Origin of the sequence: Streptomyces sp. NPDC059895 (assembly GCF_042731035.1) — a bacterium.
In the GTDB taxonomy this organism is placed as follows: domain Bacteria; phylum Actinomycetota; class Actinomycetes; order Streptomycetales; family Streptomycetaceae; genus Streptomyces.
On record NZ_JBHWKO010000021.1, the window covers coordinates 1 to 56868 of the forward strand.

The window sequence follows — 56868 nt, forward strand, 5'->3', positions numbered from 1 at the left end:
GGCCGCGCCGTCGACCACCGAACGCACAAGACCACCGTCCGGATCGCGATCAACCCCTTGCCAACCACTCCAGACGGCTAACCGAGCGGCATTGCCCCTAGGGGGAGTCCACCCCCGGGCGGACTCCCCCTCCGGGTCGGCTCCCCCTTGGGGCCCACCCGAGGCTCCACCCTCCCGCCGCGTCAGGGTCAAGTGGGAAGCTGTGGCGGACGGATGGTTGCAAGGGACACGGGACGTTCCACCGGGCCCCACGCCACGGCCGGGTCCGGACGGGACACACAGGGGAGGGCATTTCCGGTGGGGGACACGAGACCCGCGACACGGCACGCGGCCCAGCGCACGGCCACCGGGAGACGGGGAGCGGTCGTCGCCGCGCTGATGCTCTCCATGGCGCTCGCCGCCCTCGACTCGACCATCGTCTCCACGGCGGTACCGCAGATCGTCGGCGACCTCGGCGGGTTCTCCGTCTTCTCCTGGCTGTTCTCCGGCTATCTGCTCGCCGTCACGGTCACACTGCCCGTCTACGGCAAGCTCTCCGACACCTTCGGCCGCAAGCCGGTACTGGTGGCCGGCGCCGCCCTGTTCCTCCTGGGCTCGCTGCTGTGCGCGCTCGCCTGGAACATGGGCGCGCTGATCGCGTTCCGTGTCGTGCAGGGCCTGGGCGGCGGCGCCCTCCAGGGCACCGTGCAGACGCTCGCCGCCGACCTGTACCCGCTGGAGGAGCGCCCGAAGATCCAGTCCAAGCTGTCGACGGTGTGGGCGGTGTCCGCGGTCGCGGGGCCGGGCGTGGGCGGTCTGCTGGCGGCGTACGCCGACTGGCGGTGGATCTTCCTGGTCAACCTGCCCGTCGGCGCGGTGGCGTTGTGGCTGATCGTGCGTCACCTGCACGAGCCGCGGCGGGAGTCCCCGGCACGCGCGCGTGCCGGCGCCGGTCCGGAAGGGACGCCCCGCGCGCGTGCCGACGTCGACTGGGCGGGCGCGCTGACGGTGTTCGCGTGCGGGGGCGTGCTGCTGACCGCGCTGGTGCAGGGCGGGGTGGCCTGGCCGTGGCTGTCGGCGCCGTCGCTCGCCCTGTTCGCCGCGGGCCTCGCCCTGGCCGGGCTCGTCGTGGTCGTCGAACGCCGTGCCGCGCAGCCGATCATCCCCGGCTGGGTCTGGCGCCGCCGTACGATCGCGGCGGTCAACCTCGCGCTGGGCGCGCTGGGTCTGCTGATGGTGGCGCCCACGGTGTTCCTGCCGACGTACGCCCAGTCGGTGCTGGAGCTGGATCCGGTGTCCGCCGGGTTCGTGCTGTCGGTGTGGACGCTGAGCTGGCCGGTGTCGGCCGCGCTGAGCCAGCACGTGTACCGGCGCATCGGCTTCCGTGACACCGCCCTGCTCGGCATCGGCGCGGCCGCGCTGGTGCTGCTGGCGTTCCCTCTCCTGCCGTATCCCGGCGAGGCCTGGCAGCCGACGGTGCTGATGCTGCTGCTGGGCGCCGCACTGGGCCTGTTCCAGCTGCCGTTGATCGTCGGTGTGCAGTCGACGGTCGGCTGGTCGGAGCGGGGCACCACGACGGCGTCGGTGCTGTTCTGCCGCCAGACGGGCCAGACGGTCGGCGCGGCCGTCTTCGGCGCCGTCGCCAACGGTGTCCTGGCGGCCCGTCTGGGCGGCGCGGGCGACCTGGACTCCGTCACGGGCGCCCTGGACTCCGGGCCGGCGCAGGAAGCCACCCGGCGCGCCGTCGCGGACGCCGTGCACGCCGTCTACCTGGGCGCCTCCTGCGCCGCCGCCCTCGCCTTCGTCGTCCTGCTGCTGGTGGCACCGCGCCGCTTCCCGGTGCTCACGCAGCAGGGCGACTGAGAACGCCCGGGCACTCCGAGCCCGCGGTGGCCGGCCCCCGACCCCGAGTCACGTCAAGGGTTACCGTCCGTAAGTGGGTAACGTGCGTCCCTCCCACCCCGCCTCCCTGCGGTCCGCCGCCTCGGCCCCGAGCCACGCAAGGAGACGCGGGATGACGCACGACGCGTCCACGCCGCCCCACTTGACGTACCCCTGGCAGCCACCACCGCCCGCCGGCCACCCGCCCGCCGCACGCCGCTCCGCCTCGGCGCCTCGGCCCTGGCCCCCGCCCTGGTCTACAGCCTCTTCTGGCGCCACTACACCCGGACGGGCCTGCCGAGCACCCTCATCGGGGGCACCCTGTCGGTCCTGCTGATCATGCCCGGCCCCAACCCGGTCTCCGGCTCCCCGGCCGCCGCCTTACCGGACGCCGACTTCAACTGGTTCCCGTTCACCACCACCGGCCTCGTCACCATCCCCCTCGGCTTCGCCCTCGGCTGGCTGGGGACGGTCGCGTCGGGCCGCCGCAAGGCGGAGGAGCAGCGGCGCCAGTACGAGGCGGTGGAGGGAGGGATCCTGGCGGGGGCGGTACGGAGGGAGGGCTGAGGAGGACGAGCCGACAGGGCGGGAGCCGAGGAGACCGGAGGCGGGGAAGCCGGCCGCCCGGGAGCCCGTCGGCCGACCGCACAGGAGCCTTTCGGCCGGGAGCCGGGAGCCCGTCGGCCGGGAGCCGGAAGTCCGTCGGCCGGGAGCCGGGAGCCCGGTGACGAGGGCCGAGAGGCCGAGACGCCGAGACGCCGAGAGCCGGAAGGGAACGGCCCGGCTACTCGACCACGCGCCCCGTGAGCGCGCTCAGGTTGTTGCGCACGGAGTCCATGTGCGCCTGTACGTGGTCCCACCGCTCGCCGTGCTCGCGCAGCACCCGTTCCGTCTCGCGCGCGATGCGGTCCTTGCGCACACGCGCCTCGGCGAGGATCTCGGCGGCACGCGCGCGTGCCTCCTCCTGACGCCGCCGGGACGCCTCCTCCGCCTCGGCGAACTCGCGCTCCGCCTCGGCCAGGGCCTCCTCGGCACGGGCCACCGACCGGGCGTGCTGCGCTTCGAAGGCGGCGGCCCGTTCGGCCTCCTCGCGCTCCGCCACCTCCAGCCGCTCGGCGTGCACCCTCTTCGGTTCGACGAGCAGACCGGCGGTGCGCTGCCGCACGTCGCGCAGCCCGTTGAGCGCCTCGCCGCGGAACTCCTTCACCTTCTTCCGGGCGGAGACCCGGATGCCGTGCGCCTCGGCGCGTGCCGCGATCAGCCGCAGACGGGCCTGCTCCTTGGCCTCCTCGCGGAGCTCCTCCGCCTGCTCCCGCGCCGCCCTGCGCACGGCAGCGGCGTGCGACTCGGCCTGCGCGACCTGCTCGGCGGCTTCGCGCCGGGCGTTCTCCCGCACGGCCGACGCCTCCTCCTGCACGATCTGGAACAGTCGCCGTGCGCGCTCCCCGAGGCTGTCGTACGTCTGCGGCGCGAGCTGCGGCACGGTCTCGCGCAACCGCTCGGCCTCCACCGTCATCTCCTTGACGAGGACGGTGAGCCGGGCGACCCGCTCCCAGGCGGCATCGCGTTCGGCGGAGAGCGCGGCGGTGTACGCCTCGACCTCTTTGGGCCGGTAGCCGCGCCCGAGAACAGTCACGAACCCGGGCGTTGACACTTTGGCGCTGCTCATCCTGTAGCCCCTCTCCACCAAAAAGACGCGAAATGATGATTTCCCGCATATCTTGATGTATCGGACTTAACTGTTCATAACGCGACACTCCGGGCGCGGGCTACGGGCGGCACCGGACACGAAAAGGGCCGGGCCCGGTCACACGACCGGGCCCGGCCCTCCTCCCGCACACGTCAGCGGGGCGTACGCCTCACAGCAGCCCGTCCCACATCTGCTCCAGCAGCACCGACCACCAGCTCTCCGGCGAACCGAGCGCCGCCGGATCCAGCGCGGCCAACTGGGCCTGGAAGTCGACGGTCCAACGGCCCGCCTGCTCCTGGTTCAGACCGAACCGCAGCCGCCACATCCGCCCCAGCAGCGCGAGGCAGCGCGCGAACTCCGGCAGCCCCGTGTTCACGAACTGCGGCGGCACCGGCGCCCCGCCCGGCCCCGCCTCCACCGGCACGGCGACGATGTTCGCCGTCCCGTACTGCACACAGATCGCCTTGCCGAAGTCACTGCCCATGACGAGGTACGAGCCCGCGTCCGACGCCGGCTGCACACCCCGCTCCGCCGCCAGCTCCGCCAGCGTCGGCACCGGCCGCCCCGGCTGGGCCTGCGCCCAGAAGAAGGGACCCATGTCCATCGGCAGCCCCGCCACCACCAGCGTGTGCGCCACGACCGGCGGCACACCCTGCCGGGACACCGCCGCCTGCTCGAACCGGAACACCCCGGGCCCGAACGCCGCCCCCAGCTCCTGCGCCACCGCCTCCGGCGGAAGCGGCGGCGCCGGCTGCACCGGCGGCAACGGCGCCCGCACCGGCGCGGGGCGCGCGGGACCGTCGGCCACCTGGTGCAACTCGCCCTGATGGGCCAGCAACTGCCGCATCCCCTGCTGCCGGCTCGCGTGATCCGTCCCGTAGGGGGCGATGCTCGTGATGCGCGCCTGCGGCCACTGCTCCCGGATCATCCGCGCGCAGTACGCCCCCGGCAGCTCGCACGACTCCAGCTCGGTGTGCAGCTCCAGCACCTGGTCCGGCGGCACGTTCATCGCCCGCAGCTCGTGGAAGATCTGCCACTCCGGATGCGGCGTCCCCGGCGCCGAACGCCGGATCAGCTGCTGCTCCGAACCGTCCTGCGCGCGGTAGCGCAGCACGGCCTGGTAACCGGGGCCGACCGTCGGCTGCCCCTGCTGCGGATACCCGTACGCCGGCGGCTGCCCCGGCACCGGCACACCCGGCGGAGGCATCGCGCCGGGCGGAGGCACGGCCCCCGGCGGCGGCACGGCACCCGGAGGCATCGGCTGCGGGGCGCCCGGAGGCATCCCCGGGGCACCCGGCACACCGGGAACGCCGGGGGCGTGCGGAGCAGGCGGAGGGGGCACGCCGGGGCCGCCCGGCGGGGGCGCGGCCAGCATCGTCTCCGCATGGTGAACGGCACCCCGCGCGCCCCCCGCGGAGCCATGCCCGCCCGGGGCACCACCAGGCATACCGGGGGCGCCCGGAGCACTCTGGGCGCCAGGCACGTTGGGACCGCCCGGGGCTCCCAGGGCACCCGGGGCACCCGGGGACTGCGTGCCCGCGCCCGGACCCATCCGACCGGGGTCGGCCAGCATCGTCGCGGCATGGTGGACACCGCCCGGCGGCGTGCCGCCGGGGGCGTTCGGCGGAGTCGGCGGGGCCGACGGGCCGGACTGCCCGGGCGAACCGGGCGGATTGGGCAGACCGGGCGGATTGGGCGGATTGGGCCCGCCCGGTGCACCCGGTGCACCCGGTGCACCCGGTGCACCCGGCCCCCCCGGCCCGTCGGGGCCGAGCGCCGACACGAGCCGCGTCGGCACATAACCACCCGCAGGAGCACCCGGGGCACCAGGCGCACCGGGCGCACCGGGGCCGGGAGAGGGCGGAGCAGGAGGCGGGGGCGGCGTGACTCCCGGCCGTACACCCGGCATCCCCGGCGCTCCCGGCGGGGGCGGCGGGGTCGCCCCACCACCACGCCCACGGCGCGGAGGTGCCGCCTTGCTGGTCGCGGCGTCGGCGATGTCACCGGCGTGCGGCGCGAGCGGCCGCGCCGGAGCGGCCGCGGCACCCGGTGTACCCGGAGCGCCGGGGACCTGCGGCGCACCCGGGGCCTGCGGGTAGCCGTACGACTGCGCACCCGGCGGCGGCGTGCCCTGAGGACCACCCGGAGGCGGAGTTCCGGGAACCCCCTGAGGCGGAGTTCCGGGGGGAACCCCCGGAGCACCGGGCCCCTGCGGATAGCCGTACGACCGCGCACCGGACGGAGGCGGGGGAGGCGGCGGAGTGCCACCCGGCACACCACCACTCGGCGTACCCGCGCCAGGCGCATACGGCGCACCCGGCGCCCCCTGCGCACCACCCGACGCGTTCGGGTCACCCAGCGCCGGTGCGACCGCCGTCTGCGGAAGCCGGCTGCCGCCCGAGATCAGAGCCGTCTTGGCCTCGGGCTGGGACGAGGGCGGCGGCACCTCGTCGTCGGAACCGCTCAACGACGGCGCGAAAACCGTCGCGGGAAGGGGAACGGAACGGTCCTCCCCCGCATCGGCGTTGGTGTCCGTACCCGTCCAGGGCGTGGCCCCGACAGGCACGGCGGGCGCCTCCGGAACAGAAGGCACGGACGCACCGGCACCGGCACCCGAACCGGCACCCGAGCCCGCCCCGACACCGGCACCCGAGCCCGCCCCGGCACCGGTACCGGCCCCACCCCCGGCACCGGCACCGACACCGGCACCAGCCCCCGCGTCCACAGGCACCCCGGCCTGCGTCCGGGGCAGCGCCGGATCAGGCGTCACAGACCCACCGACCCCACCGGCCCCATCGGCCCCACCAGGCCCACCGGACCCATCGGCCCCACCGGCCCCACCGGACCCACCGGCCCCACCAGGCCCACCGGCCCCACCGAACCCACCGGCCGCACCAGGCCCATCAGACCCACCAGCCCCATAGGCGGCCCCACCAGACACCCCCGCACCCTCCGCCGGCCGCCCCTCCGCAGCCCCCCGCTCCCCGATCCCCAGCCTGTCCGCCGCCTCCTGCAACCACTCCGGCGGTGACAACAGGAACGACGTCTGATTCAGATCCACCCGAGCCGCCGGCGCCGGCGCCGCATCGGCGACCTCGCCCTCCGGACGCCCGTACTCCTCCTCGTACCGCCGGATCACCTCACCCACCGGCAGCGACGGCCACAGCGAGGCCTCCCCGCTGTCCCGGGCGAGCACCAACCGCTGCCCGCCCCCGTCCGACCGCGGGCCGTCCGCACGGTCCTCGGCCCACACCACGAAGCCGAGCCCGAACTCCCGCACCCGCACCTCACGATGCTGGTACGCCGGAACGTCCCCGTTGACCCACTCTTCCCCGCGCTCCTGCGCCTGCGCGAACGTCACCATCGCCGAATCACTCCCCCGCGCCCACGGACGACACCGGCGCGACCCGCGCGAACCCACCGTCCACCATCAGGTTCGCCACCGTCTCCAACTCCGGAGGCCGACCCGCCAGACGCGACAGGAACACGTCGAAATCCTCACCGCACGGCAGCAACAACCGCTCCACCCGCTCCGCCGGCGACCACGCCGGATCCACGTCCCGCGCGTCGTCGTACGCGCAGAACCACACCGAACCGACCCGCTCGCCCTTCACCTTCACGGCCAGCAGACCGCCCTGCACGAACCCGACACCCAGATAGTCCTTCGTCAGATGGTCCCGCAGACACTTGTTCACGTACACCAGGTCATTGACCGCCGCCTCGTCCCGCACCGTGAAGAACGGCTGGTCCACCAGCAGCCCCAACTCCGCGTCCAGCGCCACCCCCACCGGCGCACACCCACCCGCCGCCTTCAGGAACGACCGGTACGCACCCGGCAGCCGGTACCCGAGATCCTCCTCGACCCCCTGCACCTGCGACTCCGTCACCGCCACACCCGACTTCGGCAAACCGAAATGCGCCGGACGCGTCTCCTGCAACGGACGCGTCCCCCGCTTCCCCTGATCCACCACAGCCGTCGCGACACCACCGTGATGCCGCAACAACGCCTTCACCTCGACCGGCACCAGCTCCAGCCGCCGCGAACCCACCACGTGATGCCACGTCCAGCCGTGCGGCGTCGCCACACTCGCCACCGTGTCCCACAACTCGTGCCCCGACGCCGCCAGCGCCGCGTTCGCCGACACGTAGTCCGTCAGCCGCAACTCGTCGACCCCGAACCCCTCCGGAGGCTCCGCGATCTCCGCCGCCGCCCGCGCATAAGGGGAGAAGTCGGGGTAACCCCGCTCATCGACCCGTACCCCCCTCGGGTGACGCGAGGCCCGCACCGGATCCGGGAAATGCACGACCTGCCCGGCATAAGCCGCGTTCGGCGGCACGGCGTGTCCCCCGGCCTGGCGGCTGGGCGGTGCCCCCAGCCCGAGCCGACCTGTCGTCATGGCGGTTGCCCCCTGCGGCACTCGGTACGGACCACAGCGACCGGTCCCGCTTCCGGTACCGGCCACCACATCCCGTATGCGGCTGTCTCCAACGGTCTCCCCGCGCGTCAACCGCGCGCCGGGCGGTGCCGACAGCCTATGCGGTACGACGACACCGGTCACCGGCCCTCCACTTCCGTGACCAGCCGTCACCCCGCCGTGACAGCCCGCCCCCGCACGGGCGTGTCGCACCGCCCCAGCTTCCACACCCGCCACGCCATTTGGCACCCTGTGTCCTCCGGGGGGATGCTCGGGAGGGGAAAGACGATCATGAACGCCACGCAAACGGGACCGCACACGAGCCACTCCGGCGACCCCCGCATCGGCTGGAGCCACGACGAGACTCCCCACGCCCCCACCCTCCGCCACCGCCGCGACGGCATACTCCCCACCATCGCCGCCGCCCTCTCCGTCCGCGGCGCCACCCTCACCGGCACCGCCGCCCGAGGCGACCGGCCCCCCGCGCTCCACCCCCTCGTCCAGGACTTCCTGGACACCCTCACCAGCAACCAACGCGACCGCTTCACCGGCCGCTGCGCCGAGGCACTCCTCATCTCCCGCCACCTCACCACCGCCGACTCCGCCCGCAGCAGACGCGCGGCCCGCAGACCCATGACCAACGGCGAAGCCCGCAAAGCGCTCAAACACGCCAAACTCACCGCCCGACGCATCCGCGAGGACGGCGACCCCCTCCACGGCAGCTTCGCCACCCCCTGCCGCGCCTGCACCGCCCTCAGCGCCCACTTCGGCGTCCGCATCGTCGACCCCACCCCGACCGACGCCTGACCCCCGCCCCACCCCCCACACACACAGCCACCCCCACCCCCACCCCCACCCCACACCCACATCACGGGCGGCCCCCACCACGCCCCGGACCTCGACCCCGACCTCGACCCCGACCTCGACCCACGACAGGCAGATGCACCCCGACCGCACCTCCACCACCCGCTTCCCCGTACCCGTCGACGCCGCCCTCCGCGCCGCCGGCTGGCAGCCCGGGCGCTGGGACATCAAACAAGCCGAGATCTGGGCCGACACCCTCCGCGACCACACCTCCCCCGCAGGCCACCGCCACGCCGTCTTCCCCGCCGCCGTCGAAGCCTGGGCCGAATTCGGCGGCCTCCACATCACCCCCACCGGCCCCGGCCGCCAGATCGCCCCCGTCAACCTCGACCTCGACCCCCTCCACGGCCTCCACCTCGCCCGCACCCTCGGCGACCTCGGCCGCGCCCTCCACACCGACGTCAGCCCCCTCGGCACCGAGACCGAGAGCCAGGCACTCCTCGCCATCGACGCCGAAGGCCGCGTCTACGCCCTCGACCACACCGGCGACTGGTACCTCGGCCCCGACATCGACCAAGCCCTCGGCACCCTCGTCTCCGGCATCGCCCCCGTCCGCCTCACCGCCGGCTGACCACGCCACCCCCGGCCCCCACCCCCCGGCCCCACCCCCCGGCCCCACCGCCGTAGCCCGCCTACGCCGCCGGAATCACCGCCGACACCCGAAAACCCCCCGCCTCCGTCGGCCCCGACACAAACACCCCACCCAGCCCCACCACCCGCTCCCTCATCCCCACCAGCCCGTTCCCCCCCGACGGCAACCCCGCCGACGACGCCGACCCCACCTCCGACGGCGGCTCGTTCTCCACCTGCATCGCGATCTCCGCCACCCGATGCGCCAACCTCACATGCGTCTTCGCCCCCGCCGCATGCTTGTGCACATTCGTCAACGCCTCCTGCACCACCCGGAACGCCGTCTGCTCCACCTCCGGCGCGTACGCCCGCACCTCCCCCTCCACCGACAGCTCCACCACCATCCCCGCAGCCGCCGACTGCCCCACCAGCTCCTCCAACTCCGACAGACACGGCCCCTCACCCTCCTCCCCACCCCGCGACACCACCGGCGCCGCCACCACCGCCACCGGCGCCGCGGCCCGCCGCACCCCCTCACCGCTGCGCAACACCCCCAGCATCTCCCGCAACTCCGTCAACGCCTGCCGCCCCATGTCCCCCACCAACACGGCATTGCGCACCGCCTTCTCCGGATCCTTGCGCGCCACCGCCTGCAACGCCGCCGCATGCACCACCATCAGGCTCACCCGATGCGCCACCACGTCATGCATCTCCCGGGCGATCCGCGTCCGCTCCTCACTCCGCGCCCACTCGGCCCGCTCCTCCGCCCGCTCGGCCAGCAGCTGCAACTCCCGCTCCAGACTGTCCGCCCGCTCCCGCAGACTCTCCATCAGCCGCCGCCGCGCCCCCACGTACAGCCCCAGCAGCACCGGCGGCGCCGTCAGCCCCAGCGACGTCGTGATCGAGGCGAACGGGACGAACCAGTCCCCCAGATCAAGATCCCCCCGCACCATGTCCTGCCGCACCCGCACGAACGTCACGATCAACGTCCCTACCAGCTGCATCCCCGCCAGCGACCCGATGATCCGCCGCGGCAGCTCCGACGCCGCCAGCGTGTACAGCCCCACGATCCCCATCAGGAAGCCCATCTGGGCAGGGGTGATCGCGATCGAGACCAGCACCACCGCGATGGGCCAGTGCCTGCGCACCAGCAACACGGCCCCCGCGAGCAGCCCGAAGACCACCCCCGCCGCCATCGGGATCCCCGCGTCCCGCGCGAACGGAATCCCCTCCACCGCACACTCCGCGGCCGACACCACCGCCAGACCGCAGTCGAACACCGCACTGCGCCGCCTGGCCCACCACCACGGCCCTCCCCGAGCCGTCGTGCGCTCTTCCCCCGTCGAGGTCATGCCTCCAGCCTACGGGCGCCGGCCCCGGCTTTTCCGGCGACTTTCCACGACCGCCCCACACCACGCCCCACAACCGAACAACCCCGAAACCCACCGGTATCCCTCGAACTGCCGAACCACGACCGTTCGACCCCGGAACCCCTTATTCCGCCCGGGCGATATCCCTATGGCACATTCCACAGGCAAGTACGCGGACTTCGAGGCGTTACGGAACCGGGCGGTCGCCCTGCGACGGGCCGGCCACAGCCTCCGGCAGATCTCCACGAGTCCGCGGACGTCGCAGCGGCGGAGCGCTACCGGGCCGACCTCGTCGGCGTCGACACTCCCACCCCAGGCAGGACAGTCCTCGAGAAGCACAAGCCGACAACCGTGCGCAAGAACACGGGAGAGGCCTATCGGGGCCGCATTGGCATCAGAGTGCGACAAGGGGCCGATCTGTACCGTCGCATCGAAGGCTGGTGGTGCGGCATAGTAGGTGCCGCGACCTCAACGGACCAGCAAGATGTCCGTTTGGATCACTATGCACTCCCCTGTGGTGTAATTGGCAACACGGGTCACTTTGGATGATTTGTTCCAGGTTCGAGTCCTGGCAGGGGAGCCAGACCGGCAGGCGGGCCCTGACAGCAACGTCAGGGCCCGCTCACATGTCCCCCAAGAAACGCCCCGGTATCCTTCGGATGTCTCCACCCCTACACAGCCGAAGGGCAACTCCGTGAGCGCCATTCGCCCGGCAGCCGTCGTCGTTCTCGCAGCGGGTGAGGGCACCCGCATGAAGTCGGCCACACCGAAGGTCCTGCACGAGATCTGTGGCCGCAGCCTCGTGGGTCATGTGCTGGCGGCCGCCCGCGAGTTGAAACCGGAGAACCTGGTCGTCGTGGTCGGGCACGCGCGGGAGCAGGTCACCGAGCACCTCACCGGGATCGACCCCGAGGTGCGGACCGCGATCCAGGCGGAGCAGCACGGCACCGGGCACGCCGTCCGGATGGGCCTGGAGCAGCTCGGCGGGGAGGTCGAGGGGACGGTCGTGGTCGTCTGCGGTGACACTCCCCTGCTGACGGGCGCGACGCTGGCGGAGCTGGCGGCGACGCACGAGGCGGACGGCAATGCCGTGACGGTGCTGACGGCGGAGGTGCCGGATGCGACGGGGTACGGCCGGATCGTGCGGGACGAGGTGTCCGGTGCGGTGACGGGGATCGTGGAGCACAAGGACGCGACCGCGGCGCAGCGGGTGATCCGTGAGATCAACTCGGGTGTGTTCGCCTTCGACGGTCGGTTGCTGGCGGAGGCGTTGAAGCAGGTGCGTACGGACAACAGTCAGGGTGAGGAGTACCTGACGGACGTGCTGTCGATCCTGCGCGAGGCCGGTCACCGGGTGGGGGCCTCCGTGGCGGGTGATCACCGTGAGATCGCGGGGATCAACAATCGGGTGCAGTTGGCGGAGGCGCGGCGGATTCTCAACGACCGTCTGCTGACGGCGGCGATGCTCGCGGGTGTGACGGTGGTGGATCCGGGGACGACGTGGGTCGATGTGACGGTGTCGTTCGAGCAGGACGCGGTGGTGCATCCGGGGACGCAGTTGCTGGGGTCGACGCATGTCGGTGAGGGTGCCGAGGTGGGTCCGAACAGCCGGTTGAAGGACACGACGGTGGGGGCCGGGGCGCGGGTGGACAACACCGTGGCCGATGGTGCGCGCGTGGGGCCGCAGGCGACGGTGGGTCCGTATGCCTATCTGCGTCCGGGGACGCGTCTGGGGTTGAAGGCGAAGGTGGGGACGTACGTCGAGACGAAGAACGCGTCGATCGGGGAGGGGACGAAGGTTCCGCACCTTTCCTACGTCGGTGACGCGACGATCGGTGAGTACACGAACATCGGTGCGGCGAGTGTGTTCGTGAACTATGACGGGCAGGACAAGCACCACACGACGGTGGGGTCGCACTGCCGTACGGGTTCGGACAACATGTTTGTGGCTCCTGTCACGATCGGGGACGGCGCGTACACCGCCGCGGGGTCGGTGATCACCAAGGATGTGCCGCCCGGTTCGCTGGCCGTGGCCCGTGGTCAGCAGCGGAATATCGAGGGTTGGGTGGCTCGTAAGCGTCCGGGCAGCGCGGCGGCGAAGGCGGCCGAGGCGGTGTCGGGGCAGGGTGGTGGCGAGGGCTGAGGGGAACGGTCACGCCGATCTCGGCGTACCGTGATAGGTGCAACCCGCACCCCCACCAGCTGAGACGGCCGCGTCGCGCCCAGTGGCGAGGTCTCTCGACAGCCGGCTGAGAAACCTCTGAGGAGACAGTGCTGTGACCGGGATCAAGACGACCGGCGAGAAGAAGTTGATGTTCTTCTCCGGCCGCGCCCACCCCGAGCTTGCCGAGGAGGTCGCCCACCAGCTGGGTGTCGGGGTCGTCCCGACGAAGGCCTTCGACTTCGCCAATGGTGAGATCTACGTTCGTTACCAGGAGTCGGCTCGTGGTGCGGACTGTTTTCTGATCCAGAGCCACACGGCTCCGATCAATAAGTGGATCATGGAACAGTTGATCATGATCGACGCCCTGAAGCGTGCGTCGGCGCGTTCGATCACGGTGATCGTGCCGTTCTACGGTTATGCGCGGCAGGACAAGAAGCACCGTGGCCGTGAGCCGATCTCGGCGCGTCTGATCGCGGACATGATGAAGACGGCGGGTGCGGACCGGATCCTCACCGTCGATCTGCACACGGACCAGATCCAGGGCTTCTTCGACGGTCCGGTGGATCACCTGTTCGCGCTGCCGCTGCTGGCGGACTACGTGGGCGGCAAGGTGGACAAGACGAAGCTGACGGTGGTCTCGCCGGACGCCGGCCGGGTGCGGGTGGCGGACCGCTGGTGCGACCGTCTGGGCGCGCCGCTCGCCATCGTGCACAAGCGGCGCGACAAGGACGTGGCGAACCAGGTGACGGTCCACGAGGTCGTGGGCGAGGTCGAGGGTCGTGTGTGTGTCCTGGTGGACGACATGATCGACACGGGTGGCACGATCTGTGCGGCCGCGGACGCGTTGTTCGCGCACGGCGCGGAGGACGTGATCGTGACGGCGACGCACGGTGTGCTGTCGGGTCCGGCGGCCGATCGTCTGAAGAACTCGAAGGTGAGCGAGTTCGTGTTCACGAACACGCTGCCGACGCCGGGTGAGCTGGAGCTGGACAAGATCACGGTGCTGTCGATCGCGCCGACGATCGCGAGTGCGGTGCGTGAGGTGTTCGAGGACGGTTCGGTGACGAGCCTGTTCGACGAGCAGTGAGGTGCCCGACACTGCGCATGATCGATTCTGCTGGCGGTTCCCCCTGACCGGTTGATCGATTGATCGATTTCTCTGCGGCCTCCCGCGCCGAGTAGACTGCTCCAGTTGCTCGGCGAGGGAGGCCGTACGCGCGTCTTCGGACGATCGGTACGGCGGTCCGTTATCGACGCGCTCTTCGTAGCAGGCCGTTCGTGGCCGGGTGACCCCGTCCGTTCCTGATTTCTACGAGGAGTGATCCATATGTCCGAGGTGAAGCTCGCCGCCGAGACGCGCACCGAGTTCGGCAAGGGTGCCGCGCGTCGTATCCGCCGCGACAACAAGGTCCCCGGTGTTCTGTACGGTCACGGCTCCGACCCGCTGCACCTGACCCTGCCGGGCCACGACCTGCTGCTGGCGCTGCGTACGCCGAACGTCCTGATCTCCCTGGACATCGACGGCAAGTCCAACGAGCTGGCGATCCCGAAGTCCGTGCAGCGCGACCCGCTGAAGGGTTTCCTCGAGCACGTCGACCTGCAGCTGGTCAAGCGGGGCGAGAAGGTCACGGTCGAGATCCCGGTCCAGACCGAGGGTGAGCTGGCGGCGGGTGGCAACCTGCTGGAGCACGTCCTGAACGCGCTGCCGGTCGAGGCCGAGGCCACGCACATCCCGGAGGCGGTCACCGTGTCCGTGGAAGGGCTGGCGGCCGGTGCGTCGATCCACGCCAAGGACATCACGCTGCCGAACGGCGTGACGCTGGCGGTCGACGAGGACGCGGTCGTTCTCCAGGTCCTGGCCGCGCAGGCCGAGGAGGCCGCGGAGGGCGAGGAGACCGAGGGCGCAGAGGTCGCCGAGGCCTGATCCTCGCCTTCGTCGTCGTTTCGTCAGCCGCTGTTCCCGTGCGTCGTGTACGGGGGCAGCGGCTGGCGCGTATCAAGGAGACATGGACGTGACGAGCGACCCCAACGCCCCCTGGCTGATCGTGGGGCTGGGCAATCCGGGGCCGGAGTACGCGATGAACCGGCACAACGTGGGGTTCATGGTGGCCGATCTGCTGGCCGAGCGGGTCGGGGGGAGGTTCAAGCGGGCGAGCAAGGCGCAGGCGCAGGTCGTCGAGGGGCGGATCGGTCCGCCGGGGCCGGCGAACCGGCGGGTGATCCTGGCGAAGCCGATGTCGTACATGAATCTCTCCGGTGGTCCGGTGAACGCGCTGCGGGACTTCTACAAGGTGCCGGTGGCGCACGTGGTGGCGGTCCATGACGAGTTGGACATCGACTACGGGACGCTGCGGCTGAAGCTGGGGGGCGGGGACAACGGGCACAACGGGCTGAAGTCGATGACGAAGGCGTTCGGTGCGGACTACCACCGGGTGCGGTTCGGGATCGGGCGGCCGCCGGGGCGGATGCAGGTGGCGGATTTCGTGCTGAAGGACTTCGCGTCGGCGGAGCGCAAGGAGCTGGACTACTTCGTGGACCGGGCGGCGGACGCGGTGGAGTGTCTGGTGATCGAGGGGTTGGAGCGGGCGCAGGGCACGTACAACTCCTGAGGCGGTTCGCACGGCGGAGGTTGACGGGTCGTTCAGGCATGGCCAATGATCCTCGCCATGCCTGTCACAGCCGCATCGTCCCGTGGGGCGCGGTCGCACCGGGGGTCGTCACCCAAGGGCCGGGCGCCGTCCCGTAAGGGCCGGGGGTCGTCCCGTAAGGGCCGGGGGTCCGCCCGTGCGGCGTCCCGTCCGGTCTCCCGTCCGGCTTCGCTCGTCGCGCTGCGGTTCGGCCGGCTGGCGGCGATGGGCGCGGTCGCCGTGCTCATCCTGGTAGCGGGGGTGTGGGGGTCGTGGGGGACGGCGCAGCACGTGATGCTGACGAAGGGGCGGGAGCAGGGCACGATCGTGGTGGCCCGGTGCGGTGAGGAGTCGTGTTCGGGGCCGTACACGCCGTTGTCGGCGGGGTCGACGGCGCGGGCGCGGGTGGTGATCGAGAAGTCGGTGGCCGTGCGGAAGGGCCGGACGTACACGGTGGTGATCAAGCCGGACAGTGACCAGGTGGTGCGGTCGGGTCCGGCGGGGGTGCTGTACGCGTGGGTGCCGATGGGGGGTGCGCTGCTGCTGGCGTCGGTGGTGGTGGCGGGCGGGCTGGGGCGGACGCGTGCGGGGTGGGTGCTGGCGGGGTCGGGGGTGGCGTTGCTGTCGGCGGCGTTCGTGACGATCTGAGCGTGTGGGCGCGAGGGCGTCCGGGGGGTGCAGGGGGGCGTGGAACGCGGCGAAGGGCGCCTCCGGGACCGTACGGCCTCGGGGGCGCCCTTCGTGCGGGTGGTGCGGGTCAGCCGGTGTTGCGCAGGCCGGCGGCGACGCCGTTGACGGTGAGGAGGAGGGCGCGGGCGAGGAGGGGGTCGGGTTCCTCGCCGGCGGTCGCGGCGTCGCGCTGGCGCTTGAGCAGGGCGACCTGGAGGTAGGAGATGGGGTCGAGGTAGGCGTCGCGGATGGCGAAGGTCTGCTTCAGGACGGGCTGGGCGTCCAGCAGTTCCTGTTCGCCGGTGATCTTCATGACCTCGGCGACGGTGAGCTCGTGTTCGGCCTGGATGGTGTCGAAGACGTGCTTGAGCTCGTCGGGGACGAGGGTGTCGACGTAGTGGCGGGCGATGCGCAGGTCGGTCTTGGCCAGGGTCATCTCGACGTTGGAGATGAAGTTGCGGAAGAAGTGCCACTGTTCGTGCATCTCGTCGAGCACGGTGTCCAGGCCCGCCTCGCGCAGGGCCTTGAGGCCGGAGCCGACGCCGAACCAGCCGGGGACGATCTGCCGGGACTGGGTCCAGCCGAACACCCACGGGATGGCGCGCAGGCCGTCGAGCGAGACGCCGGAGCCCGGGCGGCGGGAGGGCCGGGAGCCCAGGTGCAGGTCGGCGAGCTGGTCCACCGGTGTCGACGCGAGGAAGTACGTCGGCAGGTCGGGGTCCTCGACGAGCTTCCGGTAGGCGGTGTGGGCGGCGTCGGAGACGACGTCCATCGCGGCGTCCCAGCGGGCGAGGGCCTCGTCGGACTGGCGGGGGGCGGTGTGCAGGGCGGAGGCCTGGAGGGTGGCCGCGACGGTCAGTTCCAGGTTCTCCCTGGCCAGGGAGGGGATGAGGTACTTGTCGGAGATGACCTCGCCCTGTTCGGTGACCTTGATCTCGCCTTCGAGGGTGCCCCAGGGCTGGGCGAGGATGGCGTCGTGGGAGGGGCCGCCGCCGCGGCCGACGGTGCCGCCGCGGCCGTGGAAGAGGCGCAGGCGCACGCCGTAGCGGTGGGCGACGTCGCGCAGGCGGCGCTGGGCGCGGTGGATCTCCCACTGGCTGGTGGTGATGCCGCCGAACTTGGAGGAGTCGGAGTAGCCGAGCATGACCTCCTGGACGTCGCCGCACAGCGCCACGAGGCGGCGGTACGACGGGTCGGAGAGCATGTCCTCCAGGATGGTGTCGGCGGCCTTGAGTTCGTCGGTGGTCTCCAGCAGCGGGACGATGCCGATCTTGGCCCAGCCGGCGTGCAGGTCGACCAGGCCGGCCTCGCGGGCGAGGACAGCGGCGGCGAAGACGTCGTCGGCGCCCTGGCACATGGAGATGATGTAGGACTCGATGACCTCGGGTCCGAAGACCTCCAGGGCGCGCTTGACGGTGAGGAAGACGCCGAGCGTCTTCTCGCCGGCGGCGTCGACGGGGGCCGGGGTGCCGGCCAGCGGCCGCCGTGAGCGGAGCTCCTTGGCGAGCAGCTTGGTGCGGTATTCGCGGGGCATGTCCGCGTACCGCCAGGATTCCTCGCCGAGGCGGTCGAAGAGCTGGCCGAGGGCGTGGTGGTGGGCGTCGGCGTGTTCGCGGACGTCCATGGTGGCGAGCTGGAGACCGAAGGCGGCGAGGGTGCGGATGGTGCGGTTCATGCGGCCGTCGGCGAAGAGGGCGCCGCGGTGCTCGCGCAGGGAGCTCTGGACGAGGGTGAGGTCCTCGAGGAGCTCGCTGGTGCCGAGGTAGTCGTGGCCGGGCTCGTGGGGGGTGCCGGTGGCGAGGCGCTGCTTGGTGTTCTCGAGCTTCTGCCGGATGCAGGTGGCCTTGAGGCGGTAGGGCTCTTCGGCGTTGAGGCGCTTGTAGCGCGGGCTGATCTCGGGCAGGCGTTCGAGGTCGGTGCGCAGGGACTCCAGCAGCTCTTCGGTGGCGCCGGTGTAGCGGATGGAGTTGGAGAGGAAGCCGCGGAGTTCGTCGATCATCTCCAGGGCGTCGTTGATGCCGTGTTCGTGCTGGAGGATGAGGACGTCCCAGGTCACCTGGGGGGTGACGTTGGGGTTGCCGTCGCGGTCGCCGCCGATCCAGGTGCCGAAGGTGAGCGGGCGGGTGTCGTCCGGGAGGGTGACACCGACGCGTTCGAGTTCGGCGGTGAGGTCCTCCAGGACGTCGCCGACGGCGCCCGCGTGGAGTTCGTCGAGGTAGTAGACGGCGTTGCGGGCCTCGTCGGCGGGTTCGGGGCGGACGACGCGCAGTTCGTCGGTCTGCCAGACGAGGTCGATGTTCTCGGCCAGTCGGGTGTCGTGGCGGCGGCGGTCGGATTCGATGACCGGGGTCTCCAGGAGCGCGGCGATGCGCCGGAGCTTGTTGAGCACCGACCGGCGGGCGGCCTCGGTGGGGTGGGCCGTGAAGACGGGGCGGACGTTGAGGTGGCGGACCGTCTCGCGGATGTGCTCGGGGTCGGCGTCCTTGAGGCGGTCGGCGGTGCGGGCGAGCAGGCCGCCCTCGGCGGCGCGCTTGGCGCGCAGTTCGCGGCCGCGGTGGACCTGCTCGGTGACGTTGGCCAGGTGGAAGTAGGTGGAGAAGGCGCGGACCAGCTTGGCCGCGGTCTCCAGTTCGGTGCCGCGCAGCAGCTCGGCGGCGGCCTCGCCGTCCTCTCGGGTGAGGCGGCGGACCTTCTCTACCAGCTCGAGGAGCTCGGGGCCCTCCTGCCGTACGAGGGTCTCGCCGAGGAGGTCACCCAGTCGGCGGATGTCGGCGCGCAGCTCGGTGCTGGTCGTCGTCTGGTCGTCGGCACTGCTCACAGGTGCGGCTCCTTGCAGTGTTGAAGCTCATCTGGGAGGGAACCCGTCAGGCCGGGCCGGGCGGCGCTGCCGCTTACGGTCCGGACATCGGGGAAGAAAGTCAGAGCGGACCGCGCTGTCCGACCGTCTCCAAGGATAGGTGTCCGTGCGGACGCGCAGGCTGGCGGGCTCTTGCCGCCGGGCTGCGCACTGCCATACTTACGACACCGTAGGTTACGCAACCGTAGGAAGTCCGCGCGGTTGCCGCCTCGGCTTCTGCCTCACCGTCCACGACCCCACAGGGGACGCGCATGACCACAAGCTCCGACGTGATCGAAGACCCTTCCACGACGCCCGGCGGCTCCTCGGCGCTCTCCGCCACCCTGGGTGGCGAGCAGAAGCGTTCGATCGAGCAGATCACGCTGCTGCTCTTCATCACCGTCCCGTTCCTGGCCCTGCTGGCGGCGGTGCCGCTGGCGTGGGGGTGGGGGGTGAGCTGGCTGGACCTCGGTCTGCTGGTCTTCTTCTACTTCCTGGCATGCCACGGCATCACGATCGGCTTCCACCGGTATTTCACGCACGGCTCCTTCAAGGCCAGGCGGCCCCTGCGGATCGCGTTGGCGATCATGGGGTCGATGGCGGTGGAGGGGCCGCTGGTGCGGTGGGTGGCCGACCACCGCAAGCACCACAGGTTCTCCGACGCGGAGGGCGACCCGCATTCGCCGTGGCGGTTCGGGGAGACGGTTCCGGCGCTGATGAAGGGCCTGTGGTGGGCGCACATCGGCTGGATGTTCGACGAGGAGCAGACCCCGCAGGACAAGTACGCGCCGGATCTGATCAAGGACGGGGCGATCCGGGCGATCTCCCGCCAGTTCGTGCTGTGGACGGCCGTGTCGCTGTCGCTGCCGGCGCTGATCGGCGGGCTGGTGACGATGTCCTGGTGGGGCGCGTTCACCGGCTTCTTCTGGGGCTCGCTGGTGCGGGTGGCGCTGCTGCACCACGTGACGTGGTCGATCAACTCGATCTGTCACGCGGTGGGAAAGCGGCCGTTCCGGTCGCGCGACCGGTCGGGCAACGTGTGGTGGCTGGCGGTCCTGTCGTGCGGTGAGTCCTGGCACAACCTGCACCACGCCGATCCGACGTCGGCGCGGCACGGTGTGGAGCGCTGGCAGCTGGACTCGTCGGCGCGGTTCATCCGCTGGTTCGAGGCGCTCGGCTGGGCCTACGACGTGCGCTGGCCGTCACGCTCGCGTATCGATTCCCGCCGGAACACGGGCGGGGGCGGCTCCCGGCGCCGGAAGGCGACCGCCGACGCGGCATGATGGACGCCGTGGCGACCGACTCCAGCAGTACCCCGAGCAATGAGAAGCCGCGGCGAGCGCGTCGCACCCGGATGACCGGTGCCGAGCGCCGCCAGCAGCTGCTGGAGATCGGTCGCACCCTCTTCGCGGCGAAGGGTTTCGAGGGCACGTCGGTGGAGGAGATCGCGGCGAAGGCCGGGGTGTCCAAGCCGGTGGTGTACGAGCACTTCGGCGGCAAGGAGGGCCTGTACGCGGTGGTGGTGGACCGCGAGATGCGGCGGCTGCTGGACATGGTGACCGGCTCCCTGACCGCCGGCCACCCGCGTGAGCTGTGCGAGCAGGCGGCCTTCGCGCTGCTGGACTACATCGAGGAGTACACGGACGGGTTCCGCATCCTGGTCCGGGACTCCCCCATCCCCCAGTCCACGGGTTCCTTCGCCTCCCTCATCTCCGACATCGCCACGCAGGTGGAGGACATCCTGGGGCGTGAGTTCAAGAGCCGGGGCTTCGACCCGAAGCTGGCGCCGCTGTACGCGCAGGCGCTGGTGGGGATGGTGGCCCTGACCGGGCAGTGGTGGCTGGACGTGCGCCGTCCGAAGAAGGCGGAGGTCGCGGCGCATCTGGTGAACCTGGCGTGGCACGGCCTGGACGGCCTGGAGCAGAAGCCCCGCCTGATAGGGCACCGCAAGAGCTGACACGTGCGAGGGGCCCCGTCCACCTGGACGGGGCCCCTTACACGTGTGCGGGTCGCTGTCGCCGCGGGGTCAGCGCTTGAAGACGTCCTTCGCCTTCTCCTTGGACTGGCGGGCGTCGCCCTTGGCCTGCTCGGCGCGGCCCTCGGCCTCCATCCGCTCGTTGCCCACGGCACGGCCGACCGTTTCCTTGGCCTTGCCCTTGGCCTGCTCCATCTTCGCCTTGGACTTCTGCTCGCCTGCCACTGTCCATCACTCCCAGTCAGGTCTGCGGTCTGTCTCATCACTACGGGTGACCCGTGGGGCGGGGTTCAAACACCGGGCGGGAGACAGGGGAGGTCAGGGCACCTTGCGGGCGACGGCGAACAGGCGGCGGAAGGGCAGGACCGTGCCGTAGGGGTGGCGGGGGTAGGCCGTGCGCAGCAGGTCGCGGTAGTCGGTGACGAAGGCGTCGCGGGCGTCGGGGTCGTCGGCGAGGGCGTCGAGGACGGGGCGCAGGCCGGTGCCCTTGACCCAGTCGAGGACGGGGTCCTCGCCGGTCAGGACGTGGTGGTACGTCGTCGTCCACACGTCGGTGGCGCAGCCGAGGCGGGCGAGCCGGTCGAGGTAGACGTCGGGGGCGTGGACAGAGTCCGCGGGGCGCAGGGCGGGGCCGACGCGGGCCTTCCAGCGGGGGGTGTTGGCGAGTTCGCGCATGAGGGCGTGCAGGGGTGCGTCGTAGGCGTGGGGGACCTGGAAGGCGAAGGTGCCGCCGGGGGCGAGGCCGTCGAGCCAGGCGGGGAAGGCGTCGAGGTGGCCGGGGACCCACTGGAGGGCCGCGTTGGAGACGATCAGGTGGAACGTCTCGGCCGGGGTCCAGTCGGCGAGGTCGGCGTGGGCGAAGTCGAGGCGTGCGCCCGCGTGCGTCCGGGCGCGGTCGAGCATGTGGGGGGAGTTGTCGTAGCCGGTGACGCGGGCGGTGGGCCGGCGGTCGGCGAGGACGGCGGTGAGGTGGCCGGGGCCGCAGCCGAGGTCGGCGATGCGGGGCGGGTCGCCGGGCAGGTCGGGGACGCGGGCGAGGAGGTCGGTGAAGGGGCGGGCGCGGTGGCCGGCGTGGCGCAGGTACTGGGTGGGGTCCCAGGAGGGGTTGGTGGTCATGTCCGTCACTTTCCCCAACCTCCTATATCTTGACGCCAAGATACTCGACACCAAGAGACTTCATGTCGACACAACCACTACACTGATCGTCATGGAGGACGAGGTCGATCGGCTGGTCGCAGCGTGGCGCCGGGAGCGCCCGGACCTCGACGTGGAGCCGCTGGAAGTGCTCAGCCGGGTGAGCAGGCTGGCCCGGCACCTGGACCGGGCGCGCCGTCTGGCGTTCTCCGAGCACCAGCTGGAGCCGTGGGAGTTCGACGTGCTGACGGCGCTCCGCCGCGCGGGGGCTCCGTATCAGCTGTCGCCGGGGCAGTTGCTGACCCAGACGCTGGTCACGTCGGGCACGATGACGAACCGCATCGACCGTCTGGCGAAGAAGGGTCTGGTCGAGCGGCTGCCCGATCCGAGCGACCGGCGCGGTGTGCTGGTGCGGCTCACGGACGACGGCAAGGACCGCGCCGACCAGGCGCTGGCCGGGCTCCTCGACCAGGAGCGGGCGATCCTGGCCGAGCTGTCCCACGCCCAGCGCGGCGAACTGGCCGGGCTGCTGCGCCAGCTGACCGCCCCGTTCGACAACATCCCGGGCTGAGGCCCGCCGCGCGGCTCACGCCGGATGCGGGCCCGGGGCTCGCGTGAGGCGACCGGAGACGAGTCCGGCGGCTCGCGTGAGGCGACCGGAGACGAGTCCGGCGGCTCGCGCGGACCCGTCAGGCGCTGTTGGTCTCCTCCTGCCTGATCCGCCCGGCCGGCCCCAGGTCCACGGGACCCACGCCCGCCCGGCGGGCGAGGGCGACGGCGGCCAGGGTGGAGTGCACGCCCAGTTTGCCGAGGACGTTCTGCATGTGGGTGCGGACGGTGTGCGGGGAGAGGAACAGCCGCTCGGCGACGGCCTTGCGTCCCAGGCCCGCGACCATGCAGCGCAGCACCTCCCGCTCGCGCGGGGTGAGGGACTCCACGAGCCGCTCGCTCTCGGTGCGGTGCTTGCGGGCGGCGGTCAGTTCCTTGAGCACGCCGGTGAGCAGGGCGGGCGGCAGGTGCGTCTCCTCCCGCAGCACCCCGCGGATGACGGTGAGCAGCCGCGACAGCGAGCAGTCCTTCGCCACCCAGCCGGACGCCCCGGCCTGCAGGGCGAGGGCGGCGCGCCGCGGATCGTCCTTCTCGGCGAGGACGACGACCCGGACGTGCGGCTGGGCGCCGCGGACCCCCGTGACGAGTGTGATCCCGTCGACGAGCCCGTCCTCCCCCACCTCCTGCACGGGCACCGCGGACCGTACGCCCGGCAGGTGGCCGCCCAGATCGGCGTCGACGAGCAGCACGTCGTACCGGCGTCCCTCGGCGGCCGCGCGCTCCAGGCTGCGCAGGGCCGCCGGGCCGCTGCCGGCCGCGGAGACGTCGACGTCGGGCTCGGCGGCCAGGGCGGCGGCGAGCGACTCGGCGAAGATACGGTGGTCGTCGACGACCAGAACACGGATACGAACCACGAAACCCCCTTCCCCAGGCTCCTTCACGGAGCAGGGGATACCCCAGGTCCGGAGAAACGACGACCGGCGCGGGCACGACGCCCGCGGGGTGGTGCGGATGGCACGGCCGCCGCCGTGCAGACATCGATACCCCCACCGCGGGCGCCGTACCCGACTGTCTCGCCCCCTGATCAGCACCGGCCCCCACCGGTGCTGCTCACAGCGTAGGGCTGTGCGCGACGAGCGGAAGGCAATTCGCAGAACTGGCCGTCCTGCGCGTTTATGGTGTGCCGCATGTTTCGTCTTGAGACAGAAGTCGACAGGGCTCGGCGCGATCTTCTCCGTTCGCGGCTCCGCGACACCAACACGGTGGCCTCCCCGGTCCTGCGCGCCCTGCGCGGCACTCCCGCCGAGCGGGAGACCCCCCTCCACGTCTGGGCGTCGGACCGGTCCGGCGAGCTGGCCGGCGGACTCGTCGGCCACACCTGGACCACCTGGCTGCACGTCACCTACCTCTGGGTCGACGAGCGCCACCGCGGCACGGGCCTCGGCACCCGCCTGCTCACGGAGGCCGAACGCGTCGCCCGGGACCGGCGGGGCTGCCGCCGGGCACGGCTGGAGACCTGGGACTTCCAGGCCCCGGAGTTCTACCGGCGGCGGGGCTACGAGGTGGTGTGCGTGATCGAGGACTATCCGCCGGGGCACACGGAGTTCACGCTGACGAAGCGGCTGGGGTGAGCGGGGCGGCCACCGGCCGCCGTGGCGATGTGCCTCTCCGCCGACAGCGCGCAACGGCACCGGCCCCGCACGCGTCGTTCGCGTACGGGGCCGGTGCGAGCCGTTGCCGGCGAGGGGGGCGTCGTCAGCTCGGGCGCCGCCCGTTGCCGGCGAGGGGCGTCGTCAGCTCAGGCGCCGTGCCCCCGCCGAAGGGACCGCCTCGAAGACGCGCGGGGCCGTGTGGCCGGCCGCCGCGAAGGCCTCCTGGACGGCCTTGGTGAGCGTGTCGACGTCGCTGGCCTCGGCGAGGACGACGGCCGAGCCGCCGAAGCCGCCGCCGGTCATGCGGGCGCCGAGGGCGCCGGTGGCGAGGGCGGTGTCGACGACGAGGTCGAGTTCGGGGCAGGAGATGCGGAAGTCGTCGCGGAGGGAGGCGTGGCCCTCGGTGAGGACCGGGCCGATCGCGCGGGGGTCTCCCGACTCCAGGAGGGAGACGACCCGCTCGACGCGCTCGTCCTCCGTCACCACGTGGCGGACCAGGCGGCGGACCTCCTCCTCGTCCCCGAGGCGGGCCAGGGCCTCCTCCAGGCCGTCGTAGGGGATGTCCCGGAGGGCGTCGACGCCGAGGAGCGCGGCGCCCTTCTCGCAGCCGGCCCGGCGCTTGCCGTACTCGCCGTCGCTGTGCGCGTGCTTGACCCGGGTGTCGACGACGAGCAGCCGCAGCCCCAGGGCGGCCAGGTCGAGGGGGATCTGCTTCTGGGAGAGGTCGCGGGTGTCGAGGAACAGGGCGTGGCCGGCCTCGCAGCAGGCGGACGCGGTCTGGTCCATGATCCCGGTGGGGGCGCCGACGTAGACGTTCTCGGCGCGCTGGCACAGGCGGGCGAGCTGCCAGCGCGGGAGGCCGAGGTCGTACAGGTCGTTGAGGGCCAGGGCGACGACGACCTCCAGGGCCGCCGACGAGGACAGGCCCGCGCCGGAGGGGACCGTCGAGGCGAGGTGGATGTCGGCGCCGGTGACGGGGTGGCCCGCCTCGCGCAGGGCCCAGACCACGCCGGCCGGGTACGCCGTCCAGTTCCGGTCGGACTCCGGGGTGAGGTCGTCGAGCACCAGCTCGACGACGCCGCCGTCGACGTCCGCCGAGTGCAGGCGCAGCCGGCCGTCGTCGCGGCGGGAGACCGCGGCGACCGCGGTGTGCGGCAGCGCGAAGGGCATCACGAAGCCGTCGTTGTAGTCGGTGTGCTCACCGATGAGGTTGACGCGGCCGGGCGCCGACCAGACACCCTCGGGCTCGGTCCCGTACAGCGCGGCGAAGCCGTCCCGCACGTCCCGCACGTCCTGCGTCTGCTGTGCCCCCACTACTGCTCCCTTGCGGTCTTCTGCGTGAACTCCCACGCGTCGGCGACGATACCCGCGAGGTCCGCGCGGGACGGGTTCCAGCCGAGGCGCTCGCGGGCGGTGGCCGCCGAGGCGACCAGGACCGCCGGGTCGCCGCCGCGGCGCGGGGCCACGACCTCGGGGATCGGGTGTCCGGTGACCGTGCGGACGGTCTCGATGACCTCGCGGACGGAGAAGCCGTTGCCGTTGCCGAGGTTGCAGATGAGGTGCTCGCCGGGGGTGGCCGCGTCGACGGCGAGCAGGTGGGCCTCGGCGAGGTCGGCGACGTGGATGTAGTCGCGGATGCAGGTGCCGTCGGGGGTCGGGTAGTCGTCGCCGAAGACGGAGATGGCCTCGCGGCGGCCCTGCGCGACCTGGAGGACCAGGGGGATGAGGTGCGACTCGGGGTCGTGGCGCTCGCCGTACGCGCCGTAGGCGCCGGCCACGTTGAAGTAGCGCAGGGAGACGGCGCCGAGCCCGTGGGCCGTCGCCTCGCCGGTGATCATGTGGTCGACGGCGAGCTTGGAGGCCCCGTAGGGGGAGGTCGGCGCGGTGGGGTCGGTCTCGGTGATCGGGGTGCTGACGGGCTCGCCGTAGGTGGCGGCCGTCGACGAGAACACCAGCTTGCGCACGCCCGCCTCGCGCATGGCGCCGAGGAGGGCCATGGTGCCGCCGACGTTGTTGTCCCAGTACTTCTCCGGCTTCACGACCGACTCGCCGACCTGCGAGAACGCGGCGAAGTGGAGGACGGCGTCGAAGGAGGGGTCGAGCCACTTGGCGGCGTCGCGGATGTCGCCCTCGACGAAGGCGGCGCCGGCCGGGACGCCCGCGCGGAAGCCGGTGGACAGGTTGTCGAGGACGACGACCTCGTGCCCCGCCTCCAGCAGGTGCTGGGCGACCACGCTGCCGACGTACCCCGCGCCGCCCGTGACCAAGTACTTGCCGCTCATGAACTCGCTACCTCTCGCAGTCGCTCGGCCGCGCGCTCCGGCGGCACGTCGTTGATGAACACGTTCATGCCGGATTCGGAACCCGCGAGGAACTTCAGCTTGCCGGAGGTGCGGCGGATGGTGAAAAGCTCGAGGTGCAGCGCGAAGTCGTCGCGGTTGACGCCGTCGAACTCCTCCAGCTGGCCGAACGGCGCCTGGTGCCAGGCGGCGATGTACGGCGTCGGAGGCTCCCCTTCACCTTCTTTCCCTCCACCCCTCCCATCGAAGATCCGGTCGAAGCGCTTCAAGAGTTCCAGGTAGACCTTGGGGAACTCTGTGCGCGCCGCCTCGTCGAGGCCGAGCAGGTCGGGGACGCGGCGCTTGGGGTAGAGGTGCACCTCGTACGGCCAGTGCGCCGCGTAGGGCACGAAGGCCACCCAGTGTTCACCCTCCAGGACGACCCGCTCGTCGGCGAGCTCCCGCTCCAGGACGGCGTCGAAGAGGTTCTCCCCGCCGGTGGCGTCCTTGTGGGCGGCCACCTGGCGCAGCATCAGGGCGGTGCGGGGCGTGGTGAAGGGGTAGGCGTAGATCTGCCCGTGAGGATGACCGAGCGTGACGCCGATCTCGGCGCCGCGGTTCTCGAAGCAGAAGACCTGTTCCACGGAGGCCAGATGCGACAGCTCGGACGTGCGGTCCGTCCACGCCTCGAGCACCAGCCGCGCCTGCTCCTCGGTGAGGTCGGCGAAGGAGGCGTTGTGGTCGGAGGTGAAGCAGACGACCTCGCAGCGCCCGGAGTCGCCGGCCAGGGAGGGGAAGCGGTTCTCGAAGACGACGACATCGTACGTCGAGTCCGGGATCTCGCTGAGCCGCTCGCCCTGGGAGGGGCACAGGGGGCACTCGTCGGCCGGCGGGTGGTAGGTGCGCCCCTGCCGGTGCGAGGCGATCGCGACCGAGTCGCCGAGGATCGGGTCCCGGCGTACCTCCGAAGTGGTGACCGTGCGCTCCAGCGGGCGGCGGTCCACCGCGTCGCGCACCGAGTCGTCCCGCAGGTCGTAGTAGATGAGCTCACGACCGTCGGCCAAGCGGGTCGAGGTCTTCTTCACCGCGACTCTCCATCCCTGCCGCAAGCAGCAGAACCAAGCAAAGCATCAAACAGAACCAAACACATAGAACCACAAACCCCCACGCGAGTCACCACCGGAACCCAACAGAGACCCCAAGCGAAGTGAGCAGCGCATGCGAACCCCCACGTACCTCGCGGCTGAGCTACGGCTTCCGACCAACTGGCTCGACTACACGATCCTCGGTATCTACTTCGTGGTCGTCCTGGGCATCGGTTTCGCCGCCCGCCGCTCGGTGAAGACGACCCTCGACTTCTTCCTCTCCGGCCGCTCCCTGCCCGCGTGGATCACGGGCCTCGCCTTCGTCTCGGCGAACCTGGCGGCGACGGAGATCCTCGGCATGGCGGCGAACAGCGCGCAGTACGGCGCGTACACGGTCCACTGGTACTGGATCGGCGCCATCCCGGCCATGGTCTTCCTTGGCCTGGTGATGATGCCGTTCTACTACGGCTCGAAGGTCCGTTCGGTCCCCGAGTTCCTGCTGCTGCGCTTCGACCGGGGAGCGCACCTGCTGAGTTCGCTTCTGTTCGCCTTCGCCGCGATCCTGATCTCGGGCGTGAACCTGTACGCGCTCGCGATCGTCGTGGAGGCGCTGCTGGGCTGGCCGCAGTGGGTGGCGATCGTGGTCGCGGGCTTCTTCGTCCTGGCGTACATCACGCTGGGCGGCCTGTCCTCGGCGATCTACAACGAGGTGCTCCAGTTCTTCGTGATCCTGGCGGCCCTGATCCCGCTGTCGGTGCTGGGCCTGAGGAAGGTGGGCGGCTGGGACGGCCTGTCGGACTCGCTGACGAAGGTCCACGGCGACAACTTCGTCAGCGCCTGGGGCGGCACCGGCATCGGCAGTGACAACCCGCTGGGCGCGAACTGGCTGACGATCGTGCTGGGCCTCGGTTTCGTGCTGTCGTTCGGCTACTGGACGACGAACTTCGCCGAGGTGCAGCGCGCGCTGTCCGCCCGCAACCTGTCGGCGGCCCAGCGCACCCCGCTGATCGCCGCGTTCCCGAAGATCTTCATCGTCTTCCTGGTGATGATCCCGGGCCTGGTGGCGGCGGTCCTGGTCCCGGCGATCGGCACGGCCGACTCGGACCTCCAGTACAACGACGCGATCCCGTACCTGATGGAGCAGCTGCTGCCGAACGGCGTGCTCGGCATCGCCGTGACGGGCCTGCTGGCGGCGTTCATGGCGGGCATGGCGGCGAACGTGTCGTCCTTCAACACCGTCTTCACCTCCGACATCTGGGCGAAGTACGTGGTGATCGGCCGGGAGGACGGCTACTACGTCCGCTTCGGCCGGCTGATCACGGCGATCGGCGTGGTGGCGTCGATCGGCACGGCGTTCCTGGCGTCGTCGTTCTCGAACATCATGAGCTACCTCCAGACGCTGTTCTCCTTCTTCAACGTGCCGATGTTCGTCGTCTTCATCGTCGGCATGTTCTGGAAGCGGGCGTCGAAGAAGTCCGGCTTCTGGGGGCTGCTGGCGGGCACCACGGCCGCGATGGTCAACTACTTCATCTTCTACAAGCAGGGCATCATCGGCATCCCCACCGACCAGGGCGCCAACTTCGTCTCGGCGATCGCCGGCTTCGCGGCGGGCGCGGTGGTCATGTTCGCGGTCTCCCTCTTCACCGCGCCCAAGTCAGCGGAGGAACTCCAGGGCCTGGTATACGGCACCGTCTCCCCCGGCCTGGCCGAGCCGGCGGCGGCGGGCGACGACGCCTGGTACCGCAGGCCCGCCCTGCTGGGCTGGGGCGCGATCGTCCTGGCCGCCGTCTGCTACATCCCGTTCTCGTTCTGAGCCTGCCGACGCCGATCGCGGGAGAATGGAAGGACCATGTCTGAGCACTTCGAACCCGACGAGCGCGCGGCGGCGGCCGAGCGGCTGCGGCACGCGGACTACTCCGATGCGGACGTCCAGCGCGAGGTCATCGAGCTGGAGGAGAAGTCCGCGACCGCGGCCCGCATCTTCGACCTGCGCCGCATCATCGGCGGCCTGTTCGTCGTCTACGGCGTCATCATCACGATCGTGGGCCTCACGGACGGCGACGCGGCGATCGCCAAGGCCCAGGGCATCAACATCAACCTGTGGACGGGCCTGAGCATGCTGCTGCTGGGGATCTTCTTCCTGGCGTGGCTGAAGCTGCGGCCGGCGGCCCATCCGACGCCGCCGTTGCCGCCGGAGGCGGTGTCGCCGGAGAGTGAGCCGCCGCGGGGCGAGTAGAGCGGTGAATGGGCTGGAGGGCGTACGGGGTCGGATCCGCCGGGTGCGGCGGGTCCGACCCCGTACGACTGCCCGTCCCGTACGACCGTCCCGCCCGTACGACCGTCCCGCCCGCACGACTGCCGCTCCCGTACCGCTGCCCCGTCCGTCCGTGCCCCGTCCGTCCGTGCCCGTCGGTCGTGAAGGGCCGCAACGGGGGACAGCCCCGGGATCCGTGGTTTCGGATCCCGGGGCTGCCTGGGTCTCAGTGCTTAGAGCAGGTCCAGCAGGCTGTCGCCGCCGTTGGCGTTCAGGTTGCCGCTGGTGGAGTTGTCACCGATGCTGCAGGACTGCTGAAGGGTGGGCTTCTCCGAGCTGAAGCCGAGGATGTTGACGTTCACGTTGTTCAGCGCGTTCACGAGGCCACTCGAGCTGGAGTCGCTGTTGACCTCGGCGTAGTTGACGCACTGCTTGGTGGCGCCGTCCGACTTCGTGTCCTTCGTGTCCTTCGTGTCCGAGCGGTAGCCGCTGTCCGTCGTGGAGCGGTGACCGTCGGCGGCGGAGGCGACTCCCGCTCCGACCATGGTGAGGCTGCCGATCATGGCGGCCACGAGAGCAGCCTTGCCAATCTTGCGCATTGCATGCCTTTCTTGCCTGAGTGATCCGTTCCGTTATGTAACGAAACGTTACGAACGTGCACGCTATGTTACGCTTGCACCTTTTGCACCTCACCACGCCGTCCGATCTTCGGCAACCACTGACACGCCGCCCGGGCGGCGCCGGGAGCGGCGCGATCAGGTGAAGCCGACGGGTCTCGGCGGACTCCCTCGGGGCCGCCCCGAGAAGCCCGCGCGAGGCTCTCACCTGCGGTGACGCGGGAGGAGGGCACGACCGCGAGGGCTGCCCACGACTGCTGCGAAGCCGCGGAACGGCGCGGTCGCACCCGCGTCACCGACACTGCGGATGGCCGACAGCCGTAAGGGGAGGCGATGTCGGGGCCGGAGCCGCCCACCGAGGCGCCGGCGCGCAGCTATGCCACCGCCAGGTCGCCCCAGACATATTTGCCGCGCTGCCTGAGGCGGGACAGCGGCTGCCAGCCCCACACGTCGGCGCAGGCCCGGACCAGAGCGAGGCCCCCGCCGTCCTCGGCGTCGCCGGTGAGGTCGTCGAGCCTGGCGGGTGGGTCCGGGGGTTCGGGGTCGGCGTCCCAGGCCCCGACGCGCAGGACGCCGTCGGCGTAGCTCACCCGGAGGGCGGCGGGGCCGCTGGTGTGCTGGACGGCGTTGGCGAGCAGTTCGGACGCGATCAGCTCGGCGGTGTCGGTGAGATGGGCGAGGCCGTGCAGGGTGAGGATCAGGCGCAGGGTGCGGCGGGAGAGGGGGACGGCTCTGGGGTCGTTGGGGATGTAGAGGGAGTACGCCCAGGGGTCGGGGGCGGGGGCGGTGGTGGTGCCGGTGGCGGTTTCGGGCATGCGTCAGCTCCGTTCGTGAGGGGGTGAGGGGGTGAGGGAGCGACCGAGGGCACGGTGGCATTGCCGCAGCCGTCATGGCGGGACGGAGCGGTGCGCTTCCGCAGAGTGATGCTTGCGTCACCGACGGTATTTCCTAATCTTAGGAAGATGCAAGCTGTTGCCCTATCCTGACCCTCGAACGAGCGATGCCCGCAGGGCAGTTGATACGGAGGGAGTGCCGGTTGCCGCCGAAGAGGCATCTCACCGCCCGTAGGGTGCGACTGGGCGCCGAGCTGCGCAAACTTCGCGAGGCGACGGGCATGAGGGCCCGGGAAGCTGCGGCGCTACTCGGCGCCGACGGAGTCCAGATGAGCCAGATCGAGTCCGGCGTCGCGGGCGTGAGCGCGGAACGCGTACGCCGCCTGGCGGCCCATTACGCCTGTACGGACGCGGCGTTGATCGAGGCGTTGGTGACGATGGCGACCGACCGGACGCGAGGTTGGTGGGAGGAATACCGAAGCGTCCTGCCGCCGGTGAACCTGGACTTGGCCGAGACAGAGCACCATGCGACGTTCCTCCGCGAGGTCGTCATCACGTACGTCCCCGGGCTCCTTCAGACCCCGGAGTACGCACGGGCCGTCTTCGGATACATGCGCCCGGAGCTGTCCGAGAGCGAGTTGACGCCCCGAGTGGAGCACCGCATGAGACGACGAGGCGTCATCGAGGGCGAGGACCCCACCCGGTACGACGCGATCGTCCACGAGTTCGCCCTGCGCATCCGCGTCGCCGACCGCCAGGTCTCTCGTGCTCAACTCCTGCGCATTCTGGAGCAGACCGAGCAAGGGCACGTCACAGTGCGCGTCATCCCCGTCGACCAGAACGGCTTCGGCGGCGCCGGCGCCTCGATGATGTACATGGGCGGTGCGGTACCCCAACTGGACACCGGGCTCCGGGAAGGCGCGACCGGCACGGCGTTCATCGACGCGGCGTCTCACCTGGAAGCACTTCGAACGCTCTTCCGTAAGGTGGAGAAGGCGACGCTGGACCCTACCGCGTCCCGGGACTTCATCCACCGCTTGTCGAAGGAACTGTGAGGCGTCCCCATGATTGAGGCCTTGGCCTGGCAGAAGTCGACGTTTTCCGGCGGCGCCGAAGGCAACGCCTGCGTCGAACTCGCCGCCTCCCCCGACGTGATCCACCTCCGCGAGGGCGACACTCCCACCACGCACCTCACCACCACCCCCGCTGCCCTCGCCCATCTCCTGGACGGCATACGCACGGACAGCACCCGTCGCCCAGTGCAAGCGGGCTGATTCAGCTGCCGTAAGACGACCCGTCGATGCCCTGCCCCCGTTCGGCGAAGGAGCTGTGAGGCAGCCCATGAACCGCACCCTGCGCTGGCAGAAGTCGACGTTCTCCGACGGCGGCGAGGGGGACACCTGCGTCGAACTGGCCGCCTCCCCCGAAGCGATCCACCTCCGCGAAAGCGACACCCCCACCACGCACCTCACCACCACCCCCACCGCCTTGGCCCACCTCCTGAACGGCATACGCACGGCCGGCACCTGTCACCCAGCCCAGGCGGGCTGATTCAGCTTCCACAGGACGACGCGCGTGTCGTGCCAAGTCCTTCACCGTTGCTCTCACCACGGACCCAGGGGACGCACTCGGGCCTGTCCCCCGTGCCCGTTCGGCAGAACTTCGTGGGCTGAGCCGGCCGAGTCCGGGCACGCCCACTAAAACGGCGGCTCGTCAACTGATCCCCGTTTGTCGTGCGAATTGTGATCCTTCCCGCGCCCGTCGGACGGGAGTGGATCGGTAGGGGGTTCCATCAACATGCGCCCTTGCTCCCAAGACGCCAACGCCTCGGAGGCCAAACTTCTATGCCGTTCGCTGGAGCTTTGCGCTAGAACGTTCTCCAGCAAAGGAGTCAACCTCCTGCGGTGCATCGCCAATGCCGGGGACTCTAGAAATCGAACGGCCGCGACAAGAGCCGCCTCAACCACTCTCGGATCAGAGTCATCAAAGTAGGAGGCGACGCCCGGAAAAGCTTCCGGGTAAATACTCCTGATGTTCAGGAAATCGGGAAATGGCTCGGTCGGCGAATATTCCCCCCACTCTCGAATGCGCTGCTCCTGTTCAATGCTGACATCGAAGGCCACGTCGGCCAGCCATGAAAGGAGCTTGCCTCGGAGTGGGAATTCTTCCCCATCCCATGAAGGAGTGAGTGCGGCTCGACTTTCGCGGTCGCCCAAAAGTGCGGCGACATACCTGAAAGCCGGCGCGGTCGCAGAGTAGACGACTCCGTCGTTGAGGAGAGCGTCATACAGGTGGTTGAGTGAACTCGTCACTTTGGAGAAGTCACCCGACGCCAAGTCGCGCAGCTTGGTCGGAGTAACCGGGAAGGCCGACCCGTCGGCATTCTCGAGCTCAGCCCAGTCGGTGAGATCGATGATCACGCATGGATTCAACTTATCGCCGTTCATGTCTACAAGGCCAGCATAGTGGCCTGCAGGAAAGCAGCCAAGGCGCGGCAACTGGGCCGCGCCTTGGCGAATGCATCAGAAGGGTACCTCACTGAAAACTTGCCCGCGCTGAGATCGAACCGCTAGCGATGAGCTCCCCGGCAACATTCCTGCCACGTTTGGCGCGCAGAAACCGCATGGCCCGCCAGGCTTTGAAACCATCAGTCGACCAGTCAAACCCCCGGATCCCGACTGTTTGGCCAGAATCCTCATGATAATGGCCGCCTGAACCTCGACATGCGAGCCAAAGAACTTACCGCCGCCGGGGCTCGCCGCAGCAGGAATCTCGCCCATGTTGGCTCTGATCAACGGATGGAGCCGATCGGAAGCCAGGTCAAACTCTCCGTGCCCCTGAACCCAGAGGTACCCGCCGGTAGCAACGTCCGGCCTGCTGGAATATGCAGCATTCTCCGATGCTCTGGCATGCGCCCGTTCATCCGCAGTGGAGCAGTTGTGAACGAGTGCTGAGGTCCCGCCTGCGACCACATAGTACGTGTGCTACGCGGCACTGCCCTACCTGCTTCTTCGCAGGTCAGCACGTGATTTGCGTTCCGCTGGTGTCCGTCGTTGTGCGGGGGAATCCGTGGGTGTTGCCGTCACTACTGCCGTCAGGAGCGGGCGGCTGGCACTGGTGCCATTTCTCGCCCGCCGGTCACCGCGGAGTTTGTCGGGCCACCGTGTACGCGGTGGGGCCGGTAAGCCCTGTCCCTGTGCCGTCGAGCATGTCCAAGACCTCGAAGCCGGCACCCTCCGCGTAGCGTTCCAGCTCACGGGGGAACAGGACGCGCCTGCGGATCTCGTCTCGCGCCTCGTCGCCCGCGGGGAGCGCCCAGTGCCGATGAATGGTGTTGATCTGGGTCCGCAGGTCCCACGTGTGGCGGATGGTGACGGTGGCGGGGCCTCTCGGGGTGTCCACCGTGGCAGTGGTCGGCTCGGTCCGGGTGATCGGGGCGACGGGGGAACACAGCACGAGCAGCGCTCCTGGCTGGGCATGTGCCGCGAAGGTGGCGAACACCTGGCTGATCGCCTCGTTGTCGTGCACGTAGGCGAGGCTGTTGCCCATACAGGTCACCACGTCCATGCGCTTGCCGAGTCGCACGGTGCGCATGTCGCCGGTGCGGATGTCCAGCCCGGGCCGGGCCTGGTGGGCGTAGTCGACCAGGCCGGGCTGGAGGTCCACGCCGATGCACTCGAAGCGCTTGGCCAGGATCTCCAGGTCCCGGCCGGTACCGCATCCGAAGTCGACCAGGGTCCGGGCGTCCGGCCTGTGCAACTCGATCAGGGTCTGGCACATCTCGGCGCTCGCGCTGTCGGACTGGACCACGTCGTAAAGTGCCGGATCGCGGTACAGGAGGTTGGTGGCTTCCACTTGCTCGGCTTCCGTGTCGGGGCTGGTCACATGAGGCTTCGCAGCCCGACCTCCAGGGCGAGCACATCGCACAGCAGATCGGGGACGACCGGCGCGGAGTCGGCGTTCCTCCCCGCCTTGGCGAGAGCCTTGCCGTCAACGTAGCCGAGGTCCACCAGGATGGACTCCTTCAGCATGTCGTCCAAGACCGGCAAGCCGTAGGAACGCAAACCCTTCTCCAGGACGGCCAGGAAGTTCTCCGGTTCGGCCGGCGCGGCCACCCACTCGGGCAGCCCGGCCCGCCGGATCCGCTCGCGGAACAACGCCTTGCCTCGCTTGTGCTCGTGCGGTAGCTGCTCCATGAACCGCACGATCCGCGGGTGCGCGAGCGGACTCACCGGCCAGATTCCGGCCCGGAGGAAGCCGGGGTTGTGCATCCCGAACGCCATCAGGGTCGGGACGGGCAGCACCGGAATGGGGGCCAGGTGCTCGTTGACTTCGGCGAGCGCTCGGATTGCTTTGTCGCCGAGCCACAGCACGGGTTCCGGCGTCGGCAGTTCGGCCCGTGTCCTGGAGTGGTGGGCGTTGATCTCGTCCCCGCCGCTGCCCGTGAACATGACCTCGCACCGCCGGGCGGCTGCCTGCTCGCGCACGACATTGAACGCCTCCTGGTAGAAGGCTCCCGCCGGATCGTGCGGCCTGCGCAGAGCGCGCACGCCGCCGGGGCAGAAGGGTGGGTGCTGCATGGCGGGGGTGGCCGTGTCTCGGAAGCCGCAGTGCTCCACAAGGGCCCGGCGCCGCTCGCCCTGTTGCCTGCCGGTGCTTCCTCCCACCAGCAGGCCGAAGCTGTGCACCTCGGGGAAGCGGGCTGCTTTCACGGCCAGGGCGACGTTCCCGGAGTCCGCTCCGCCGGACAGCTCAACGCCCACGCATCCGGTTGCCGTCGGCGCCTGGCGGATTACGTCGGTCAGCAACTCGTCCAGAGCCATGAGTGGATCAACGCCGGGCCGCAGCGTACGTGGCTCAAGTACGTGTTCGCTGGGTTCGGGGTAGTGGATGCTGAGTCCCGAAGGGGTGAACGTGGCCGCTGCCCGTTCGGTGAGGCGGTAGACGCCTTCGAAGAGCGTCTCGGACGTGTAGCGGTGCTGCCTCGTCAGCGTGCGGGCGACAACGCGCGGCACCAGGCGCTCGGCCTGCATATACGGTCGCAGTAGTGTCAGGTCCCAAGAGGCGTGCAGCTCGCCGGCCTTCTCTGTCAGATAGAGCGGGGCTGTGCCGAAGACCCCCGCCGCCAGGCGGGCTTGTCCGGGCTCCATGGTGAGTGCGACGAAGTCGACCTCGTCCCGCTTGCACTCCTTCACACGGACCCGTACGTGCGGCGTCTGGTCGTCGTTGACCTCCATGACCAGAGTGGACACGTTCGCGGGCTCGATCCAGCTCTCGCCGTTGATCCAACGACAGCCCTGTGATCTCCACTTGGGCAGAAAGGCAGCCACGACGGCGGGTGCGCCGAGAGATCACCCGCCACGTGTGCTTCCAGCAACCCCGCACCGGCCCCAACCACGCCTCTTCCTTCACGGACCGTGACCCATCGCTGGTCCAGCTCCGCTTCTCGTTCCAACAGCTCGTCATCGCTGAGGTCGGCGAACTCGGTAGCGGCTGCGCGGGCCTCTCGGTCGATCTCCTCCCTCAGCAGGTAGTTCGTGATCGGCCCGTGGTACTTGCCCGGCTCCGGCTCTTGGCGCACGAAGACGCCGCGTCCCTTGACCGCGTACACCAGTCCTGCCTGCTTGAGTCTGCGGTAGGCGTTCTGGGCGGTGGAGTTGGCGACTTGGAACCGCTGGATCAGCTCCGCCAGTTCCTGGGCGACGACGAAGCTGACGTTCGGGTGACGGTGGCGGCGGTCCACCGGGGGCTCGCTCGCCTCCGGTGGGCCGCCGCCCCGTGACAGGGGACGGCGCGGGGCCGGAGTCCTACGACTGCGGCCCCGCGGCCGTGTTGCGGGGGCCGTGCGGGAGCGGGCCCGCGCGGTCCAGCAGGCCCGTGCGGGCCGCCAGTGCCGCCGCCTCCAGTCTCGACCCGACGCCCAGCTTCATCAGGACGCGCTGGACGTGGGTGCGGGCGGTGGAGGGGGCGATGCCCATGCCGGCCGCGATCAGCCGGGTGTCCTCGCCGTCGGCGACGCGGACGAGAACCTCCACCTCCCGCGGGGTGAGCATCTGGAGCAGGCGCTGGCCCTCGTCGTCGGGCTGGGCGGCCGGGTTCAGCAGTTCGCCGAAGGCGCCCTGGAGGAGTTGGGGGGCGACGGCCGCCTCACCCGCCCGCGCCTTCATGATGGCCCGCTCCACGCCCTCGATGCGCTCGTCGTGCCGGACGTATCCCGAGGCGCCGGCCGCGAAGGCCGCCGCGATGCCGCGCGGGCTGGGGACCGGGCCCAGGACCAGGACGGCGACCTGGGGCCGGTCCCGCTTGATCCGGACGACCGGGTCGAAGATCCCCGGCTCGGCCGGGGCCGCCGTCCCGAGCAGGCACACCTCCGGTGCACGGGCGATCACCAGGTCCGCCGCGCCCGCGGCGGGCGCGGCGGCGGCGAGCACCCGGTGCCCGCGCAGTTTCAGCGCCGAGGCGAGCGCCTCGGCGAGCAGTCGGTGGTCGTCGACCACCATGAGTCGCACTCCCATCGAGCAACCCCCCAGTCCCCCCTCGGATGCCCACACGGACAGTCAGGCACGGCCGGTCACGAGCACGCGCGCGCTGCGGCACACGCGCGGACAGACAAAAGGTGCCCCCCGGCACCTCGTCCTTCATGCCCCCGGAAGCTACACGCTTGTTCGACGTTGCGCTCCCCCTACCGGCGAGAAGTGCCCCGGATCGCCGAACTTCATCTCATTCGAGGGTGTTGAGCGGTACGTGCACGGCCCCGTCCCTGAGCAGGGACGGGGCCGTGGGCGGTGCCGGTGCGATGATCAGCCGATCAGCCGTCGGTGCCGTACGCCAGCGCCAGGTACTCCTCATCGCCGGAGGAGGAGTCGTCCGCGTACACGTTGGACATGTACAGGCGCCCCTGGGAGTAGATGAACTCGGTGTACTCGGGCAGCATGCCGGCCTCGGCGTCCCGCTCGGCCTCCGTCGACGGGTTCTGCATCAGCTTCGTCTGCTTGAACGATCCGCCGTCGATGCTGATGACCTGCCCGCCCTCGTCGTACGGCTGCCGCTTGTACGCGATGAGGTCGGTGCCGTCCATGCGGAGCGGGAACAGCTCGTAGTCGTCGCCGGCGTCGGCGCGCTGGCCGGTCTGCTTGCCGGTGGTCAGGTCGAAGGCGACGATCTCGTTGGTCTGGCTGTAGTCGCCGGAGCCGTCGTGCTCCTCGGTCGGCAGGTAGAGCCGGTTGGTGCCGACCGCGATGCCCGTGCAGTGCTCGATCCTGGTGATGCCGTCGCAGCGGGCGGCGAACTGGTCGCCGGGGGCGGAGATGCGGGTGATCAGCTTGCCGGTCTTGTTGTCGACGGAGAAGAAGTCCGAGATGCCGCTGCCGTCCTGGGCGCTTTTGCCGACGTCGGCGGCGATGACCAGCGGGTCGGTGGAGACGACGCTCGCGTACTCGATGCCGGTCGACATCTCGTACTCGGAGAGCACCTTCCCCGAGGCCGGGTCGATGGTCTGGATGTGCAGCGTCCGCGCGTCGTAGTCACCGCACTTGCGGACCGCGACCAGCTTGGGGCCACCGCCGTAGCCGGCGTCGTAGCAGGTGTCGGCGGACTTGGGAGCCCACAGGGCCTTGCCGGTGTCGATGTCGAAGGCGGCGCCGCCCTCGGTCGCGCCGAGCGCCACCGTGTGCGCGCTGACCGTGACGTTGTCGAAGGTGACCGGGTAGTCGCCGGACGAGACCGTCTTCGTCCACAGCTGCTTGCCCGCGGCGAGGTCGATCGCCGCGACCTGCGTGCAGCCGGCCGAGGAGTCCTCGGCGGGCATCTTCGGCTGGAAGACGACCGCCGTCTTGTCGTCCTCGGTGGCGTACTTGCTGGCCTCGCACACCGGGCCGGGCAGCTTGATCGTCCACAGCTCGGTGCCCTTGTCCGGGTCGTAGCCGACGATCTCGGCGACGCCCGACTTCACGTACGCCTTGTCGGTCAGCCAGGACCCGGTCACGACGACGCTGTCGTCCTCGGCGACAGTGGGCGACGGGATCTTGAAGAGGAGCTGGGAGTCGGGGTCGGCGGGCGCCTTCTCCGTGGCGCCCTCGGACGTGCCACCCTCGGACGTGCCGCCGGTGCCGCCCTTGTCGTCGCCGCCGGTCGTGCCGCCGGAGCTCGCGGTGTCGTCCTTGGTGCCGCTGTCGCCCGAGTTCGCGTACCAGACGCCGCCGCCGATGATCAGCGCGATCGCGACGACCGCGGCGACGATGATGGCCAGTTGGGCGTTGACCTTGCGGCCGCCGCCCGCCTGCGGGTGCATCGGCATCGTGGGCGGCTGGCCGGCGTAACCGCCCGGGTAGCCCGGCTGGCCCGGCTGGCCCGGCTGCGGGTAGCCCGCCTGGGGGTGCAGGGGCACGGTGGGCTGACCGGGGTAGCCGTAGCCGGGCTGCCCGCCGTACGGGGCTTGCTGGGGGTGGGCGGGCTGCTGGCCGTACGCCGCCTGCTGGCCGTACGGGTTCGGCGGGCCCTGCGGAGCCGGCTGGCCCGGATAGCCGTAGCCCGGGCCGGTGGGGGGCTGGGGCGGCTGGACGGGCGGGGCCGCCTGGGGGTAGCCGTAGCCGGGGCCCGTCGGGGGCTGGGGCGGTCCCGCGGGCGGGGCCGCCTGCGGATAGCCGTAGCCCGGGCCCGTCGGCGGCTGGGGCGGGGTCGGGGGCGGGGCCGCCTGCGGGGGCTGACCCGGCTGTGCGGGCTGGGAGGCCAGGTGGGCCTGGTGGGGCATCGGGCCGCCCGGCGCCTTGTCGAGCTGCGGGCCCTCGGGCGGGGCCGGGGGCGTCGACGGCGGGGTCTGCGGTGCGCCGAAACCGGGGGGCGGGGCGTCCTGCGGACCCGCCGACGGCTGCTGCGGGGACTGCTGCGGCTGCTGCGGGGGCCGGTCCTGGGGTGTGCCCTGCGGGGGCTGGTTCGGCGGCGGGGGCGGCGGCTGGGTCATGGTGTGGGTACCTCGGGAGAACGCTCGGGACGACGGGGTGCGGGGTGCGGGGTGCGGGGCGCAGGGCGCGGGGCGCGGGGCACCGGGCCCGCAACGGCGGCCGACGGGTCGACGGGGAAAAGAGGGGTGGGACGGGGAGTCAGCCTTACTTGCCGTAGGCGAGCATCAGCTTCTCCTTCGAGTCGTCACTGCCCGTCAGCCGGGTGGTGGAGAGGTAGAACCGCCCGTCGACCCAGGCGACGTCCCGCTGGGAGAAGCCGTCCTCGATGTCGATCGTGCTCTCGGGCATCTGCATCAGCGTCGTCGGCGTGTGCGCGGAGCCGGTCGTCGGGATCGACACGACCCGCCCGGCCGCGTCGTACGACGGCTGGACGTAGGCGACGAGGTTGCCGCCGTCGATCCGCACCGGCAGCATCGCCTCCTCCAGCGGGGATTTCACCCGCCACTTCTCCTTGCCGGTGGCGAGGTCGATGGCGACGATCTCGTTGGCGCCGGTGGTCGCGTCCGTGGGCAGGTACAGGGTGTTCGCGTCGGCCGCCGTGCCCGCGCAGCCGGTCAGGTTGCGCTGGAGGACGGACCAGCCGCAGTCCGGCTGGAAGTCCTCGTCGAACGTGACCTGCGACCGGAACGTGCCGTCCGCCTTGAGCGCCGCGATGTTCCAGGCGTTCTCGTCCGAGTTGGTGCTGTAGACGACCAGCGGGTCGACGGAGTACGTCCGCTCGACCCTCCAGCCCTTGTCGAAGGCCTGGGTCCACTTGACCTTGCCGGTCGCCGGGTCCAGCTCCTGCACCTCGTCGTGCTCGTTGGTGCCGGACGCGTCGCAGGACGCCACCGAGATCAGCTTGGCGCCGCCCGCGAAGGCGGTGGGGAAGCAGGCGTCGCCGTACTTCTTCTTCTCCCACGTCGGCTTCCCGGTGCGCACGTCGTACGCCTGGCCGGACTGGGAGCGGCCCACCATCAGGGTGTTGCCCGTGAGCGACAGTTCGATGGTGAGGGCGCTGTCGAACAGGTCGCCGTCCTCGACGACGGCCGTCCAGCCCTTGGCACCGGTGGCGAGGTCGATCTGCTGGAGCTGGTTGCACTTGGCGCGGTCGCTGGTGCCGCTCATGTACGCCACGACGACCTTGTCGTCGGCCGTCTTCTGCGGGGTGACCGCGCAGATCTGCTGGGGCAGCGTGACGGTGTCCCAGGTGGGCCTGCCGTCACCGACGTTGTAGGCGACGACCTCGTTGTAGGCGGCCTTGACCGCCGTCTTGGAGGTGATCCACATGCCCGGGGCGTCGGCACCGTCGGAGGGCGCGTCGGGCGCCTCCTTGTACCAGAGCACCTCGGCCTCTCCGGCCTTGCGGTCGGCGTTGAAGTCCTGTGTGTCCTCGCCGCCGTCGCCGCTGCCGTCACCGGGGTTGACGGGGCTGCCGCTCGCCGTGGCCTTGCCGTCGTCGCTCTGCTGGGCGACCGGCTTCTTGTCCTCGTCGTCGCCGCCGCTCGTGACCGCGAACACCGTCCCGCCGATCACCAGCAGCGCCGCGACCGCCGCGCCGACGACCAGGGCGGGCCTGCCCTTGAAGGGGCCGCGCGGGCCGGACGGCGGCGTGCCGGGGCCGGGGGCGCCGGGGAACTGGGCCCCGGGCGGGGGCGGGTAGCCGTAACCGGGCTGCTGTCCGTAGGGCGCGGTGGGCTGTCCGTACGGGCCCGGCTGCACGGGCTGTCCATACGGGCCGGGCTGCGACGGCTGTCCGTACGGCCCGGACTGCGACGGCTGTCCGTACGGGCCGGGCTGCGACGGCTGTCCGTACGGGCCGGGCTGCGACGGCTGTCCGTACGGGCCCGGTGCGGGCGCGGGCGCGGCCGGGGCGCCGTAGGGGCCGGGCTGCGGATAGCCGTACCCCGGCTGCGGGCCCTGCGGTGACTGCGGCGGCTGGGGCGGCGGTTGCTGCGGTGCTCCGAAACCGCCCGGCTGCGGCGGCTGGTCGGGCGGCTGAGTCATCAGCGTGTTCCCCCTCGTTCACTGATTTTTAGCCACGCCCTGAGGTTCGTGTCGGACCCAGAGTCGTTCTCAAGAAGTTCTCAGACGGCTCTTTCTATCACCCGGTACCGACAGCGCAGGGGCCCGTATCGGCGCCTGTTCCCAAGGGCGCACCGGCCCGTGATGGCGTTGTTATGCGCCTTCACGCCCCCTTCACGCGGCGCACGCGCTGCCCTCGCGCGCGGGGTGGGGGAACGGACGAGGGCGCACGAGGGAGGCGATCACGCCGTGGGCAGGGGCGCGCGGGGGAACGGCTCACGCCGGGGGTGAAGGCGCGCGGGTGAGCGATTCGCGCGCCAGGGGGGCGGGTTGAGGTGCGGGCGGCGCCACAGGTGCGGCCGCCCGTGCCCGTTACGCGTCCTCGGCCAGCTCCAGCCAGCGCAGCTCCAGTTCCTCGCGTTCGCCCGCCAGTTCCCTCAGCTGGGTGTCGAGTTCGGCGACCTTCGCGAAGTCGGTGGCGTTGTCGGCGATCTGGGAGTGGAGCCTGGTCTCCTTCTCGGAGATCTTGTCCAACTGCCGCTCGATCTTCTGGAGTTCCTTCTTGGCGGCGCGCTGGTCGGCGGCGCTCTTCTCGGGGGCGGTCTTCTGGGCGGCGGCCGGGGCGGGGGCCGCGGCGGCGGCCGCCTCCTCCATGCGGTGGCGCCGCTCCAGGTACTCGTCGATGCCGCGCGGCAGCATCCGCAGGGTGGCGTCGCCGAGGAGGGCGAAGACGCGGTCCGTCGTGCGCTCGACGAAGAACCGGTCGTGGGAGATGACGATCATCGAGCCGGGCCAGCCGTCGAGGACGTCCTCGAGCTGGGTGAGGGTCTCGATGTCGAGGTCGTTGGTGGGCTCGTCGAGGAAGAGGACGTTGGGCTCGTCCATCAGCAGGCGCAGGAGCTGGAGACGGCGGCGCTCACCGCCGGACAGGTCGCCGACCGGCGTCCACTGCTTCTCCTTGCCGAAGCCGAACGTCTCGCACAGCTGACCGGCGGTCATCTCGCGCCCCTTGCCGAGGTCGACGCGCTCCCGGACCCGCTGGACGGCCTCCAGGACCCGCCAGGTCGGGTCGAGTTCGGCGACCTCCTGGGAGAGGTAGGCGAGTTTGACGGTCCGGCCGACTGCGATCCGCCCGCCGGCCGGCTGGGCCTCGCCCCCGGTCCGGGCCGCTTCGGCCATCGCCCGCAGCAGCGAGGTCTTCCCGGCGCCGTTGACGCCGACGAGGCCGATGCGGTCGCCGGGGCCGAGCTGCCAGGTGACGTGCTTGAGCAGCACCTTGGGCCCCGCCTGGACGGTGACGTCCTCCAGGTCGAAGACGGTCCTGCCGAGCCGGGAGGACGCGAACTTCATCAGCTCGCTGCTGTCCCGGGGCGGCGGCACGTCCGCGATCAGCTCGTTGGCGGCCTCGACGCGGAAGCGGGGCTTGGAGGTGCGGGCGGGGGCGCCGCGGCGCAGCCAGGCGAGCTCCTTGCGGACGAGGTTCTGCCGCTTGGTCTCCTCCGTCGCCGCGATCCGTTCGCGCTCCGCGCGGGCGAAGACGTAGTCGGAGTAGCCGCCCTCGTACTCGTGGACGACGCCGCGCTGGACGTCCCACATGCGGGTGCAGACCTGGTCGAGGAACCAGCGGTCGTGCGTGACGCAGACGAGCGCGGACCGGCGCTCGCGCAGGTGCTGCGCGAGCCAGGCGATGCCCTCGACGTCGAGGTGGTTGGTGGGCTCGTCGAGGACGATCAGGTCCTGTTCCTCGATGAGCAGCTTGGCGAGCGCGATACGGCGGCGCTCACCGCCGGAGAGGGGGCCGATGACGGTGTCGAGGCCCTGCGGGAAGCCGGGCAGGTCCAGGCCGCCGAAGAGGCCGGTGAGAACGTCCCTGATCTTGGCGTTGCCGGCCCACTCGTGGTCGGCGAGGTCCCGGATGACCTCGTGCCGGACGGTGGCCGTCGGGTCGAGGGAGTCGTGCTGGGTCAGCACCCCGAGCCGCAGGCCCCCGGAGTGGGTGACGCGCCCGGTGTCGGCCCCCTCCAGCTTGGCGAGCATCCGGATCAGGGTGGTCTTGCCGTCACCGTTGCGGCCCACCACGCCGATGCGGTCCCCTTCCGAGACGCCGAGGGAGACGCCGTCGAGCAGGGCACGGGTGCCGTACACCTTGCTCACGTTCTCGACATTGACCAGATTGACGGCCATTTCTCTCCTGCCCGGGGGGATCGTCAGCCTCCCAGCGTAATGCGCGCCGGTCGATGGCCCGACCTCCCGCGGTCAGGACCGCTCGCGCAGGACCGTCACGCGGGTCAGGGCCGCTCGCGCAGGACCGTCGCGCCGGGCGCCGGTCCCGTCGCCGTGCGCACGGTCCGGCAGGTCCCGGACGTGCGCAGCGCCTCGGCGACGGCCGCCGCGGCGGCGGTGTCGCGCACGAGGAACGCGGTGGTCGGGCCCGAGCCGGAGACGAGCGCCGCGAGCGCGCCCGCCGCGCGCCCGGCGGCGAGGGTGTCGGCGAGCTCGGGGAAGAGCGAGAGGGCGGCGGGCTGGAGGTCGTTGGAGACGGCGGCGGCGAGCGCGTCGGGGTCGCCCTCGGCGAGGGCGTCGAGGAGGTCCGGCGAGGCGACGGGTTCGGGGATGTCGCGGCCCTCGGCGAGCCGGTCGAACTCCCGGAACACGGCCGGCGTCGACAGCCCCCGCGCGGCCATGGCGAACACCCAGTGGAAGGTGCCGCCGGCGTCCAGGGCGGTCAGCTTCTCGCCGCGCCCGGTGCCGAGGGCGGCGCCGCCGACCAGGCTGAAGGGGACGTCGCTGCCGAGTTCGGCGCAGATGCCGAGGAGTTCGTCGCGGGTGGCGCGGGTGTCCCACAGCGCGTCGCAGGCGAGGAGGGCGGCCGCGCCGTCCGCGCTGCCGCCCGCCATGCCGCCGGCGACGGGGATGTCCTTGACGATGTGCAGGCGCACGTCGGGGGTGCGGCCGTACCGCTCGGCGAGCGCGATCGCCGCGCGGGCGGCGAGGTTGGTGCGGTCCAGGGGGACCTGGCCGGCGTCCGGCCCCTCGCAGGTGACGCGCAGCGCGTCGGCCGGGGTGGCGGTGACCTCGTCGTACAGGCCGACCGCGAGGAACACGTTCGCCAGGTCGTGGAAGCCGTCGGGGCGGGCGGCGCCCACGCCGAGCTGGACGTTGACCTTGGCGGGCACGCGCACGGTGACGCTCACGCGGACTCCTTCTCCCGGTGCTCGGCGATGCGCGCGAACTCCTCGACGGTCAGCGACTCGCCGCGCGCCTGCGGGGAGACCCCGGCGGCGACCAGGGCCGCCTCGGCCGCGGCGGCGGAACCGGCCCAGCCGGCCAGCGCGGCGCGCAGCGTCTTGCGGCGCTGGGCGAAGGCCGCGTCGACGACGGCGAAGACCTCGGCCTTCGGCGCCGTGGTCTTGATCGGTTCGGTCCGGCGGACCAGGGAGACGAGCCCGCTGTCGACGTTCGGCGCGGGCCAGAACACGTTGCGTCCGATGGCGCCGGCGCGCTTGACGTCGGCGTACCAGTTGGCCTTGACGGACGGCACGCCGTACACCTTGTTGCCGGGTGCGGCGGCGAGCCGGTCGGCGACCTCCGACTGGACCATGACCAGGGTGCGCTCGATGCTCGGGAAGGTGGCGAGCATGTGCAGCAGTACGGGCACGGCGACGTTGTAGGGCAGGTTGGCCACCAGCGCGGTCGGGGCCGGGCCCGGCAGCCCGCTCACGTGCATCGCGTCGGAGTGCACCAGCGCGAACCGCTCCGCGCGCTGCGGCATGCGCGCCGCGATCGTCGCGGGCAGCGCGCCGGCCAGTACGTCGTCGATCTCGACGGCCGTGACCCGGTCGGCGACCTCCAGCAGCGCGAGGGTGAGGGAGCCGAGCCCCGGCCCGACCTCCACGACCACGTCGTCGGGCCGTACCTCCGCGGTGCGGACGATACGGCGGACCGTGTTCGCGTCGATCACGAAGTTCTGGCCGCGCTGCTTGGTGGGCCGCACGCCGAGGACGGCCGCCAGTTCGCGGATGTCGGCGGGGCCCAGGAGGGCGTCGGGGGTGGGGCTGCTCACGGGACAAGGGTACGGGGGTGCGCCGGGCGCGGTTGCCCGGTACGGCGGCACCCCGCGAGCCGCCCCCGCTCACCCCTTCGACCGAGCCCCTTCGACTCTTCCCCTTCGACCGACCCTTCCCCTTCACCCCTTCCCCTTCAACCGGGCCCCGCAGTGCGGCCAGGGACTCGACCCCCGCCGCATGTACAGCTTCTTCGCACGCAGCGTCTGCTCCGCCGCCGGGGCGTCCTGGGGGCGGCCGCTGCCGCCGAGGCTCTGCCAGGTGTGCGTGTCGAACTGGTACAGCCCGCCGTACGTGCCGGACGGGTCCACCGCGTCGGGGCGGCCGCCGGACTCGCAGTCCGCGAGGGACCGCCAGTCCAGGCCGTCGGCCCCCCGCACGGAGCGCGGCAGCGGCTTGGTGCCCACCTTCACCACCTGCGCGCGCGGCTCGCGCACGGTCTCGGTCCGGATCCGCCGCGGCTTCTGCCGGACGCCGTTGACGGTGCGCAGGGAGTACGTGATCCGGCGCAGGCCCGGCTGTCCGGCGCGTTCCACGACCTCCGTGCCCCGGAACAGCGAGGGGTCCTCGGCCCGCAGCACCTGGAAGGGGATCGCCTCCTCCCGCACCTCCTTGGCGCCGGTGATGCGCAGCACGGTGACGGTCTGCCCGTCGCGCGGGAAGCTGGCGGGCGGGACGGAGGTGGTGTCCTGGCCGCGCAGGGTGATCCCGGCCGCCTCGACCGCCTCGCGCACGGTCGCCGCGTTGGTGCGGACGGTGCGGGCACGGCCGTCGGCCATGATGGTCAGGGCGCGCTCGGTCCGGACGTCCAGCGCGAGGCCGCCCCGCCCGATGCGCTGGTAGCGCGAGGCGGAGAGGTACGCGCCCTCGGCGCGCACGCCGAGTTGTCCGAGCGCCTCCTGCACCGTGCGCGCCGTCGTCCACACCTCGCGCCGGTGTCCGTCGAGGGTGAGCCGCACGGGACGGCCGTAGCGCACCGCGATCTCGTCGCCGCTGGTGAGCTCCGTGCCGGGGGCGGGCGCCACCACGTCGTGCGTCCCGAACGCCACGCCCTCCTCGGCGAGCAGTTCGGTCACGTCGTCGGCGAAGGTGTGCAGGGTGCGCGACCTGCCGTCGACGGTCAGCTCGACCGCCTTGTCCTTGGCGACGAAGGCGGCGGTGCCGCCGGCGAGGAAGGCGACGACCAGCGCCTGCGGCAGCAGGCGGCGCATGGTGGAGTCCGGGCGCTGGGCGTAGCGCGCCCTGCGCCGGCGCGCGGTGCGCCGCCCCGTCCCGGCGCGCGCGGGGACGGCCGCGCCCGCCCCGGGCACGCTCGCTCCGGGCACACTCGCCCCGGGCACGCCCGCTCCGGCCGCGCTCGCCCCGGGCGGGCCGTCCGACCGGGGCGGGGGCACCGGCTCGGGCGTCGTCTCGTAGGCGGGGCGGTAGGTGTCCGCGTACGGCCCCGGCGCCGCGTACACGCCATAGGCCACCGTCTCCGCGCTGTGCGGGTCGGGCAGCGGCATGGTGGGCGGGGGCCCGTACCCGTCGGGCCCGTACCCGTCGGGCCCGTACCCGTCGGGCCTGTACCCCTCGTCGGCGGCGTATTCCTCGCCGGCCGCGTACCCCTCGCCGGCGCCGTACCCCTGGTCGGCGCCGTACCTCTCGCCGGCGCCGTACGGTCCGCTCGGCCCGTAGGGCTCCACCGGAACGTAGGGCTCCATCGGGGTGTAGGGCCCGCTCGGCCCGTACTGCCCGCTCGGCCCGTACGGGTTCTGCGGGCCGTAGGGCTCCGCGGGCCCCGGGTCGTACGGCTCGAACGTCTGGTACTGCGAGTTGCTCACGCCGACGCGCTCCAGGGGCCGGAGGGGGTCCAGAGGGGTCCGGATCGGGCCCCCAGAACCTAGCGGAGTGATCGTCACTCTCCAAAGCGGCGCGGCTACCCAGCGTTCAGTAGGCGAAGGCGCGGGCGGTGTTGGCGGCCAGGGCGGTCGCCATGGCGTCCTCGTCGATGCCGCGGACGGCGGCCATGGCGCGGACCGTGACGGGGACGAGGTACGGGGCGTTGGGCCGGCCCCGGTAGGGCGCCGGGGTGAGGAAGGGGGCGTCGGTCTCCACGAGGACGAGGTCCAGGGGGGCGACGGCGAGGGCGTCGCGCAGGTTCTGGGCGTTCTTGAAGGTGACGTTGCCGGCGAAGGACATGAAGTACCCGGCGCGGGCGCAGATCTCGGCCATCTCGGCGTCGCCGGAGTAGCAGTGGAAGACGGTGCGTTCGGGCGCGCCCTCCTCCTTCAGGATCCGCAGGACGTCCGCGTGGGCGTCGCGGTCGTGGATGACGAGGGCCTTGCCGTGCCGCTTGGCGATCTCGATGTGGGCGCGGAAGGACCGCTCCTGCGCCTCCTTGCCCTCGGGGCCGGTGCGGAAGTAGTCGAGTCCGGTCTCTCCGACGCCCTTGACGTGCGGGAGCGCGGCCAGGCGGTCGATCTCGGCGAGCGCCTCGTCGAGCGCCGCCGCGCCCTCCGCCTGGCGCGCCCCCTGCCGGGACCATCCGTCGGGATCGCCGTGCACGATGCGCGGGGCCTCGTTGGGGTGCAGGGCGACGGCCGCGTGGACGGCGTCGTACGCGGCCGCCGTCTCGGCCGCCCACTGGGAGCCGCGGACGTCGCAGCCGACCTGGACGACCGTCGTCACGCCGACCGACGCGGCTTTCGCGAGCCCCTCCTCCACCGTGCCGGACTGCATGTCGAGGTGGGTGTGGGAGTCGGCGACCGGCACCCCGAGGGGGGCCGGGAGCGGCGGCGCCGCGTTCTTGTCGGCGTTCGAAGGCATGCCCCGATCCTACGGAAGGGGGCGTGTCCGCGGCCGTCCGCCTCCGGCCGCCGTCCGGCTCAGCCCGCCCGGTGCTGGAAGGGGTGCAGCAGGTCGGACAGGTGCCAGTGGTGCTCGCGGCGCGGACGCCGCTCGTGCCGGTCCTCCCAGCCGCCCTCCCGGCCGCCCTCCCGGTCGTTCGCGCGGCCGTCCTCCCGGCCGCCGCTCCCGGCGGCGGGCTCCGGCAGCTCCACCGGTCCGGCCGGGGGCGTGCGGCGGGGGCGGCCGGAGGCGCTGAGCACCGAGGCGACCTGCCCCGCCCGCATGATGCGCACGAGGTGCCCGTCGCAGTTGAGGCAGGTGGGCCGGCTCAGCGGGGACGGCACGGTCCGGCCGTTCGCGACGTAGAGGACGAACTCGTGTCCGCCGGCGTCCGTGTGGTGCTCTATCTCGTACGACTGCTCCCAGCCGTGCCCGCAGCGCATGCAGGCGAAGGAGTACGACTCGTGCACGACGGGGATCGCCGCGGCGCGCAGGTGGCCGGTTGTCTGCCCTGTGATCTCACTCATGCCAGCTCCCGTTGTCCGCTGGACAGACGCCCCCGGGCGCGGGGATTCCCCCGGAATCCCGTTCGGGGGCGGGGGACGGGTGCGTCCCCGGCGTCCAGTGGACTCCTCCGCCGGTGCGGGCGCAGCGGGCCTGTCGAGTGTTGGGAGTGATTTGGGCGGAGCTTGCCGATCTGGTGCGGTGGACGGCCTGTGGGCTTTGCACTCACGGGCACTTCTTTACCGCCCGGTGGGACAGCGCCCCCAGGGGCGCGGGGAACCGCGTGACCGGCCGCACCCGGCCCGCGCCCCGCGGCGCACCGCGGTCTCACAGCGCGGTCCCACGGCGCGGTCCCACGGCGCGGTCCCACGGCGCGACCCGCCACCGCTCACCCCGCGGCGCACCGCTCAGGGCGCCTGATCGGAGTGCTTCGCCGCCACCACCGCGTCGAACACCTCCCGCTTGGGCAGTCCCGCCTCCGCCGCCACCGCGGCGATGGCCTCCTTGCGGCGCTCGCCGGCCTCCTCGCGGAGCCGGACCCGCCGCACCAGTTCCGCCGCGTCGAGCTCCTCGGGCCCGCGCTCGGGCGCACCGGAGACGACGACGGTGATCTCGCCGCGCACGCCCTCGGCCGCCCACGCGGCCAGCTCGGCCAGCGGCCCGCGCCGGACCTCCTCGTACGTCTTGGTCAGCTCGCGGCAGACGGCGGCGCGCCGCTCCCCGCCGAACACCTCGGCCATCGCGGCGAGGGTGTCGTCCAGCCGGTGCGGGGCCTCGAAGTAGACGAGGGTTCGGCGCTCCTCGGCCACGTCCCGCAGCCGCGACAGCCGCTCCCCCGCCTTCCGCGGCAGGAACCCCTCGAAGCAGAAGCGGTCGACGGGCAGCCCGGACAGGGCGAGGGCGGTGAGCACGGCGGACGGGCCCGGTACGGCGGTGACCCGGACGTCCCGCTCGACGGCGGCGGCGACCAGCCGGTACCCGGGGTCGGAGACGGACGGCATGCCCGCGTCGGTGACGAGCAGCACGCGCGCGCCGCCGAGCAGTTCCTCGACCAGCTCGGGCGTGCGGGCGGACTCGTTGCCCTCGAAGTACGACACCACGCGCCCCTTGGGCGTCACGCCGAGCGCCTGGGTCAGCCGGCGCAGCCGGCGGGTGTCCTCGGCGGCGACGACGTCGGCGGCGGCCAGTTCCTCGGCGAGCCGGGGCGGGGCGTCCGCGATGTCCCCGATGGGGGTTCCTGCAAGGACCAGGGTTCCGGGTGCGACTGTCACGTTTCCAGTCTCGCAGGGGGTGAGACACGGAAATCCCACAGAAGGGTTCCCTACGATGGCGCGGTGACCAGTACCGCGTCCTCCACGGACTCCACGGACTCCACGGACTCCACGGGCCACCGGCAGCAGGCCCCGGCACCGCAGGACCAGGCGCCCCAGGCCCAGGCATCGCAGGCCCAGGCGCCGCAGGACCAGGCGCCGCAGGACCAGGCGCCGCAGGACCAGCGGCCGTCGTGGCGGCAGCGGCTGCGCCGCTTCGGATACGCGGCGGAGCCGGGCGGCGACGTCCGGGAGCGGCTGGTGCCGCCGTTCGCCGAGCCGAGCCCGCGCCTGTGGGAGGCGCTGGGGGTGCCCCCCACGGCGGTGGAGCGGGTGCTGCGCTGGTCGGGCTGGGGCGGTCCGCTGCTGGTCACGCTGGTGGCGGGCGTGCTGCGGTTCTGGAACCTGGGCAGCCCGAAGGCGGTGATATTCGACGAGACGTACTACGCCAAGGACGCCTGGGCGCTCGTCCACCGCGGCTTCGAGGTCAACTGGGACAAGAACGCCAACGACCTCATCCTCTCCTCGGGCGGCCATGTCACCGTCCCGTCGGACGCGGCGTACGTGGTGCATCCGCCGGTCGGCAAGTACGTCATCGGGCTGGGCGAGCTGATCTTCGGGTTCGATCCGTTCGGCTGGCGGTTCATGACGGCGCTGCTGGGCACGCTGTCGGTGCTCATGCTGTGCCGCATCGGGCGCCGGCTGTTCCGTTCGACGTTCCTGGGCTGTCTGGCGGGCGCGCTGATGGCCGTCGACGGGCTGCACTTCGTGATGAGCCGCACCTCGCTGCTGGACGGGGTGCTGATGTTCTTCGTGCTGGCGACGTTCGGCTGTCTGCTGATCGACCGCGACAAGGCGCGCGAGCGGCTCGCGGCCGCGCTGCCGCCGGACGCCGACGGGCTGCACCGCCCGGACGCGCACATCGCCGAGACGACCCGTCTGGGCCCGCGCCCGTGGCGCTGGGCGGCCGGTGTGATGCTGGGCCTGGCCATCGGCACCAAGTGGAACGGCCTGTACATCATGGTCGCGTTCTGCCTGATGGCGGTCCTGTGGGACGTCTCCTCGCGCCGGGTGGCCGGGGCCCGCCGCCCCTACCGGGCGGTGCTGCGGCGCGACACGGGACTGGCGTTCCTGGCCACGGTGCCGGTCGCGCTGGTGACGTACCTGGTGTCGTGGACGGGCTGGATCCTCTCCTCCGACGACGGCTCGGGCGGCTACTACCGCAACTGGGCGGCCACCGACGGCAGGGGCGGCAGCTGGACGTGGCTGTTCCCCGACTGGCTGCGCAGCCTGTGGCACTACGAGCACGAGGTGTACGAGTTCCACACCCATCTGACGTCCCCGCACACCTACCAGTCGAACCCGTGGAGCTGGATCGTCCTGGGCCGCCCGGTCTCGTACTTCTACGAGTCCCCGGCGCCCGGCGTGGACGGCTGCCCGGCGGACGCGGGCGAGAAGTGCGCCCGGGAGGTCCTGGCGATCGGTACGCCCGTGCTGTGGTGGGCGGCCTGCTTCGCGATCGCGTTCGTCCTGTGGCGCTGGCTGTTCCGCCGCGACTGGCGGGCCGGTGCGATCGCCTGCGGGATCGCGGCCGGCTACCTGCCGTGGTTCCTGTACCAGGAGCGCACGATCTTCCTCTTCTACGCCGTGGTCTTCCTGCCGTTCCTGTGCCTGGCGGTGGCGATGATGACCGGGGCGATCGTCGGGCGTCCGGGGTCGAGCGACACCCGGCGGGTGGTGGGCGCGACGGCGGCGGGCGTGCTGGTGCTGCTGATCGCGTGGAACTTCATCTATTTCTGGCCGCTGTACACCGGCCAGGCGATCCCGATCGACTCCTGGCGTTCACGTATGTGGCTGGATACCTGGGTCTGATTCCGTCACCTGATGGCCCGGTTGTCCCCATGAACTGATCTCCGTTCGGACAAGTTCCGGAAACGCCCGTCACAGACACCCCCGGCCCCGCTTACAGTGCGAACACAGGAAGCCTTTTCGAACGCGTTCAGATTCGCCGGAGAGGCTCACGGGGACAACGGGGATGCCGGGGAGGGTGCGGGGCATGCGCAAGGGGGCCAAGGCGGCGATCGTCGGCTCGGTACTGGCCGTGATGGTGGGCGGGGCCGGGTACGGCACGTACAACTTCGTGAGCGCGCTGGACGGGGGCGGCGGCGGAGCGGGGGGCGGCGGGCCGGCGGCCGTGCGGAGCGGGCCGCCGAGCGGCTCCGAGGTGAAGGACACCACCGCCGCGTTCTTCGCGGCCTGGGAGCAGGGCGACGCGGCGACCGCGGCGTCGTACACCAACAACGCCGAGATGGCGGAGCCGCTGCTGACCTCGTACGCGGAGGCCGCGCACATCACCGGTGTGAAGATCACCCCGGGGACGGCGAGCGGGGACACCGTGCCGTTCGGCGTGAAGGCGACGGTGTCGTACGGGGCGAAGTCCGAGCCGCTGGCGTACTCGAGCCGGCTGACGGTGGTGCGGGGGCTCACCACCGGGCGGGCGCTGGTGGACTGGCAGCCGTCGGTGGTGCATCCGAAGCTGACGGCGATGGACGACACGCTCGTCACCGGTGAGTCGCAGGCGCCGGCGATCGAGGCCGTGGACCGCGACGGCAAGGTCCTGACGAAGGAGGAGTACCCCTCGCTCGGGGCGATCCTGGACGAGCTGCGCTCCAAGTACGGCGACCGGGCGGGCGGGACGGCCGGCATCGAGCTGGCGATCCGGCACGCCGGCACGGGGGTCGCCGACACCCCGCTGCTGACCCTCGCCGAGGGCAGGGCGGGCAAGGTGCCCACCACGCTCAGCGCACGGGTGCAGGCCGCCGCCGAGAAGGCGGTGCAGAAGTACCCCGAGTCCTCGGTGGTTGCCGTCCAGCCCAGCACCGGTGACGTCCTGGCGGTCGCCAACCACCGGGCGGACGGCTTCAACGCCGCTTTCCAGGGCACCGTGGCCCCCGGCTCCACGATGAAGATAGTCAGCGCCGCCACGCTCATCGACAACGGCCTGACCACGGCGGACGGGCCGGCGCCCTGCCCCGACGAGGCGATGTCGGAGGGCCAGACCTTCCACAACATCGACGGTCTGGACCCGGACGAGGACGCGACCCTCTCGGAGAGCTTCGCGCGCTCCTGCAACACGGCGTTCGTCAAGTTCGCCGACGAGGTCGCGGTCGACTCGCTGACGCGGGAGACGCAGGATCGTTTCGGGCTCGGGCGCAACGACTGGAAGACCGGCATCGCCTCCTTCGACGGCCGGGTCCCGGCGTCCGGCGGCCCGGACACCGCGGCCAACCTGATCGGCCAGGGCCAGGTCCAGATGAACCCGCTGAACATGGCGTCGGTGACGGCGACCGCGATGACGGGCGTCTTCCGCCAGCCGGTGATCGTGCCGCAGAGCCTCGACGACCGCGAGATCGCCCGCGCGAACGGGCTGCGGGCCGGTACGGTGCAGCAGTTGCGCTCGATGATGAACCGCACCGCGACCAGCGGCACCGCGGCCGGTGTGATGGCCGGCCTGAGCGGCCGCATCGGCGCGAAGACCGGCTCCGCCGAGGTCGACGGCCAGGCCCGGTCCGACAGCTGGTTCACCGGCTACCGCGACGACGTCGCCGCCGCGGCCATGACCCAGGACGGCGGCCACGGCGTCGACGCCTCCGGCCCGATCGTCGCGGCCGTCCTGAAGGCCGGCGGCTGAACGGACGGCGGCTCAACGGACGGCGCGGGGACGGCCGCACCGAGTGGCCCGGTGTCGGCCGTACCGAGTGCCCGGGGTCGGCCGTACCGAGTGCCCGAGGTAGGCCGCACCCAGTGCCCGGGGCGGCCGGACGAAGGACCCGGGGCGGCTGTACGAAGGACCCGGGGCCGCCGCCCGTAGGCCGGGTGGCTGACGTCACACGTGACGTCACTCCACAGGAGGGGACTCTAGGCTGGCCGCCGTCGTTGGGTGGGTGAGGGTTCGGGCATACCGGCGGGGACAGAGGGGCGAGGCGGCCCCGGGGATCGCGGAGGACGGCAGGCAGTGGGCAAGAGAAGACGCGTCGCCGAGCGACGGAACAAGCGGCCCGCGATGGTCGCCGGCATGATCGCCGTCGTCGTCGGCGGCGCCGGTCTCGGCGCCTACGCGCTGTACGGCGGCGGGGCGGCGGCCGAGGACGGCCCGACGACGACCGCCGCGAAGAAGGCGCGGGTCAGGACCGGCCCACTGTCGGCCAAGGAGGTCACCACCGCGGCGCAGACGTTCCTCACGGCCTGGCAGCAGGGCAAGGTCGCGCAGGCCGCCGCCGCCACCGACGACCCGACGGCCGCCACCGCCCTGCTCACCGGCTACACGAAGGACGCCCACGTCACCGGCGTCACCCTCACGGCGGGCACCCGCTCGGGCGACAAGATCCCCTTCTCGGTGAAGGGGACGGTCAGCTACAAGAAGGCCGCCAAGCCGCTGGCGTACAGCAGCGCGCTGACCGTCGTGCGGCGGACGTCGGACGGCGAGCCGCTGGTCGACTGGCACGCGTCGGTGGTCCACCCCGATCTGGCCGATGGGGACACCCTGGTGACCGGCGAGGCGGGCGACCCGCCGGTCACGGCGTTCGACCGGGACGGCGGCGAGCTGACCGCCGCGAAGTACCCGTCGCTGGCCACCGTCCTGGACGGGCTGCGCGAGAAGTACGGCAAGAAGGCCGGCGGCACGGCGGGCGTCGAACTGCGCGTGGTGCGCGGCAAGGCGTCGAAGGCGAAGAAGTCCTCCGACAAGACGCTCCTGGAGCTCAGCGAGGGCACGCCGGGCACGATCGAGACGACGTTGAGTCCGGCCCTCCAGGCCGCGGCGGAGAAGCAGGTGGCGAGCCGTTCGCGCGCCTCGGTCGTGCTCATGCGGGCCTCGACGGGTGAGATCCTCGCCGTCGCCAACAGCAACCCGAACTTCAACACGGCCTTCCAGGGGTCCCTGGCCCCCGGCTCCACGATGAAGGTCATCACGGCGTCGCTGCTGATCGAGAAGGGGCTGGCGTCGGCGGACAAGGCGCACCCCTGCCCGAAGTACTTCACGTACGGCGGCTGGAAGTTCCAGAACGACGACGAGTTCAAGATCGACGGCGGCACCTTCAAGGCGAGCTTCGCCCGCTCCTGCAACACCGCCTTCATCAGCCAGGCCGGCGAGCTGGACGACGACAGCCTGACCAAGCAGGCGCAGCAGGTCTTCGGCCTGTCGATGAACAACTGGGCGATCGGCGTGCCCACCTTCGACGGCTCGGTGCCCGTGCAGTCGAAGGCGCAGAAGGCCGCGTCGCTGATCGGGCAGGGCGGCGTGCGGATGAACCCGCTGAACATGGCGTCGGTCTCCGCGACGGTCAAGTCGGGCACCTTCCACCAGCCGTACCTGGTGGCCCCCTCGGTCGACGACCGCACCCTGGCCACCGCCTCGCGCACGATGTCGTCGTCGACGCTGTCGCAGTTGCGGGAGCTGATGAGCTACACCGCCGCCTACGGCACGGCCGCCGAGGCGATGTCCGGGCTCGGCCCGGACTACGGCGCGAAGACCGGCTCGGCGGAGGTCGACAACCAGGAGAAGCCCAACGGTTGGTTCACCGCCTACCGCGGCGACCTCGCGGCGGCGGGCGTCGTCCAGGCCGGCGGCCACGGCGGCGACACCGCCGGACCGATCGTGGCGGCGCTGCTGAAGGCGGGCGGCTGACAGCAGACGGCAGACGGCAGACGGCAGACGGCAGACGGCAATGTGACGACAGGGCCTGGCTAACGGCC

The 56868-nt window shown here is 71.6% G+C and carries 48 protein-coding genes, 1 tRNA gene and 2 pseudogenes (1 of these 51 only partly in view); 23 read left to right on the forward strand and 28 right to left on the reverse strand.

Annotation, left to right across the window (positions count from 1 at the left end):
• The first annotated feature begins 297 nt into the window (after window positions 1-297).
• Both ACFV9M_RS23320 and ACFV9M_RS23325 read left to right on the forward strand, forming a co-directional pair.
• Window positions 298-1842: an MFS transporter gene (locus tag ACFV9M_RS23320; protein WP_385079808.1), complete on the forward strand. Its 1545-nt coding sequence runs from the start codon at window positions 298-300 to the stop codon at window positions 1840-1842.
• Between the two features lie 243 nt (window positions 1843-2085).
• Window positions 2086-2427, forward strand: a pseudogene (locus ACFV9M_RS23325) (cation acetate symporter); the annotation flags it as partial.
• A 217-nt stretch (window positions 2428-2644) separates the two neighbouring features.
• Here the strand turns inward: ACFV9M_RS23325 and ACFV9M_RS23330 are convergent.
• From ACFV9M_RS23330 to ACFV9M_RS23340, 3 genes are all read right to left on the reverse strand, one after another.
• Window positions 2645-3496 (reverse strand): cellulose-binding protein, encoded by an 852-nt coding sequence (locus ACFV9M_RS23330; protein ID WP_385079806.1) that lies wholly within the window; start codon window positions 3494-3496, stop codon window positions 2645-2647.
• Window positions 3497-3719: 223 nt separating this feature from the next.
• Window positions 3720-6914, reverse strand: coding sequence for an SUKH-4 family immunity protein (locus tag ACFV9M_RS23335; RefSeq protein ID WP_385067514.1), 3195 nt, complete (start codon window positions 6912-6914; stop codon window positions 3720-3722).
• Between the two features lie 7 nt (window positions 6915-6921).
• Entirely contained in the window at window positions 6922-7947 is a 1026-nt protein-coding gene (locus ACFV9M_RS23340; protein ID WP_385067517.1) for an SMI1/KNR4 family protein, read from the reverse strand.
• A 309-nt stretch (window positions 7948-8256) separates the two neighbouring features.
• On the opposite strand from ACFV9M_RS23340, the gene ACFV9M_RS23345 reads away from it, so the two are divergent.
• Both ACFV9M_RS23345 and ACFV9M_RS23350 read left to right on the forward strand, forming a co-directional pair.
• A complete protein-coding gene (locus ACFV9M_RS23345; protein WP_385067520.1) occupies window positions 8257-8772 on the forward strand; it encodes a YwqJ-related putative deaminase in 516 nt (171 codons plus the stop codon).
• A gap of 133 nt (window positions 8773-8905) precedes the next feature.
• The gene (locus ACFV9M_RS23350; RefSeq protein WP_385067523.1) at window positions 8906-9400 is read left to right on the forward strand and encodes an SUKH-3 domain-containing protein; all 495 of its coding nucleotides are present in this window, start codon (window positions 8906-8908) and stop codon (window positions 9398-9400) included.
• A 61-nt stretch (window positions 9401-9461) separates the two neighbouring features.
• Here the strand turns inward: ACFV9M_RS23350 and ACFV9M_RS23355 are convergent, their stop codons facing one another.
• Window positions 9462-10751, reverse strand: a complete 1290-nt coding sequence (locus ACFV9M_RS23355) for a sensor histidine kinase (RefSeq protein WP_385067527.1) — start codon at window positions 10749-10751, stop codon at window positions 9462-9464.
• A 258-nt stretch (window positions 10752-11009) separates the two neighbouring features.
• Between ACFV9M_RS23355 and ACFV9M_RS23360 the strand changes: the two are divergent.
• From ACFV9M_RS23360 to ACFV9M_RS23390, 7 genes and pseudogenes are all read left to right on the forward strand, one after another.
• Window positions 11010-11318: pseudogene (locus ACFV9M_RS23360) on the forward strand (hypothetical protein); the annotation flags it as partial.
• Window positions 11278-11352 (forward strand) — tRNA-Gln (locus ACFV9M_RS23365). The pseudogene ACFV9M_RS23360 and the gene ACFV9M_RS23365, both read left to right, overlap by 41 nt.
• A 111-nt stretch (window positions 11353-11463) precedes the next feature.
• Window positions 11464-12912: a bifunctional UDP-N-acetylglucosamine diphosphorylase/glucosamine-1-phosphate N-acetyltransferase GlmU gene (gene glmU / locus ACFV9M_RS23370; protein WP_385067528.1), complete on the forward strand. Its 1449-nt coding sequence runs from the start codon at window positions 11464-11466 to the stop codon at window positions 12910-12912.
• Window positions 12913-13045: 133 nt separating this feature from the next.
• Complete coding sequence (locus ACFV9M_RS23375) at window positions 13046-14020, forward strand: ribose-phosphate diphosphokinase (RefSeq protein WP_385067531.1); 975 nt, start codon at window positions 13046-13048, stop codon at window positions 14018-14020.
• A 240-nt stretch (window positions 14021-14260) separates the two neighbouring features.
• Complete coding sequence (locus ACFV9M_RS23380) at window positions 14261-14857, forward strand: 50S ribosomal protein L25/general stress protein Ctc (RefSeq protein WP_385067534.1); 597 nt, start codon at window positions 14261-14263, stop codon at window positions 14855-14857.
• A gap of 82 nt (window positions 14858-14939) precedes the next feature.
• Window positions 14940-15542, forward strand: coding sequence for an aminoacyl-tRNA hydrolase (gene pth, locus ACFV9M_RS23385; protein WP_385067537.1), 603 nt, complete (start codon window positions 14940-14942; stop codon window positions 15540-15542).
• A 57-nt stretch (window positions 15543-15599) separates the two neighbouring features.
• A complete protein-coding gene (locus ACFV9M_RS23390) occupies window positions 15600-16208 on the forward strand; it encodes a hypothetical protein (RefSeq protein WP_385067540.1) in 609 nt (202 codons plus the stop codon).
• Between the two features lie 109 nt (window positions 16209-16317).
• On the opposite strand, the gene ppc is transcribed toward ACFV9M_RS23390, so the two are convergent.
• Window positions 16318-19047 carry a phosphoenolpyruvate carboxylase gene (gene ppc / locus ACFV9M_RS23395; RefSeq protein ID WP_385067543.1) on the reverse strand — a complete coding sequence of 910 codons (2730 nt, stop codon included), beginning with the start codon at window positions 19045-19047 and terminating at the stop codon, window positions 16318-16320.
• Window positions 19048-19337: 290 nt separating this feature from the next.
• Here ppc and ACFV9M_RS23400 point away from each other — a divergent pair, with 290 nt between their 5' ends.
• Both ACFV9M_RS23400 and ACFV9M_RS23405 read left to right on the forward strand, forming a co-directional pair.
• Window positions 19338-20348 (forward strand): acyl-CoA desaturase, encoded by a 1011-nt coding sequence (locus ACFV9M_RS23400; protein WP_385067546.1) that lies wholly within the window; start codon window positions 19338-19340, stop codon window positions 20346-20348.
• Window positions 20345-21022 (forward strand): TetR family transcriptional regulator, encoded by a 678-nt coding sequence (locus ACFV9M_RS23405; RefSeq protein ID WP_385067550.1) that lies wholly within the window; start codon window positions 20345-20347, stop codon window positions 21020-21022. Before ACFV9M_RS23400 ends, ACFV9M_RS23405 begins: the two co-directional genes overlap by 4 nt.
• 69 nt (window positions 21023-21091) lie before the next feature.
• Here ACFV9M_RS23405 and ACFV9M_RS23410 read toward each other — a convergent pair whose 3' ends face one another.
• Window positions 21092-21265, reverse strand: coding sequence for a CsbD family protein (locus ACFV9M_RS23410; RefSeq protein WP_352247780.1), 174 nt, complete (start codon window positions 21263-21265; stop codon window positions 21092-21094).
• A 93-nt stretch (window positions 21266-21358) separates the two neighbouring features.
• Complete coding sequence (locus ACFV9M_RS23415; RefSeq protein ID WP_385067553.1) at window positions 21359-22156, reverse strand: trans-aconitate 2-methyltransferase; 798 nt, start codon at window positions 22154-22156, stop codon at window positions 21359-21361.
• A 91-nt stretch (window positions 22157-22247) separates the two neighbouring features.
• On the opposite strand from ACFV9M_RS23415, the gene ACFV9M_RS23420 reads away from it, so the two are divergent.
• Window positions 22248-22745 (forward strand): MarR family winged helix-turn-helix transcriptional regulator, encoded by a 498-nt coding sequence (locus ACFV9M_RS23420; protein ID WP_057600602.1) that lies wholly within the window; start codon window positions 22248-22250, stop codon window positions 22743-22745.
• Window positions 22746-22863: 118 nt separating this feature from the next.
• Here the strand turns inward: ACFV9M_RS23420 and ACFV9M_RS23425 are convergent, their stop codons facing one another.
• The gene (locus ACFV9M_RS23425; RefSeq protein ID WP_385067556.1) at window positions 22864-23637 is read right to left on the reverse strand and encodes a LuxR C-terminal-related transcriptional regulator; all 774 of its coding nucleotides are present in this window, start codon (window positions 23635-23637) and stop codon (window positions 22864-22866) included.
• Window positions 23638-23898: 261 nt separating this feature from the next.
• Here ACFV9M_RS23425 and ACFV9M_RS23430 point away from each other — a divergent pair, with 261 nt between their 5' ends.
• Window positions 23899-24354, forward strand: coding sequence for a GNAT family N-acetyltransferase (locus tag ACFV9M_RS23430; RefSeq protein WP_385067558.1), 456 nt, complete (start codon window positions 23899-23901; stop codon window positions 24352-24354).
• 162 nt (window positions 24355-24516) lie between these two features.
• Here ACFV9M_RS23430 and galK read toward each other — a convergent pair whose 3' ends face one another.
• Genes galK through galT form a run of 3 tightly spaced genes read right to left on the reverse strand, consistent with a single transcriptional unit; the run spans window position 24517 to window position 27739 of the window.
• The gene (gene galK / locus ACFV9M_RS23435) at window positions 24517-25689 is read right to left on the reverse strand and encodes a galactokinase (protein ID WP_385067561.1); all 1173 of its coding nucleotides are present in this window, start codon (window positions 25687-25689) and stop codon (window positions 24517-24519) included.
• Window positions 25689-26657 (reverse strand): UDP-glucose 4-epimerase GalE, encoded by a 969-nt coding sequence (galE, locus tag ACFV9M_RS23440; RefSeq protein WP_385067563.1) that lies wholly within the window; start codon window positions 26655-26657, stop codon window positions 25689-25691. Before galE ends, galK begins: the two co-directional genes overlap by 1 nt.
• A complete protein-coding gene (gene galT / locus ACFV9M_RS23445; protein WP_385067566.1) occupies window positions 26654-27739 on the reverse strand; it encodes a galactose-1-phosphate uridylyltransferase in 1086 nt (361 codons plus the stop codon). The genes galE and galT overlap by 4 nt, the downstream gene beginning before the upstream one ends.
• Window positions 27740-27872: 133 nt before the next feature.
• On the opposite strand from galT, the gene ACFV9M_RS23450 reads away from it, so the two are divergent.
• Together ACFV9M_RS23450 and ACFV9M_RS23455 are read left to right on the forward strand one after the other, a co-directional pair.
• Window positions 27873-29552 (forward strand): sodium:solute symporter family protein, encoded by a 1680-nt coding sequence (locus ACFV9M_RS23450; RefSeq protein ID WP_385067569.1) that lies wholly within the window; start codon window positions 27873-27875, stop codon window positions 29550-29552.
• 36 nt (window positions 29553-29588) lie between these two features.
• On the forward strand, window positions 29589-29975 hold the full coding sequence (locus ACFV9M_RS23455) for a hypothetical protein (RefSeq protein ID WP_385067572.1): 387 nt from the start codon (window positions 29589-29591) through the stop codon (window positions 29973-29975).
• Between the two features lie 251 nt (window positions 29976-30226).
• On the opposite strand, the gene ACFV9M_RS23460 is transcribed toward ACFV9M_RS23455, so the two are convergent.
• Window positions 30227-30592, reverse strand: a complete 366-nt coding sequence (locus ACFV9M_RS23460) for a hypothetical protein (RefSeq protein WP_385067574.1) — start codon at window positions 30590-30592, stop codon at window positions 30227-30229.
• Window positions 30593-30984: 392 nt separating this feature from the next.
• The gene (locus ACFV9M_RS23465) at window positions 30985-31425 is read right to left on the reverse strand and encodes an ATP-binding protein (protein WP_385067577.1); all 441 of its coding nucleotides are present in this window, start codon (window positions 31423-31425) and stop codon (window positions 30985-30987) included.
• A gap of 221 nt (window positions 31426-31646) precedes the next feature.
• On the opposite strand from ACFV9M_RS23465, the gene ACFV9M_RS23470 reads away from it, so the two are divergent.
• From ACFV9M_RS23470 to ACFV9M_RS23480, 3 genes are all read left to right on the forward strand, one after another.
• Window positions 31647-32498 (forward strand): helix-turn-helix domain-containing protein, encoded by an 852-nt coding sequence (locus ACFV9M_RS23470; protein WP_385067580.1) that lies wholly within the window; start codon window positions 31647-31649, stop codon window positions 32496-32498.
• A 9-nt stretch (window positions 32499-32507) separates the two neighbouring features.
• Window positions 32508-32717 carry a DUF397 domain-containing protein gene (locus ACFV9M_RS23475; RefSeq protein ID WP_385067582.1) on the forward strand — a complete coding sequence of 70 codons (210 nt, stop codon included), beginning with the start codon at window positions 32508-32510 and terminating at the stop codon, window positions 32715-32717.
• A gap of 67 nt (window positions 32718-32784) precedes the next feature.
• Window positions 32785-32994 (forward strand): DUF397 domain-containing protein, encoded by a 210-nt coding sequence (locus ACFV9M_RS23480; RefSeq protein WP_385067585.1) that lies wholly within the window; start codon window positions 32785-32787, stop codon window positions 32992-32994.
• 146 nt (window positions 32995-33140) lie between these two features.
• On the opposite strand, the gene ACFV9M_RS23485 is transcribed toward ACFV9M_RS23480, so the two are convergent.
• The 14 genes from ACFV9M_RS23485 to rsmI all read right to left on the reverse strand — a co-directional run bounded on the left by ACFV9M_RS23485 (window position 33141) and on the right by rsmI (window position 51075).
• Complete coding sequence (locus tag ACFV9M_RS23485; protein ID WP_385067588.1) at window positions 33141-33863, reverse strand: hypothetical protein; 723 nt, start codon at window positions 33861-33863, stop codon at window positions 33141-33143.
• Between the two features lie 718 nt (window positions 33864-34581).
• Window positions 34582-35328: a class I SAM-dependent methyltransferase gene (locus ACFV9M_RS23490; protein ID WP_385067591.1), complete on the reverse strand. Its 747-nt coding sequence runs from the start codon at window positions 35326-35328 to the stop codon at window positions 34582-34584.
• A complete protein-coding gene (locus ACFV9M_RS23495) occupies window positions 35325-36695 on the reverse strand; it encodes an asparagine synthase-related protein (RefSeq protein ID WP_385102515.1) in 1371 nt (456 codons plus the stop codon). Before ACFV9M_RS23495 ends, ACFV9M_RS23490 begins: the two co-directional genes overlap by 4 nt.
• Window positions 36635-37186, reverse strand: coding sequence for a hypothetical protein (locus tag ACFV9M_RS23500; protein ID WP_385102518.1), 552 nt, complete (start codon window positions 37184-37186; stop codon window positions 36635-36637). Before ACFV9M_RS23500 ends, ACFV9M_RS23495 begins: the two co-directional genes overlap by 61 nt.
• A gap of 64 nt (window positions 37187-37250) precedes the next feature.
• Window positions 37251-37958: a LuxR C-terminal-related transcriptional regulator gene (locus ACFV9M_RS23505; protein WP_385067595.1), complete on the reverse strand. Its 708-nt coding sequence runs from the start codon at window positions 37956-37958 to the stop codon at window positions 37251-37253.
• A 293-nt stretch (window positions 37959-38251) separates the two neighbouring features.
• Window positions 38252-40402 carry a PQQ-binding-like beta-propeller repeat protein gene (locus tag ACFV9M_RS23510; RefSeq protein WP_385067597.1) on the reverse strand — a complete coding sequence of 717 codons (2151 nt, stop codon included), beginning with the start codon at window positions 40400-40402 and terminating at the stop codon, window positions 38252-38254.
• 145 nt (window positions 40403-40547) lie between these two features.
• The gene (locus ACFV9M_RS23515; protein ID WP_385067600.1) at window positions 40548-42389 is read right to left on the reverse strand and encodes a PQQ-binding-like beta-propeller repeat protein; all 1842 of its coding nucleotides are present in this window, start codon (window positions 42387-42389) and stop codon (window positions 40548-40550) included.
• A gap of 390 nt (window positions 42390-42779) precedes the next feature.
• Window positions 42780-44591: an ABC-F family ATP-binding cassette domain-containing protein gene (locus ACFV9M_RS23520; protein ID WP_385067602.1), complete on the reverse strand. Its 1812-nt coding sequence runs from the start codon at window positions 44589-44591 to the stop codon at window positions 42780-42782.
• Between the two features lie 104 nt (window positions 44592-44695).
• On the reverse strand, window positions 44696-45601 hold the full coding sequence (locus tag ACFV9M_RS23525) for a 4-(cytidine 5'-diphospho)-2-C-methyl-D-erythritol kinase (RefSeq protein ID WP_385067604.1): 906 nt from the start codon (window positions 45599-45601) through the stop codon (window positions 44696-44698).
• A complete protein-coding gene (gene rsmA / locus ACFV9M_RS23530) occupies window positions 45598-46470 on the reverse strand; it encodes a 16S rRNA (adenine(1518)-N(6)/adenine(1519)-N(6))-dimethyltransferase RsmA (RefSeq protein WP_385067606.1) in 873 nt (290 codons plus the stop codon). Before rsmA ends, ACFV9M_RS23525 begins: the two co-directional genes overlap by 4 nt.
• A gap of 123 nt (window positions 46471-46593) precedes the next feature.
• Window positions 46594-47976, reverse strand: a complete 1383-nt coding sequence (locus ACFV9M_RS23535) for a ubiquitin-like domain-containing protein (RefSeq protein ID WP_385067737.1) — start codon at window positions 47974-47976, stop codon at window positions 46594-46596.
• A gap of 424 nt (window positions 47977-48400) precedes the next feature.
• Window positions 48401-49279: a TatD family hydrolase gene (locus tag ACFV9M_RS23540; RefSeq protein WP_385067609.1), complete on the reverse strand. Its 879-nt coding sequence runs from the start codon at window positions 49277-49279 to the stop codon at window positions 48401-48403.
• Between the two features lie 59 nt (window positions 49280-49338).
• A complete protein-coding gene (locus ACFV9M_RS23545; RefSeq protein ID WP_385067612.1) occupies window positions 49339-49827 on the reverse strand; it encodes a hypothetical protein in 489 nt (162 codons plus the stop codon).
• 384 nt (window positions 49828-50211) lie between these two features.
• On the reverse strand, window positions 50212-51075 hold the full coding sequence (gene rsmI, locus ACFV9M_RS23550; RefSeq protein WP_385067613.1) for a 16S rRNA (cytidine(1402)-2'-O)-methyltransferase: 864 nt from the start codon (window positions 51073-51075) through the stop codon (window positions 50212-50214).
• A 63-nt stretch (window positions 51076-51138) separates the two neighbouring features.
• Here rsmI and ACFV9M_RS23555 point away from each other — a divergent pair, with 63 nt between their 5' ends.
• From ACFV9M_RS23555 to ACFV9M_RS23565, 3 genes are all read left to right on the forward strand, one after another.
• Window positions 51139-52986 carry a dolichyl-phosphate-mannose--protein mannosyltransferase gene (locus tag ACFV9M_RS23555; RefSeq protein ID WP_385067616.1) on the forward strand — a complete coding sequence of 616 codons (1848 nt, stop codon included), beginning with the start codon at window positions 51139-51141 and terminating at the stop codon, window positions 52984-52986.
• A 184-nt stretch (window positions 52987-53170) separates the two neighbouring features.
• Complete coding sequence (locus ACFV9M_RS23560) at window positions 53171-54805, forward strand: penicillin-binding transpeptidase domain-containing protein (protein WP_385067618.1); 1635 nt, start codon at window positions 53171-53173, stop codon at window positions 54803-54805.
• Between the two features lie 324 nt (window positions 54806-55129).
• Window positions 55130-56800, forward strand: a complete 1671-nt coding sequence (locus ACFV9M_RS23565) for a penicillin-binding transpeptidase domain-containing protein (RefSeq protein WP_385067621.1) — start codon at window positions 55130-55132, stop codon at window positions 56798-56800.
• Window positions 56801-56859: 59 nt separating this feature from the next.
• Here ACFV9M_RS23565 and ACFV9M_RS23570 read toward each other — a convergent pair whose 3' ends face one another.
• Window positions 56860-56868: the end of an SsgA family sporulation/cell division regulator gene (locus tag ACFV9M_RS23570; RefSeq protein WP_385067623.1), read on the reverse strand. Its footprint extends 351 nt past the window's final position; 9 of the gene's 360 nt are visible here — the last part of the coding sequence; its start codon lies beyond the right edge, outside the window; the stop codon is at window positions 56860-56862.

What these genes read in the sequence shown, in the direction of transcription:
- ACFV9M_RS23335 (WP_385067514.1), bottom strand. Translation starts at nt 6,914, where the DNA reads ATGGTGACGTTCGCGCAGGCGCAGGAGCGCGGGGAAGAGTGGGTCAAC.
- ACFV9M_RS23340 (WP_385067517.1), bottom strand. Translation starts at nt 7,947, where the DNA reads ATGACGACAGGTCGGCTCGGGCTGGGGGCACCGCCCAGCCGCCAGGCC.
- ACFV9M_RS23345 (WP_385067520.1), top strand. Translation starts at nt 8,257, where the DNA reads ATGAACGCCACGCAAACGGGACCGCACACGAGCCACTCCGGCGACCCC.
- ACFV9M_RS23350 (WP_385067523.1), top strand. Translation starts at nt 8,906, where the DNA reads ATGCACCCCGACCGCACCTCCACCACCCGCTTCCCCGTACCCGTCGAC.
- ACFV9M_RS23355 (WP_385067527.1), bottom strand. Translation starts at nt 10,751, where the DNA reads ATGACCTCGACGGGGGAAGAGCGCACGACGGCTCGGGGAGGGCCGTGG.
- ACFV9M_RS23380 (WP_385067534.1), top strand. Translation starts at nt 14,261, where the DNA reads ATGTCCGAGGTGAAGCTCGCCGCCGAGACGCGCACCGAGTTCGGCAAG.
- pth (WP_385067537.1), top strand. Translation starts at nt 14,940, where the DNA reads ATGGACGTGACGAGCGACCCCAACGCCCCCTGGCTGATCGTGGGGCTG.
- ACFV9M_RS23390 (WP_385067540.1), top strand. Translation starts at nt 15,600, where the DNA reads ATGCCTGTCACAGCCGCATCGTCCCGTGGGGCGCGGTCGCACCGGGGG.
- ACFV9M_RS23400 (WP_385067546.1), top strand. Translation starts at nt 19,338, where the DNA reads ATGACCACAAGCTCCGACGTGATCGAAGACCCTTCCACGACGCCCGGC.
- ACFV9M_RS23405 (WP_385067550.1), top strand. Translation starts at nt 20,345, where the DNA reads ATGATGGACGCCGTGGCGACCGACTCCAGCAGTACCCCGAGCAATGAG.
- ACFV9M_RS23415 (WP_385067553.1), bottom strand. Translation starts at nt 22,156, where the DNA reads ATGACCACCAACCCCTCCTGGGACCCCACCCAGTACCTGCGCCACGCC.
- ACFV9M_RS23420 (WP_057600602.1), top strand. Translation starts at nt 22,248, where the DNA reads ATGGAGGACGAGGTCGATCGGCTGGTCGCAGCGTGGCGCCGGGAGCGC.
- ACFV9M_RS23430 (WP_385067558.1), top strand. Translation starts at nt 23,899, where the DNA reads ATGGTGTGCCGCATGTTTCGTCTTGAGACAGAAGTCGACAGGGCTCGG.
- galE (WP_385067563.1), bottom strand. Translation starts at nt 26,657, where the DNA reads ATGAGCGGCAAGTACTTGGTCACGGGCGGCGCGGGGTACGTCGGCAGC.
- ACFV9M_RS23450 (WP_385067569.1), top strand. Translation starts at nt 27,873, where the DNA reads ATGCGAACCCCCACGTACCTCGCGGCTGAGCTACGGCTTCCGACCAAC.
- ACFV9M_RS23455 (WP_385067572.1), top strand. Translation starts at nt 29,589, where the DNA reads ATGTCTGAGCACTTCGAACCCGACGAGCGCGCGGCGGCGGCCGAGCGG.
- ACFV9M_RS23460 (WP_385067574.1), bottom strand. Translation starts at nt 30,592, where the DNA reads ATGCGCAAGATTGGCAAGGCTGCTCTCGTGGCCGCCATGATCGGCAGC.
- ACFV9M_RS23465 (WP_385067577.1), bottom strand. Translation starts at nt 31,425, where the DNA reads ATGCCCGAAACCGCCACCGGCACCACCACCGCCCCCGCCCCCGACCCC.
- ACFV9M_RS23475 (WP_385067582.1), top strand. Translation starts at nt 32,508, where the DNA reads ATGATTGAGGCCTTGGCCTGGCAGAAGTCGACGTTTTCCGGCGGCGCC.
- ACFV9M_RS23480 (WP_385067585.1), top strand. Translation starts at nt 32,785, where the DNA reads ATGAACCGCACCCTGCGCTGGCAGAAGTCGACGTTCTCCGACGGCGGC.
- ACFV9M_RS23505 (WP_385067595.1), bottom strand. Translation starts at nt 37,958, where the DNA reads ATGGGAGTGCGACTCATGGTGGTCGACGACCACCGACTGCTCGCCGAG.
- ACFV9M_RS23510 (WP_385067597.1), bottom strand. Translation starts at nt 40,402, where the DNA reads ATGACCCAGCCGCCGCCCCCGCCGCCGAACCAGCCCCCGCAGGGCACA.
- ACFV9M_RS23515 (WP_385067600.1), bottom strand. Translation starts at nt 42,389, where the DNA reads ATGACTCAGCCGCCCGACCAGCCGCCGCAGCCGGGCGGTTTCGGAGCA.
- ACFV9M_RS23520 (WP_385067602.1), bottom strand. Translation starts at nt 44,591, where the DNA reads ATGGCCGTCAATCTGGTCAATGTCGAGAACGTGAGCAAGGTGTACGGC.
- ACFV9M_RS23535 (WP_385067737.1), bottom strand. Translation starts at nt 47,976, where the DNA reads ATGCCGCTGCCCGACCCGCACAGCGCGGAGACGGTGGCCTATGGCGTG.
- ACFV9M_RS23540 (WP_385067609.1), bottom strand. Translation starts at nt 49,279, where the DNA reads ATGCCTTCGAACGCCGACAAGAACGCGGCGCCGCCGCTCCCGGCCCCC.
- ACFV9M_RS23545 (WP_385067612.1), bottom strand. Translation starts at nt 49,827, where the DNA reads ATGAGTGAGATCACAGGGCAGACAACCGGCCACCTGCGCGCCGCGGCG.
- ACFV9M_RS23560 (WP_385067618.1), top strand. Translation starts at nt 53,171, where the DNA reads ATGCGCAAGGGGGCCAAGGCGGCGATCGTCGGCTCGGTACTGGCCGTG.